The sequence below is a fragment of the Streptomyces sp. NPDC056734 genome (assembly GCF_042790455.1).
Lineage (GTDB): Bacteria > Actinomycetota > Actinomycetes > Streptomycetales > Streptomycetaceae > Streptomyces.
The window spans coordinates 1-50,056 of record NZ_JBHTZD010000004.1 but is presented as its reverse complement, the minus strand read 5'-3'; the positions used below and the strand labels follow the sequence as shown (position 1 = coordinate 50,056).

Here is a 50,056-nt window from a genome sequence, read left to right as displayed (position 1 = left end):
GCCGTACGGCTCGGACTCCGGGGACTGCGCGCCCAGCGACACGGAAGCGTGCGACTCCGGGGCAGGTGACCGTGTATCGCGCGAGACGAGGTCATGCGGCTCGGGGCGAGGTGACTGCGCGCCCGGCAAACCGGAGCCGTGCGGCTCGCGGTTCGGCGGCTTGGGGTTCGGTGGGCGGAGGCCCTGCGGCTCGGGGCTCATGTGACGCTCACCTTCTTTGCGAAGCGGGCCGCGAGGGGGCCGAGGGCGGCGATGGCCAACGCGGTGACGTTGGCGCCGGAACGGGCGGACAGCGCGGCCTGGAGCGGGATCATGGCGCGGATGCCGCCGCCGACGGCGCGCTGGGTGAGGGGAGGTGAGGGGTTGAGGGCGGCGTGGAGGTAGGGGCGCCCGGCGGTGGAGGCGTAGAGGAGGGCCAGGGCGGTACGGAGGGTGGTCCCGGGTGGGAGGGGGGTGGGGTGGAGTGAGGGGGGAGGGGGGAGCGCGCCGAGGCGGAGTCGGGGGAGGGCGGTGGTGAGGGGGGCGGAGGTCGTCAAGGCCGTGTTCGGGCTGGGGTTCGGGGCGGTGTGGGGGTTAGTGCCCGGCAGGCCCCGGGTGGCTGCTTCGCCGGGACCTGCCGGGGGTCGGGTGGTGAGGTGGGTCAGGAGAGCGGTGGCGGCCAGAGCGGCGAGGGGGGCGAGAGGCCGGCCGCCCTGGGTCTCGTCGCGGGACACGGTGGTGACCGCGAGGGTGTGGGCGCCGAGAAGTGCGGCGGAGGGGAGTGCCTCCCGGGTGCGGCCCTTGGTGGCCGCGGCGCCGAGCAGCAGGTCCAGGGCGCGGGCGCCCGCCATGGCTACGGGGCCGGCCGGGGTGTGCTTGAGGCCGAGGTCGTAGGCCCAGACGGTGGCCGCGAGGGGGGCGGCGACCGCGAGGGCCGGGCGTCCGGCGCGGGCGGCGAGAGCCAGGCCGACGGCGGTGAGGGCACCGGCGGCGGCGAGGGCCGCGGCGGGGCGGATCCGGCCGGAGGGGATCGGGCGGTGCGGGCGTTCGGCGGCGTCCTCCTCGCGGTCGGCCCAGTCGTTGAGGGCCATGCCCGCCTCGTAGAGGCAGAGGGAGGAGCCGATGGCGAGCAGCGTGCGGGAGTTGGGGCGGGCGCCCATGGCGGCGGCGCCGGTCAGGGCGTCTCCGGGGACGGTGAACAGCGCGGGGAGGCGCAGCAGTTCGGCCCAGGCGCGGAGTCTGGCGGGAGTGGAGAGCGGGCCGGTCCCCGCGGTGTGCGGGGTGGTGTCGCCGACCTTGTCCGGGTGGCAGTCCTTGCCGGGGCGGCCCGCCTTGCCAGGGTGGCCACCTTTCCCGGGGTGGCTGACCTCGCCAAGGTGGCCAAACCTGCCGGAGTGGCCGTCAGACCCGGTCTGGGCGTCGAGCCCGGCCTGGGCATCGGGGCCGCCACGGGCGCCATCACCAACCCCAGCGTCAAACCCACCCCGGGCGTCACGACCAACCTGCGCGTCAAGGCCGACTCCGGCGCCATCACCAATCCCGGCGCCAAAGCCGCCCTCGTGGTCAAAGCCACCCCCGACCTCATCGCCGCCCCGCCGACCCTCCGAGGCACCCCACGTCTCCTCGCCGTCCCAGTCGGCGTCGCCGCACGCCCCCGTACGGCAGCAGGCGTCCGACCCCGTCCCCCAGTCATCCTGGTCCCGGGCCCTGGTCGGCAACGCCCGGCCAAGGCCCGGGAGCCACGCGGCACGCGTACCCCGCGCAGCACCCGTACCCCGCACGACAGACGTACCCGGCGCGGCACCCGTACCCCGCGCGCCACGCCTACCCGGCCCGGCAGACGTATCCCATGCCGCGCGTGCGTCACGCGCAACGGTAGGCAGACGTCCGGCCAGTGCCGTCAGTTCCGACACCAGCGCCCGCAGCCTCATGCGCGCTCCTCGGAGTTCTCGTCGGCGTTCTCGCCGGAAGGCCCGTCGGCCGGGGCACCGCTGTCGTGCCCTCGCCCCGACACACCCCCCTCAGAAACCCGCGCCCGCGCCCCCACACCCCCCTCCGCCAGCAGCCCCCCGAACCGCACCAGCTCCCGGTACTGCTCCCCGAGGGCCGCCGGGCCCTCCCCCACCGGGTCCTTGAAGTAGAAGCCCAGTTCGGACAGAGGGCCGGAGAGGCCGGTTTCGTGGGCGCGGGCGGTCAGGCGGGCCAGGTCCAGGACCAGCGGAGCGGCCAGCGCGGAGTCGCAGCCCTGCCAGATGGTCTGCATGATCATGCGGGTGCCGAGGAAGCCGTCGAAGGCGATGTGGTCCCAGGCGGTCTTCCAGTCGCCGAGGGCCGGGACATCGTCGATGTGGACCTCGCCCTCGGGGGTGAAGCCGAGGGTGTCGGCGAGGACCCGTTCCTTGCCGGCGTTCTTGGCCGCCGCGGCGGCCGGGTCGGCGAGGGCGGCGCCGTCGCCGCCGCCCAGCAGGTTGGCGCCGGACCAGGCGCGGACGGTCAGCGCGCGCTGGGCGAACATCGGGCCGAGGACCGAGCGGAGCAGGGTCTGACCGGTCTTGCCGTCGCGGCCCGCGTGGGGCAGCCCGCTGTCGGCCGCCGCCCGGGCCGCGTCGGGGTGGTGCATGCCCTGGGAGGGGGTGAAGTTGACGTAGGGGCAGCCCGCGCGGAGGGCGGCCAGGGCGTACAGGGTGCTCGGCGCGTAGGTGTCGCCGGTGGCCGCCGGTTCGGTGGAGGCCACGTTCACCACCACGGCGCGGGCCAGCCCATGGCGTCGTACGAAGTCCTCGATGTCGGCGGCGAAGGCCGCGATCAGTTCGGGGGCGGTGCGGGTGTCGCCCGGGGTGGGGCCGCCGGGCCGGATCTCCTGGTCCGCCGCGGCCAGTTCCCCGGCGACGGCCGTGGTCAGGCCGGGCGGCAGGACACCGCCGGCGGTCAGGGCCTCGGCGTGTTTGGGCAGCGGGCAGTCGACGGTGTCATGACCGCCGAAGACGAGGTCGGACAGGGCGGGCAGGCCGCTGTCGGTGAAGGCGGGGGTCTCGGTCAGCATGCCGGTGGGCGGGTGCAGCCCCGCGGTGACGGCGGCGCACCCGGTGATGACGGTGGTGGCGACGGAGCCTCGGGCTCCGATCAGCCACACCCCTACACGCGGGCGGGAGAGGGACGCGGACATGGGCAGCCTCCTTGTCGTGCGCGAACCCAGAGGGCAGGGGAAGGGTCGGGAGACGGCGGGCAGGGGATGGGCCGGGAGACGGCGGGCGGGGATCCGGCGTTCCCCGCCCGCCGCCGTTCTAGTTGCCCGGAGTGGGCAGGTTCTTCAACTGGATGTTGCGGAAGGAGACCTGGTCACTGGCCCCATGGTTCTGGAGGCCGATGTAACCGTCGGTCAGGCTCCGCTGGGGGTCCTTGTTGGTGAAGTCGTTGATCTTGACTCCGTTGAGGAACACCTGGAGGCGTTCGCCCTGGACCTTGATCTCGTAGGAGTTCCACTGGCCGGGCGGCCGGAGGACCTGGTCACGGGCTTTGATGTTGGCCGACTTGAAGGAGTAGACCGATCCGGTGGTGCGGTCGGGCGCGTCCGTCGCGTCGATCTGGATCTCGTAGCCCTTGTTCACGGCGGACCACGGGTCGTCGGAGGCCGGGAAGCCCACGAAGATCCCGGAGTTGTCGTCGTCCTGCATCTTCCAGTCGAGCTTGAGGGAGTACGAGCCCAGCTCCTTGGCCTGGTACCAGAGCAGGCCCATGCCGCCCTCGGACTGGAGGGTGCCGTTGCTGACGGTGAACGTGCCGGGGCCGGCCTGCTTCCAGCCGTCCAGGGTCTGGCCGTTGAAGATCTTCCGGTAGTCCGTGCTGGGCTTGCAGTCGGCCTTGACCTGGCCGGTGGCGTACTGCATCCCGCCGAGCAGATGGGCCCGGAAGGCTTCCTCGGTGTAGGACTCCTTGGTGTGGCCGCCACCGGTGTAGAAGGACCGGCCGCCGCCGTAGGTCTGGCACCAGGCGATCGGGTGATCGCCCTTCATGGAGCCGCCCTGGTAGGTGGTCTCGTCCAAGGTGGCGAGGACCTTGGCCTGCTCACGGGGGTTGGTGCCGTAGTTGTACCACTCGTCGGTGCGCTCCCAGGTCTCGCCCAGGTGCGCCGTGGACGGGTGGTCGTGGTCCTCGACGCGGACGGTCGCCTGCTGGATCTGCGGGTGCGAGGTGAAGTAGGCGCCGACCAGACCGCCGTAGAACTCCCAGTCGTACTCGGTGTCGGCGGCGGCGTGGATGCCCATGTAGCCGCCGCCGTTCTCGACGTAGTTCTCGAACGCGGCCTGCTGCTCCGCGTTGAGGACGTCACCGGTGGTGGACAGGAAGGCCACGGCGTCGTACTTGGCGAGGTTGGCCGTGGTGAACTGGCGGGCTTCCTCGGTCGAGTCGACCGTGATGCCGGCCGGGGCGCCCAGCTCCTTCAGGGCGGCGACGCCGGCCGCGATGGAGTCGTGGCGGAATCCGGCGGTCTTGGAGAAGACCAGGACCTTCTTGCCGCCCTTGAACGGCTCGGTGGAGAACTCGAAGTCGTCCAGGTCGTACAGCGCGCCCGCGCCGCCCTTGAAGACCAGGAAGATCTCCGTGGTGCCCTTGGGCAGTGCCCGCAGCGGCACGTCGACGTTCTGGAACGTCTCCCAGCTGCCGGTCGGCGGGATGTAGGCCGAGCCGTGCAGCGGGCCGTCGGGCGAGCCGGTGCGCAGCTCGACGAAGCCGCCCGCGCCGCCGGAGGAGGCCCGTACGGTCAGCTTCTTCTGCCCGGCGAGCTGGTAGGGCGTGAAGGAGATCCAGTCGCCGTCGTCGATGTCGCCGACGGTCTTGCCGCCGTTGGCGGTGGGCTTGTCGTAGGTGCGGATGCCCGACTGGTTGGTGAAGTGCTCGGCCTGGCGGTGCAGCGGCTGGAGCACGGCACGGGCGGTGCCGGTGAGCGCCTCCTGGCCGTTGGCGCCACCGTCGGTGTAGCTGGCGCCGACGACGCCGTAGATGTTGGCGTTGGGGTCGTGGCCGCCGTCACCGGGCGGCGGGGTGAGGGTTCCGGTACAGCCTTGCTCGCTGGTCAGCTCGTGGGCGTGGGAGTCGTGGCCCAGGCTGTAGGAGACCTTGACCTTGGAGCAGTCGATGCGCTCCTCGGGGTCGGTGACGGTCACCTTGAACGGGACCGGCTTGCCGAACTCGGCCAGGGCGCCGTTGCCCGGGATGTCGATCTTCACCTTGGGTTCGGTGTTGCCGACGACGATCCGGACGCTGGCGGTGCCGGTGTTGCCCTCGGGGTCGGTGGCGGTGAAGGTCGCGGTGTAGGTGCCGACCTTCTTGTAGCGGTGGGTCGGGTTCGCGCCCTCGCCCTTGGTGCCGTCGCCGAAGTCCCAGCTGTAGGTGAGGTCGGGCGAGTCGGCGTCCGTCGCGGAGCCGGTGAAGGCCACCTTGAGGCCGGCCGCGCCGGACGTCTTGTCGGCCTTCGCCTCGGCGAGCGGGGAGAAGCCGTCCTGGGCGTACTCGATCCGGTACAGCGCGGAGTGCTCGTCGCCCTGGAACCAGGAGATGCCGTAGTCGAGGACGTAGAGGGCGCCGTCGGGGCCGAACTCCATGTCCATGATCTGGGTGCCGGTCCACGGGAAGGGGTTGATCGAGGCGACGGAGCCGTCCGCGTTCTGCTCGATCCGCTTGATCCAGCGGCGGCCGAACTCACCGGCGAAGAAGTCACCGTCGTAGGCCTCGGGGAACTTCACGCTGGAGTTCAGGTTCGGGTCGTAGCGGTAGACCGGGCCCGCCATCGGGGACTCGGAGCCGCTGCCGAACTCGGGCACGGAGCCACCGTCGTACGGGATCCAGGCGGCCTGCGCGGGCGGCAGGTCGACCAGGCCGGTGTTGTGCGGCGAGGTGTTCTTGGGGGCGGCGCAGTCGAACTTCTCACCGGAGACGCCGGTGCCGAAGTCGTAGTCGACGTATGCCTCGTTGTTGCCGACGCAGAACGGCCAGCCGAAGTTCGCGGCCTCGGTGACCTTGGCGAACTCGACCATGCCGGCCGGGCCGCGGCCCGGGTTGGCGGCGCCCGCGTCGGGGCCGTAGTCACCGACGTAGACGATGCCGGTCTGGTCGTCGACGCTCATCCGGAACGGGTTGCGGAAGCCCATCGCGTAGATCTCGGGACGGGTCTTGTCCGTGCCGGGCGCGAAGAGGTTGCCCTCCGGGACGGTGTACGAGCCGTCCGCCGCGACCTTGATCCGCAGGATCTTGCCGCGCAGGTCATTGGTGTTGCCGGAGCTGCGGCGGGCGTCGAAGGCCGGGTTGCGGTTCTCGCGGTCGTCGATCGGCGCGTAGCCGTCGGAGGCGAAGGGGTTGGTGTCGTCGCCGGTCGACAGGTAGAGGTTGCCGTCCGCGTCGAAGTCGATGTCGCCGCCGACGTGGCAGCAGATGCCGCGGGAGGCCGCGACGTCCAGGACCTTCTTCTCGCTGGCGAGGTCCAGGGTGCCGTTGGGGTTCAGGACGAAGCGGGAGAGGCGGTTGACGCCGTCGAACTTCGCGAAGTCCGCGGCGGTGCCGGTCTCGGGGGCGTCGCCCGCGGGGGTGTCCAGCGGCGGGGCGTAATAGAGGTAGATCGCCCGGTTGTTGACGAAGTCCGGGTCGATGCCGACGCCCTGGAGGCCCTCCTCGTCATGGGTGTAGACGGGGATCTTGCCCGCGACCTTGGTGACACCCGCCTGGTCGGTCAGGCGCAGTGTGCCGTCGCGGGAGGTGTGCAGGACGCTGCGGTCCGGGAGCACGGCGAGCGACATCGGCTCGCCCATCTCGGGCTCGCCCTTGGCGAGCGGCACCTGCTGGAACTGCTCCTCGGCGACGGCCGGTTCGGCCTCCGCGGATCCGGGAGCGGCGCCGGCGACGGCCGCCGGGGTGCCCACGGCCAGCAGGAGGCCGGTGAAGAGGGCGACGGCGGTGCGGAGACGGGGGCGCCTCGCGGTGTCGGTGGTTCTGATCCTGGATCCGGTTCTGGCTCTGGTTCTGTGCACGAAGGTCCCTCCGGGAACGGGGTGAGCCGTACGGGGTGGTGCTTGCGTGTGCGGTGCGGGCGCCGGGGTGCGCCGTCACCCCGGAGGTCTGTGTGTCCTGAACGCTTTCCTGGACTCTCCAGGGACGGTATCCGTGTCCGTCCGGGGCGAACACCCCTTGCGTCAGGATCGGTCCGGCTTTTTCCCATCGCAGGACAAAGCGGGATTCGGGCAGGTCGGAGGGGGGACGGGCGGTTGCTCCGGCCCCGCCCCCGACCTGCCGTCAGGTACGTGGATCAGCTGTTGATCACCTGTTGATCGGTCGTGGATCAGCCGCGGTTCAGCGGCGGTTCAGCGGCGGTTCAGCGGCGGTTCAGCGGCGGTTCAGCCTCGGATCAGCCTCGGATCAGCTGTTGAACGCGGCGTCGAAGGACACGGTGGGTGGTTCGAAGTCGAATGCCTTGAGACGGGTGAGCGCCTCGGGGGCGCCCTGGAGCCGGTCCATGCCGGCGTCCTCCCACTCGACGGAGATCGGACCGTCGTAGCCGATCGAGCGCAGCATCCGGAAGACGTCCTCCCAGGGCACGTCGCCGTGCCCGGCGGAGACGAAGTCCCAGCCGCGGCGCGGGTCGCCCCAGGGGAGGTGGGAGCCGAGCCGGCCGTTGCGCCCGTCGAGCCGCTTACGGGCCTCCTTGCAGTCGACGTGGTAGATCCGGTCGCGGAAGTCCCACAGGAACCCGACCGGGTCGAGGTCCTGCCAGACGAAATGCGAGGGGTCGAAGTTGAGGCCGAAGGCGGGCCGGTGGTCCACGGCCTCCAGGGCCCGCTGGGTGGTCCAGTAGTCGTAGGCGATCTCGCTGGGGTGCACCTCGTGGGCGAAGCGCACGCCCTCGGCGTCGAAGACGTCCAGGATCGGGTTCCAGCGGTCGGCGAAGTCCTGGTAGCCGCGCTCGATCATGGACTCGGGGGCGGGCGGGAACATCGCGACCAGGTGCCAGATCGCGGAGCCGGTGAAGCCGATGACGGTGTCGACGCCGAGTGCGGCGGCGGCCCGTGCGGTGTCGGCGATCTCGGCGGCGGCCCGCTGCCGCACGCCCTCCGCGTCGCCGTCGCCCCAGATCCTCGCCGGGAGGATGCCCTGATGGCGTTCGTCGATGATGGCGTCGCAGACGGCCTGGCCGACCAGATGGTTGGAGATGGCCAGGCACTTCAGGCCGTACTTCTCCAGCAGTTGGTGGCGGCCCTTGACATAGCCGGGGTCGGCGAGGGCCTTGTCCACCTCGAAGTGGTCGCCCCAGCAGGCGAGTTCCAGACCGTCGTAGCCGAAGTCACGGGCGAGCCGGCAGACCTCCTCAAGAGGGAGATCGGCCCACTGGCCGGTGAAGAGGGTGAAGGTGCGCGGCATCTCAGCTGGCCTCCTGGACCGCGAGGGGAGTCGCGACGGGGTTCGCGACGGGGTTCGCGACGGGGTTCGCGATGGTGGTGTAGACGGAGTTCTTCTCCGCGCTCTCCTCGACGGCCGCCAGGACCCGCTGGACCTGGAGCCCGTCGGCGAAGGAGGGTTCGGGCCGGCGGCCCTCGGCGATGGCGTGCACGAGGTCGCGGGCCTGGTGCACGAAGGTGTGCTCGTAACCGAGGCCGTGCCCCGGCGGCCACCATGCCTCCAGGTACGGGTGACCGGGCTCGGTGACGAGGATGCGGCGGAAGCCGTTGTGCTCGTCGGGCTGGCCGGCGTCGTGGTACCAGAGTTCGTTGAGGCGCTCCAGGTCGAAGGCGAGCGAGCCGCGCTCGCCGTTCAGCTCCAGGCGCAGGGCGTTCTTGCGGCCGGTGGCGTACCGGGTGGCCTCGAAGGAGGCGAGGGCGCCGGACGGGAAGCGGGCGGTGAACAGGGCGGCGTCGTCGACGGTGACCTCTCCGGTGCCGTCGGCGGCGGTCGCGGACAGTCCGCTGGCCGCGCCGGGCAGCGGACGGTGGCGTACGAAGGTCTCGGTGAGCGCGGAGACCCCGGCCAGCCGCTCCCCCGCCAGATACTGGGCCAGGTCGATGATGTGCGCGCCGAGGTCGCCGAGCGAGCCGGAACCGGCCTGGTCCTTGCGCAGCCGCCAGGTCAGCGGGGCCTGCGGATCGGCCAGCCAGTCCTGGAGGTAGGTGACCCGCACATGGCGCAGGGTGCCGATCCGGCCCTCGGCGACCATCTTGCGGGCCAGCGCGGTGGCGGGCACCCGGCGGTAGTTGAAGCCGACCATCGCGAGCCGGCCTCGGGCCTGGGCGGCCTCGGCGGCCTCGGTCATCGCCGCCGCCTCCTCCACGGTGTTGGCCAGCGGCTTCTCGCACAGTACGTGCTTTCCGGCGGCCAGCGCGGCGAGCGCGATCTCGGCGTGGCTGTCGCCGGGGGTGCAGATGTCCACGAGGTCGACGTCGTCGCGGGCGATCAGGGCCCGCCAGTCGGTCTCGGCGGCGGCCCAGCCGTGCCGGTCGGCGGCGGCGCGCACGGCGTCCGCGTCGCGGCCGCAGATCGCGGACATCACCGGGCGCAGGGGGAGGTCGAAGACGCGGCCCACGGTACGCCAGCCCTGGGAGTGGGCGGCGCCCATGAAGGCGTAGCCCACCATGCCGACGCGCAGCGCCGGTCTCCCGGCGGGGTGCGTGGTGCCGGTACCGGAGACGGCGGTCCGGTCCGACTCCGCCGCGGGGGCATCGTCCGTTCCCTGCGCGCCGGCGTCACTCGTTCCCGGCGTTTCGGCCGCTGCCCCTGCGGGCTGCTGCGGCTGTCCCATGGATCAGTCCTCCTCGTCGTCGTACACGGTGGGGGGTTGTAGGACCCCGGCCGGGCACCGCACGGGCGGCGACCGGGTTGGGCGGGCCCCGGCGGGGGTGCCGCGGGCGCGGCGACCGGGTGGGGTCGGGTCCCCGCTCGGATACCGCGGGTGCGGCGACCGGGCTGGGTCGAGCCCCGGCCCAGGCACCACACACGCGGCGACCGAGCCCGGGTCCCGGGCGGCTCCGGGGACGCCCTGGGGGATCGCCCCAGGAGATCGCCCGGCCTCCGCCCTTCCAGACACCGTCCCTGAGGCGTCCCCCGTACCGCCCCTGAGACCTGACCCGGAGGGTTTCCGGGCCACCGGCTGGGCCGCCTGCGGAGCACCGGCCGGATCTTTCCGGGCGGCACCGCCCGGACCGTTCCCGTGGCGCCATCCCCGGGGTCCGGGGGGTGCCCCGGGTGGCCCCGAGGTGGCCTCCGGGGGCCCGGTCGTGGCGCCGAGGTGGCCCTCGGAACCCGTGCGGGCGGGGTGCTGAGGTGCCCCGGAGGTCGCCCTCAAAGCCCCGGCAGGTGGTGCCGGAATGCCCCGGAGGCGGCCCTGAAAGCCCCGGTGGGTGGTGCCCGACCGCTTCGGAGTCACCGTCCGGGCTCCCCCGGAGGCGTCTCCCGTACGACCGTCCCCGCGCCGCCCTCCGGATGACCGAACCGGAAACCCGAACCGGAAACCCGACTCGGAGCCGAACCGGAAACCCGACCAGCGTGCACCCGACCGGGATCGACGGACCGGATCACCGACCCGGAAACCCGGCCCTGAGCCGGACAAGCACCCCAGCCCCAACCCGACCCGCACGCCCCGACCCGAAGCCGGACAACCACCCGACCCCAAACCGACCGGCACACCCGAGCCGCCCCCAGGACCGGGCGGGGAGAACTCCCAGACTCCCCGCCCGGCCCGTCCAGGGGGCCGGTGCCCGGCCCCAAGGGCCCGTCCGCCCCTCGTGTGCGGGCGGGCCCAGTCAATCGGCCCCGCAGGACCCGTCGTCCGGATCACCCCGGCGTCGCGGGTCCCGTCGTCCGAGCACCCGGCATCACAGAACCCACCACCCGGACCACCCCGGCATCACAGGTCCCGTCGTCCAGGTCGCCCGGCATCGCAGAACCCACCACCCCGGACCACCCCGGCGCCGCAGGACCCACCACCCGGATCACCCCGGCGTCACAGGTCGCGGCCCGCGCCCCCGGCCTCGGCGGCGGCGTGCTCCCGACCCCGATCCCGATCCCGACCCCGGTCCCGACCCCGACCCCGATCCCGGCGGCCAGCCGCCCCCTGTGCCCTACTTGAACCCGGTCGGCATGTACTGGTCGACGTTGGTCTTGTCGACCACGGCCGAGTACAGGGTCACGGACGCCGGGATCTCGAACTCGGCCATGCCGCCGACGCCCTTGCCCTGGCCGAGGGCGCGGGCGAGGTCGATGGCGGAGGCGGCCATGGTCGGCGGGTACAGCACCGTCGCCTTGAGCACACCGTTGTCCTGCTTGATCGCCTCGAACGCGGAGAGCGCCCCCGCGCCGCCGACCATCAGGAACTCGTCCCGCCCGGCCTGCTCGATGGCGCGCAGCGCGCCCACGCCCTGGTCGTCGTCGTGGTTCCACAGGGCGTCGAACTGCGACTGCGCCTGAAGCATCTGGGCCATCTTGGCCTGCCCGGACTCGACGGTGAAGTCGGCCGCCTGACGGGCCACCTTCTCGATGTTCGGGTAGTTCTTCAGGGCGTCGTCGAAGCCCTGCGTACGCTGCCGGGTCAGCTCCAGGGCGTCCACCCCGGCCAGCTCGATGACCTTGGCGTCCGCCTTGTCCTTGAGCCGCTCGCCGATGTAGTGCCCGGCGTTCAGGCCCATGCCGTAGTTGTCGCCGCCGATCCAGCAGCGGTACGCCTGCGGGGAGTTGAAGACCCGGTCGAGGTTGACCACCGGGATGCCGGCCTGCATGGCCGAGAGCCCGACCTGGGTGAGCGCCTTGCCGTCGGCGGGCAGGATGACCAGGACGTCGAGCTTCTTGTTGATCAGCGTCTCGATCTGGCCGATCTGCGCGGCGGTGTCGTTGGAGCCCTCGGTGATCTCCAGCGTCACATCCTCGTACGTCTCGGCGCGGCTCTTGGCGTTCTCGTTGATCGCGTTGAGCCAGCCGTGGTCGGCCTGCGGGCCGGCGAAGCCGATGGTGACCGGCTTGCCGGGGCTGTCGGACGCGGCCGGGGCGTCATTGGCGGCCGGCGCGTCGTCCGAGGACTCGTTGCTGGTACAGGCGGAGAGAAGGACACCGGCCCCGACAGCGGCGCTCCCGAAGAGCATGCCTCTGCGGCTGGTGAATCTTCCCGGGGTGTTCTGCATGGTGGGGAACCCTTTCCTCAAGTCGTGCTCGCGGTACGGCGCTGGACCAGCACGGCGGCGACGATGATCGCGCCCTTGGCGATCTGCTGAACGTCGCTCTGCAGGTTGTTCAGGGCGAAGATGTTGGTGATCGTGGTGAAGATCAGGACACCGAGCACCGAGCCGACGATCGTGCCCCGGCCGCCGCTGAGCAGCGTGCCGCCGATGATCGCCGCGGCGATGGCGTCGAGTTCGTAGAGGTTGCCGTTGGTGTTCTGGCCCGAGCCGGCCAGGATGATCAGCAGGAACGCGGCGATGCCGCAGCACAGTCCGGACAGCAGGTACAGATACAGCCGCTGGCGGCGGACATCGATCCCGGCGAGCCGGGCGGCCTCCGCGTTGCCGCCGACGGCGACCGAACGGCGGCCGAACGTGGTCCGGTTCAGCACCAGCCAGCCGGCGATGGTGACCGCGGCGAAGACCAGCACGAGCGGCGGGATGCCCAGGATGTAGGCATCGCGCTCACCGAGGTCCAGGACGCTCGGGATGGTGACGATCTGCGTCTTGCCGTCGGTGATCTGGAGCGCGAGTCCGCGCGCCGAGGCCAGCATGGCGAGGGTGGCGATGAACGGCACCATCCCGCCGTACGCGATCAGCACCCCGTTGACCAGGCCGCAGCCTACGCCGACGATCACCGCGGTGAACAGGATGCCGAAGAAACCGTACTCCTGGGTCGCCACCGTCGTCGCCCAGACCGAGGCGAGCGCCACGATCGCGCCGACGGACAGATCGATGCCGCCGGAGATGATGACGAAGGTCATCCCGACCACGACGACACCGATGATCGACGCCTGGGTCAGGACGAGCTGGAGATTGCGGGTGTCGAGGAACTGATCGGGTTTGGTGATACCGCCGATCAGGATCAGCGCGGCGAGCACGCCGAGCAGCGACAGGGTGCGCACATCGACGCGGAACAGCGTGGCGCTCCAGGCGGGGGGTCCGCTCACCGGCGGCGCTTTGTCGGTGCTGTCCCGCGGCGGGGAGACGGGCTGCGTCATGACGCCGGGCTTCCTTCCATCACTAGGTCGAGTACGCGGTGTTCGTCCAGCTCACGGGCGGGCGCGGTGTGCACGACCCGGCCTTCCCTGAGCACCAGGACACGGTCGGCGAGGCCGAGCACCTCGGGCACCTCGCTGGACACGAGGAGGACGGCGAGGCCCTCGTCGGCCAGCCGGCGCACGACCGCGTACAACTCGGCGCGGGCGCCGACGTCGACACCGCGGGTGGGTTCGTCGAGCAGCAGGACCCGGCAGCCGCGCAGCAGCCAGCGGGCGAGTACGGCCTTTTGCTGGTTGCCGCCGGACAGGGTGCGGATCGGCACCGAGGGGTTGTCGGGCCGCAGCGACAGCTCGCGCACGGCGGCCCGGGCGGCCTTGAGTTCGGCGCCCCGGTCGATCCAGCCGGCGGTGGCGAAGCGGGACATGGAGGAGACCGACACATTGCGGGTGACGGACTCCAGCATCAGCAGGCCCTGCGCCTTGCGTTCCTCGGGCGCGAGCCCGAGTCCGGCGCGCACGGCGGCGCGTACGCTGCCCGGCCGCAACACCTGGCCGTCGACCAGGACCTGACCGGCCGTCGCCCTGCGGGCCCCGTAGATGGTCTCCAGGATCTCGGAGCGGCCGGAGCCGACGAGTCCCGCGAGTCCGACGATCTCGCCGGGCCGCACGCTCAGGTCGAAGGGTTCGAACTCGCCCTGCCGGGCCAGCCCCCGCACCTGGAGCAGCGGCTCGCCGGGCGGCGGTGCGGTGGGCCGCTCGGGGAAGACGTACTCGACGTTGCGGCCGGTCATCAGCGCCACGACGTCCTTGGTGGGGGTCGACTCGGCGGGCAGTCCGCCGGCCACCGCGCGGCCGTCCTTGAGGACGGTCACCCGGTCGCCGATCCGGCGGATCTCCTCCAGGCGGTGCGAGATATAGACGACGGCGACCCCGTCGGCGGTCAGATCGGCCACGATCCGGAAGAGGTTGTCCACCTCGTCGGGGTCGAGCGCGGCGGACGGCTCGTCCATCACGATCAGCCGTACGTCGTGGGACAACGCCCTTGCCATCGACACGATCTGCTTGTGCGCCGCCGACAACTCCCCCACCAGCCGGGCCGGATCGATCTCCGGATGCCCGAGCCGCTTGAGCAGCTTGGCCGTCGAGGCGCGGGCGGTGCCGCGTCGTACGACGAATCCGGCGGCCGTGGGTTCGTGGCCCAGGTGGACGTTCTCGGCGACGGACAGGTGTTCCACCAGGTCGAGTTCCTGGTAGATGGTGGCGATGCCGAGGCTCATGGCGGCGATCGGCGAGCGCAGGGTGACCGGCTCGCCGCGCCAGCTGATGGTGCCGCCGTCGGGCTGGTGGGCCCCGGCGAGCACTTTGATCAGGGTGGACTTACCGGCCCCGTTCTGGCCGAGCAGGCAGTGCACTTCACCGGCGAGGACTTCGAGGTCGACACCGTCGAGGGCCCGGACGCCGGGGAACGACTTGGTGATACCGGACATGCTGAGCAGCGGTGATTCTGGTGCCATGTGGGTTCCCCTCGGCGGGCAAGCGGGCCGGTTTCAGGGCATAACTGTGCATATACGGATATAGATGGGCATGGGTGGGCGCGGCTGGGTAGAGAAAGGTGTGCAATAAGGGCACATCACATCAAGGCGGGGCGTGGGTCACAGGTGCGTGCGCAGGCTGCTGACACGAGTGACTTACGCGGACCGACCGTCAGCCGTGAGAGACGGCCGACGTGACAAGTTGCTGACGCGGGTGAGTACGAGTGATCGTGCTGGCGCGGGTGAGTACGAGTGACCGTGCTGGCGCGGGTGAGTAAGAGTGACCGTGCTTACGCGGGTGAGTACAGGTGATCGCTGATCAGCCGGGCGGCGCCGATGACTCCGGCGGTGGGGCCGAGTTCACCGAGCACGATGGGCAGATTGCCGGTCGCCAGGGGCAGCGACTGGCGGTAGACCTGGGTGCGGATCGCGGCGAGCAGATTGTGGCCGAGGCCGGTCACTCCGCCGCCGATCACCACCAGACCCGGGTTGAAGAAGCTGACCAGGCCGGCGATGACCTGGCCGACGTGATTGCCGCCCTCCCGGATCAGATCGAGGGCGGTGGCGTCCCCCGCCGAGGCCGCGGCGGCGACATCGACGGCGCTGAGCGTGCCGTTCGCCTCCAGCCGGGCCGCGAGTTCCGGTGAGCGTCCCTGCTGGACCGCCTCCAGCGCGTCCCGCGCGAGCGCGGCACCGCTGAAGTGGGCCTCCAGGCACCCCCGGTTGCCGCAGGCGCACGGACGTCCGTCGGGCACGGCCTGGATGTGCCCGATGTCGCCCGCGCTGCCTGTCGTACCGCGGTGGACATCACCGCCGACGACGATCCCGCAGCCGATACCGGTACCGATCTTGACGCAGAGGAAGTCGCCCACCGAGCGGGCGACGCCCGCGTGCTGCTCCCCCATCGCCATCAGGTTCACGTCGTTGTCGACCATCACCGGGCAGCCGAGTTCCTGGCTGAGCGCCTCCCGTACGGGGAAGCCGTCCCAGCCCGGCATGATCGGGGGTGCCACGGGGACACCCTCGGGGAAGCGGACCGGTCCCGGTACGCCGATGCCGGCTCCGTCGAACCCTTCGACCAGCCCGGACGCCTTGAGTTTGGCGGCCATGGCCAGGGCTTGCTCGAAGACCGCGACGGGTCCCTCGCGCACCTCCATGGGCTGGTTGATGTGGCCCAGGATCTCCAGTTCGGCGTTGGTGACGGCGACGTCTATCGAGGTGGCGCCGATGTCGACGCCGAGGAAACGCAGCCCGGGGTTGAGCCGGATGTTGTGGGACCGGCGGCCACCGCGCGAGGCGGCGAGTCCGTCGGCCACCACCAGGCCGGTCTCCAGCAACCGGTCCACCTCGACCGCCAGCTTCGACCGGGAGAGGTCGATCTGGTCGCCGAGCTGGGCACGGGAGTTGGGGCCGCCGTCGCGCAAGAGCTTCAGCAACCTGGCCTGATGGCCGTTAGCGGGTCGCGCCGTCATACGTCTCACGAACCCCTCCCCGCCTCGTATCGGCTGTCTCCGTCTGGCTTTCGAGGGGAACGTAGCAGTGGCTGCCGCGTTGGGGAAGAACTTGCGCAGAGATTGCCGTCGACTTTTTCCACTTACAGGACAAAGAGCGGGTGAGGTGTCCGGGATGGGGCATTACCTCCCGGGTAATCGACGCGGGCGGAGCGGGCGGGGACCGTGAGACACACCGGCTCCGCACCTCGGAGGTTCGTTCCCCCATGCCCGACCGACCGGCCATGCCCGACCATCCCGACGCACCTGGCCACGCCGTGCCCGGCGTCGACGAGCGCGGCCCCACGGCCTCGCCCACGTCGCCCGCCTCGCCCACCCCGCCCGGCCCCGGCGCCCTGCTCGCCGCCGTCCCCTTCGCCGCCGGTCTGGGGGTGACGCTGACGGAGGCGGGGCCGGAGCGAGTGGTGGCGCGGCTCGGCTGGGCTCCCCGGCTGTGCACGCTCGGGGGCGCCCTGCACGGCGGCGCGCTGATGACCCTGGCCGACACGGCGGGCGCGGTCTGCGCGTTCCTGTCCCTGCCGCCGGGCGCGGCGACCTCCACGGTGGAGTCCAGCACCCACTTCTTCCGGGCGGTCCGCTCCGGCACGGTCCGTGCCGTGGCCCGCCCGCTGCACACGGGCCGCTCCTTCGTCGTCGTACAGACGGAGCTGTCCGACGACGAGGGGCGCGCGGTGGGCCGTACGACGCAGACGCAGGCGGTGCTGGAGCGTCGGCCGCCGAAGGCGTGAACGCGACGGTGGCGGCGCGAGTACGGCGTGCCGCGCCGCCACGGACGCGACACGCCGCGCCGTCATGGGAACGCGCAGCCGACGGCCCGGCACCTCGCCATGCCACGCCCATGCCACGCCCATGCCACGCCACGCAGAACCGGGCGGCGCCCACGGGCACCCGTCGGACGGGCCCTAGTCGCGCGGGCGGGCGTGGTACGACTTGCGGGTGTGTTCGGTGTGGGCGCGCATGATGTGCGTGGCGCGCTGTTCGTCACGCGCGGTGATCGCCGCGATGAGTTCGCGGTGCTCGATCCAGGACTGGCGGCCCCGCTGACGGGCGACCGGGGCGTAGTACCAGCGCACCCGGCGGTCGACCTGGTGGGCGAGTTCGGCGAGGACGGCGTTTCCGGCCAACTCCATCACCTTGGCGTGGAAGCGGGCGTTGAGCAGCACGGCGGCGTCCACGTCGTCGGCGGACACGGCCTCCTCGCCCTCGGTGCACAGCTCCTCCAGCACGGCGACCCCGGCGCTGGTGGTGTTGGCGGCGGCGAGCCGGGCGGCCTCGGCCTCCAGGAGCGTACGGACCGTCAGCAGCTGATCGGCCTCCTCCTCGGTGGGCTCATGGACGAACGCGCCCTGGGCGGGACGCAGATCGACCCACCCCTCGGTGTTGAGCCGCTGGAGCGCCTCCCTCACCGGCTGACGCGACACGCCGAGGTGACCGGCGAGTTCACTCTCGACCAGATGCTGGCCGGGTTGGAGCGCGCGGGTGGTGATGAGTTCCAGCAGCGCCTCGTAGACGCGATCACGCAATGGGCCGGGGCGCTCCAGCTTGGGCACGGCCCCCTGCGGCAGTCCTGTCGACAGCATCGCGGTCCCCCTCCTCGGCAGGCACTGCACCAATGACAGCCGTTAACAGCCGGTGTGACTCAGCAAAGCGTCATGCCGCAAAGCACCATGACCCAGCAAAGTCAGTATCGATTGTCTTTCGTCTACAGTCTACGGCGCACAAATGCCAGGGAATCAGGAAGTTGACCGCGTCACATGGCACTTCGCCCCATGTCGCACGCGGTGCCGCCGAACGTGCAATACGTCACGGCCTACGCCACGGGCTACGCCAGGGGCTACATGACGGCCTACGTAACGGAGCTACGTCACGGGCAGCGGACGACCTGTCCGGCGTACGACAGATTGCCCCCGAACCCGAACAGCAGCACCGGGTCCCCGGAGGTGATCTCGCCCCGCTCGACCAGCTTGGACAGGGCCATCGGGATGCTCGCGGCGGAGGTGTTGCCGGAGACGGTGACGTCCCGGGCGACGACGGCGTCGACCGCGCCGATCCGCGCGGCGAGCGGTTCGATGATCCGGAGATTGGCCTGGTGCAGGACAATGGCCGCGAGGTCGGCGGGGGTGAGCCCGGCGCGTTCGCAGGCGGCGCGGGCGAGCGGCGGCAGCTGGGTGGTGGCCCAGCGGTAGACGGCCTGGCCCTCCTGGGCGAACCGGGACGGGGTGCCCTCGATCCGTACGGCGTGTCCCATCTCCGGCACCGAGCCCCACAGCACCGGCCCGATGCCGGGCCGCTCACCGGCGGGGCCCTCGTCGGCCTCGACGACCGCGGCCCCGGCCCCGTCGCCGACCAGGACGCAGGTCGTGCGGTCGGTCCAGTCCGCGACGTCGGACATCTTGTCGGCGCCGATCACCAGGGCCCGGCGGGCGGCCCCGGCCCGCAGGGTGTGGTCGGCGGTGGCGAGGGCGTGGGTGAAGCCGGCGCACACCACGTTCACGTCCATCGCGGCGGGCGAGGGGATGCCGAGCCGGGCGGCGACCCGGGCGGCCATGTTGGGCGAGCGGTCGATGGCGGTGGAGGTGGCGACCAGCACCAGATCGATGGCCTCGGGGCCGAGCCCGGCCGCGGCGAGCGCCTTGGCGGCGGCGTGCGCGGCGAGTTCGTCCACCGGCTCGTCGGGGCCCGCGATGTGCCGGGTGCGGATGCCGACCCGGCTGCGGATCCACTCGTCACTGGTGTCGACCAGGCCCGCCAGGTCCTCGTTGGTGAGCACCTTGGCGGGCTGGTAGTGGCCGACTGCGGCGATGCGCGAGCCGTTCATGGCTGGTGGGCCCCCTCGGGTTCCGGGTAGCGGGATGCACCAGTCTGATCAGTGACTCACGGGTATGACGGCACGGGATGCCACAGGATTCGGCGGTCCGAGTTGTCGGCTTCGGTCAGCGCCCGGAGCGCCCCGCCCGGCGTCCGCGCCCCCGCGCCCGAGGCCCGGCCCGCCGGGCGGCCGGACCGCTACCCGGTGAACAGCTGGGTCGCCTTGCGGACCAGCTCGTAGATCCCGTACGCCAGCGGCGCCCCCACCCAGACCCAGGCGAGGACGATCAGCGGGCGGCGGTCAGGCGGACTCTGGCTGCTGTCGCCGGACATCGACGACCTCCTTGCCGGTGGTGTCGGTGGTCTCGGTGCTGTCGGTGGTCTCGGTGCTGTCGGTGGTCTCGGTGGTGTCGGTGGTGTCGGTGGTGTCGGTGGTGTCGGTGGTCTCGGTCGGGTCGGTGGTGTGCTGGTGCCTGGCGTGCACGGGACGGACCAGCTCATTGGCGAGGAAGCCGATGGCCAGCAGCCCGATCATGATGAGGAACGACAGCCCGTACAGGGACGCGCCGGTCTTCCCGGCGGCCTCCTGCCGGTCGGCGATCCAGTTGACGATCAGCGGTCCGAGCACCCCGGCGGTGGACCAGGCGGTGAGCAGCCGGCCATGGATGGCGCCGACCTGGTAGGTGCCGAACAGGTCCTTCAGATAGGCCGGGACGGTCGCGAACCCGCCGCCGTAGAAGGAGAGGATGACCAGCGCGCACAGGACGAACAGCGGCTTGGAGGAGTCGCCGTACAGCGCGATCAGGCCGTACATCACCGCACCCGCGCCGAGGTAGAGGCGGTAGATGTTCTTGCGGCCGATCAGGTCGGAGGCGGAGGACCAGCCGATGCGGCCGGCCATGTTCGCCGCCGACAGCAGCGCGACGAAGCCGGCGGCGGCCGTCACCGAGACAGGGGTCGGGGTGTCCGCGAAGAAGTCGGTGATCATGGGGGCGGCCTTTTCGAGGATGCCGATGCCCGCGGTCACGTTCATGCACAGGACGATCCACAGGCACCAGAACTGGGGGGTGCGGATCGCCTGGTTCGCGGAGACCCGCGGGCCGGTGGGGGCTGATCGCGCCGCTCCCCGCGCCCGTGGGACAGGCGCCGCGGGCACCCGTACCAGCAGGACACCCAGGGTCATGAAGGCCGCGTACGCCACGCCGTGGATCAGGAACGCCAGGGCGATGCCGTCACCGCCGGTGCCGAAGGACTCCAGCATCCACGCGGACCACGGGGAGGCGATCAGCGCGCCGCCGCCGAAGCCCATGATGGCGATGCCGGTGGCCATGCCGGGGCGGTCCGGGAACCACTTGATCAACGTGGAGACGGGTGAGATGTAGCCGATGCCGAGGCCGATGCCGCCGACGAAGCCGTAGCCGAGGACGATCAGCCAGTACCGCTCGGTGGCCGCGCCCAGCGCGGAGAGCAGGAAACCGGACGAGAAGCAGACCAGGGCGACGGTCATCGCCCAGCGCGGCCCTTTGCGCTCGACCAGGGTGCCGCCGAACGCGGCGGACAGGCCGAGCATCACGATGCCGAGCTGGAAGGGCAGCGCGCTCTGCGTGCCGCTGAGGCCGAGCGCGGATTCGAGCGGGGGTTTGAACACGCTCCAGGCGTAGGCCTGGCCGATGGAGAGATGGACGGAGAGCGCCGCGGGGGGAACGAGCCAGCGGCTCCAGCCCGCGGGAGCGATGGGGGGACTCATGATCCGGCACGGTAGGGACGGGCCGGGGTGTTGCCCAGCCGGACGCGGACCGCATGCGATGAGCGGTACCCACCACGCGCCGAACGGTCACCGAACCGAACCGTCACCGAACCGAACAGCGCACGAACAGCGCACCGAACAGGCCCGGTACGCGGACCCGATGAACGGACCGGCGCGCGGACCCGATGAACGGACCGGCGGCGCGCGGACCCGGCGAACAGACCGGCAAGCAGGCCCAGTGAACGAGCCGCCGGGCAGGCCCGCCGCACAGGCCGACAGACAGGCCGACAGACAGGCCGCCGCACAGACCGACGCACAGACTCGTTGCGCAGACCCTTGTCGGCCCAACTTCCATACTGTAGACAATATTCCGTCGACATGCTCTCGACGTGCTCTCGACATGCTCGGTCCCGACCCCAGGGTCTCTCTCCGACCACCTCCGCGGTATCCCTCAAACCGAACGGAGTTGTCCTTGTGAAAGTCGCAGTTCTCGGCGCCGGTGCGATCGGCGCCTATGTCGGTGCCGCGCTCCACCGCGCGGGCGCCGATGTGCATCTCGTGGCCCGTGGACCGCATCTCGCGGCCATGAGGCAGCACGGCGTCAGGGTGCTCAGCCCGCGCGGCGACTTCGTCGCGCGGCCCCATGCCACCGACGACCCGGCCGAGATCGGCCCGGTCGATTTCGTCCTCCTGGGCCTGAAGGCAAATTCGTACGCGGCGTGCGGGCCGCTGATCGATCCCCTGCTGCACGACCGGACGGCGGTGATCGCCGCCCAGAACGGCATCCCGTGGTGGTACTTCCACCGCCACGGCGGGCCCCACGACGGCCACCGGATCGAGAGCGTGGACCCGGGCGGCTCGGTCAGCGCGGTCCTCGCCCCCGAGCGGGCCATCGGCTGCGTGGTGTACGCGGCCACCGAACTCGAAGGACCGGGCGTCGTACGGCATCTGGAGGGCACCCGGTTCTCCATCGGCGAGCCCGACCGCAGTGTGTCGCCGCGCTGTCTGGACTTCAGCGAGGCCATGAAGACCGGCGGGCTGAAGTGCCCGGTCGAACCGGACCTGCGCAATGACATCTGGCTGAAGCTGCTCGGCAACATCTCCTTCAACCCGATCAGCGCGCTGGCCCGCGCCACCATGCGGCAGATGTGCCTGCACGGCGGCACCCGCAAGGTCATCGAGATCATGATGACCGAGACGCTCTCGGTCGCCGAGGCCCTCGGCTGCGAGGTCGGGATCTCCATCGAACGCCGGCTGGCGGGCGCGGAGAAGGTCGGCGACCACCGCACCTCCACGCTCCAGGACCTGGAGCGCGGCAAGCCGCTGGAACTGGACGTGCTGCTCGCGGCCGTCGTGGAACTGGCGGAGATCACCGGCGTGGAGGTGCCCACCCTGCGCACCGTGCACGCCATCTCGGACCTGCTCGCCCTGAGGAGCGCCGCATGAGCGATGCGCCACGTCTGTCCCGCCGAGACCGCGACCGCGGCCGGCAGCCGAAGACCTACACCCGCCTCACCCACCCCCTCGTGCGCGACTCGCGCGACGAGCCCTTCCGGCAGGCGACCTGGGAGGAGGCGCTGGAGCGCGCGGCGCGGGGCCTGGCCCGGCACCGCGGCGCCTTCGGGATGTTCTCCTGCGCCCGCGCCACCAACGAGATGAACTACGTGGCGCAGAAGTTCGCCCGGGTCGTCATGGGCACCAACAACGTCGACTCCTGCAACCGCACCTGTCACGCCCCGAGCGTGGCGGGCCTGTCGGCGGCGTTCGGCTCCGGTGGCGGGACCTCCTCGTACGAGGAGATCGAGGACACCGACGTCATCGTGATGTGGGGGTCCAACGCCCGCTTCGCGCACCCGATCTTCTTCCAGCACGTGCTGAAGGGGATCCACCACGGCGCCCGGATGTACGCCGTCGATCCGCGCCGCACCTCCACCGCCGAGTGGGCGGAGAGCTGGCTCGGGCTGAACGTCGGCACGGACATCCCGATGGCGCACGCGATCGGCCGGGAGATCATCCACGCGGGCCTGGCCAACGAGGCGTTCATCGAGCGGGCGACGTCCGGCTTCGAGGAGTACAAGGCGCTGGTCGAGCCGTGGACGCTGTCGCTGGCCGAGAAGGTGACCGGTGTCCCCGCGCAGGCGATCCGGGAGCTGGCGCACGCCTACGCCCGCGCCGAGCGGGCCCAGCTGTGCTGGACGCTGGGCATCACCGAGCACCACAACGGCACGGACAACGTGCGCGCGCTGATCAATCTGTCGCTGCTGACCGGGCACGTGGGCCGGATCGGCTCCGGGCTCCAGCCGCTGCGCGGGCAGAACAACGTGCAGGGCGGCGGCGACATGGGGGCGATCCCCAACCGGCTGCCCGGCTTCCAGGACATCCTCGACCCGGACAGCCGGCTGAAGTTCGAGAGCGCCTGGGACACCGTCATCCAGCCGCACTACGGGATGACCCTCACCGAGATGTTCGAGGCGATGGAGGAGGGCGCGCTCAAGGCGGTCTACTGCATCGGCGAGAACCCGGCCCAGTCGGAGGCGGACAGCGAGCAGGCCGTGCGCCGGATGGGGATGCTGGACTTCCTGGTGGTCCAGGACATCTTCCTCACCAAGACCGCCCAGCTCGCCGATGTGGTGCTGCCGGCCACCGCCGGGTGGGCGGAGACCGACGGCACCACCACCAACAGCGAGCGCCGGGTGCAGCGGGTGCGCCGCGCGGTCACCCCGCCCGGGGAGGCCCGCGAGGACATCGACATCCTGTGCGACCTGGCGTCCCGGCTCGGCCACGACTGGAAGTACGCGGACGCGGAGGCGGTCTGGAACGAGCTGCGCTCGGTGTCCCCGGACCACTACGGGATGACGTACGACCGGCTGGCGGAGCACCAGGGCATCCAGTGGCCCTGCCCCAGCACCGAGGGGATAGAACCGAGCTATCTGCACGGGCGGCTGTGGGAGTCCGATCCGGCGCGGCGGGGGCGGCTCGCGCCGTTCGGGATCGTCCAGCACGATCCGCCCGTCGATCTCACCGACGAGGACTTCCCGATCCGGCTCACCACCGGGCGGCGTCTGGACTCCTACAACACCGGGGTGCAGAGCGGCAGTTTCGCCTCTCCGCTGCGGCGCGGCGAGTACATCGAGCTGTGCCCGGAGGACGCCGAGCGGTACGGGGTCGTGGTGGGCGAGGAGATCCGGGTCTCCTCGCGGCGCGGGGCCGTGGTCGCGCCGGTCTGGGTGGACCCGGCGCTGCGGCCCGGTCTGGCGTTCATGACCATGCACTTTCCCGACGAGGTGGACACCAACCAGCTGACGATCGAGGCGAACTGCCCGATCGCGGGGACGGCGGAGTTCAAGGCGTCGGCGATCCGGATCGAGAAGCTCCCCGTCGCGACCATTGTGAGGTGACGTAAGTGGATCTGCACTTCGGCGACAGCAAGCCGACGGACGAGGAACGGGCGGCGGTGGACGCGCTGCTCGGTCCGCCGGAGTCCTCGTGGGAGGGGGCCGACCGTTCCGATGCCGACCTGAGGTGGGCACGCGGCGGGCGGGAGGCCCGGGACCGCCGTGATCTGCTGTTGCCGGGGCTGCACGCGATCAACGACCGGGTGGGCTGGATCAGCGACGGCGCCCTGGACTATCTGTGCCGCCGGCTGACCGTGCCCCCGGCGGAGGCGTACGGGGTGGCCACCTTCTACGCCATGTTCTCGGTCCGGCCGCGCCCGGCGACCGTGCTGCACGTGTGCACGGACCTGGCGTGCGCGGCGGCCGGGGCGCCCGAGCTGTGCGCGGGGATCGAAGCGCGGCTCGGGCAGCCCGGCTCCGGTGTCCATGTCGAGCGCAGCCCGTGCCTTGGCCTGTGCGAACGGGCCCCGGCCGCGCTCGCGATCCGGGCGGGCGACCCGGTCCGTACGGCCGTCTCCGCGCCGGCCACCGTGGAGACGGCCGTACTCGCCGCGACCGCGCCCGACTCGGCGCCGCCGGAGCCCCCGGCCGCGCTGGCGGTCCCGCAGGCGGGGTCGCCGGGGCTGGTACTGCTGCGCAGGGTCGGGGTGGTGGACCCGGCGTCGCTGGACGACTACCGGGCGCACGGCGGGTACGCGGCGCTGCGCCAGGCGTTCCGGCTGGGGCCGGCCGGGGTGATCCGGGAGGTCACCGACTCGGGTCTGGTCGGGCGGGGCGGCGCCGCCTTCCCGACCGGCCGCAAATGGCAGGCCACGGCGTCCCAGCCGGACCATCCGCACTACGTCGTCTGCAACGCCGACGAATCCGAGCCCGGCACCTTCAAGGACCGGGTGATCATGGAGGGCGACCCGTACGCCCTGATCGAGTCCATGACCATCGCCGCCTACGCGACCGGCGCGCACCTCGGCTATCTGTATCTACGTGGCGAGTATCCGCGCGCGCAGGCCCGGCTGGAGCACGCGATCGCGCAGGCGCGGGCCCGGGGGCTGCTCGGTGACGACATCCTCGGCCAGGGCTACGCCTTCGACATCGAGATCCGGCGCGGGGCGGGCGCCTACATCTGCGGCGAGGAGACGGCCCTGTTCAACTCCATCGAGGGCTACCGGGGCGAGCCGCGCTCCAAGCCGCCCTTCCCGGTGGAGAAGGGCCTGTTCGGCAAGCCGACCGTGGAGAACAACGTCGAGACGCTGGTGAACGTCCTGCCGATCCTGACCATGGGCGGCCAGGCATACGCGGCGGTCGGCACCGGACGTTCCACCGGCCCCAAGCTGTTCTGTGTCGCGGGCAGCGTCGAACGTCCCGGCATCTACGAGCTGCCGTTCGGCGCGACGCTGGGCGAGCTGCTGGAGCTGGCCGGGGTCCGCGAGGGGCTGCGGGCGGTGCTGCTCGGCGGCGCGGCGGGCGGGTTCGTCCGGCCGGACGAGACGGACATCCCGCTGACCTTCGAGGGGACCCGCGAGGCGGGCACGACGCTGGGCTCGGGGGTGGTGCTGGCCTTCGACGACACGGTGCCGCTGCCCCGGCTGCTGCTGCGGATCGCCGAGTTCTTCCGCGACGAGTCGTGCGGGCAGTGCGTGCCGTGCCGGGTCGGGACGGTCCGGCAGGAGGAGGCGCTGGGCCGGATCGTGGCGCGGACCGGCGCGGAGGCCGCCGGGGACATCGCGCTGCTGCGCGAGGTGGGCCGCGCGATGCGGGACGCCTCGATCTGCGGTCTGGGGCAGACCGCGTGGAACGCCGTGGAATCCGCCATCGACCGCCTGGGGGCGTACGAATGACCATGATCGAGCTGGGGATCCCGCGCCGGCTGCTGGAGTTCACCATCGACGGGGAGCCGGTGCGGGCGCCGGAGGGCGCCACGATCCTGGACGCCTGCCGCGCCGCCGGGAAGGACATCCCGACCCTGTGCTACGGCGACACGCTCGCCCCGAAGAACGCGTGCCGGGTGTGTGTGGTGGAGGTCGAGGGCGCCCGGACGCTGGTCCCGGCCTGCTCGCGCAAGGCGGAGCCGGGCATGGAGGTCCGTACCGGCACCGAGCGGGCGCGGCACAGCCGGAAGATCGTGATCGAGCTGCTGGCGTCGTCCGTGGATCTGTCGACCACGCCGGAGATCGCCGGGTGGATCAAGGAGTACGAGGCGAAACCGGACCGGTTCGGCCCGGACGCGGCCCGCATGGACGAGGACCCGAAGGTCGACAACGACCTGTATGTACGCGATTACGACAAGTGCATCCTGTGCTACAAGTGCGTCGACGCCTGCGGTGACCAGTGGCAGAACTCGTTCGCGATCTCGGTGGTGGGCCGTGGTTTCGACGCCCGGATCGCGGTGGAGCACGACGGGCCACTGACCGATTCGGCGTGTGTGTACTGCGGGAACTGCATCGAGGTGTGCCCGACCGGGGCGCTGTCCTTCAAGTCGGAGTTCGACATGCGGGCGGCGGGGACCTGGGAGGAGGAGCGGCAGACGGAGACGACCACGGTGTGCGCGTACTGCGGTGTGGGATGCAACCTCACGCTGCACGTGCAGGACAATGAGATCGTGAAGGTGACCTCTCCGCACGACAATCCGGTGACCCACGGGAATCTCTGCATCAAGGGCCGCTTCGGCTATCAGCACGTACAGAACCGGGACTGATCAGGACATGGGACGAGTCACGGAACGACGCAAGGTGCTCCGCATCCGGGACGGGGCGATCTCGTCCCGCCCGGACACGCTGGTCGCCGAGGAACCACTGGAGATCCGGCTCAACGGCAAGCCGCTCGCGATCACCATGCGCACCCCGGGCGACGATTTCGCGCTCGCCGCCGGGTTCCTGGTGAGCGAGGGCGTCCTCGCCCACCAGGCGGACCTCAGAAACATCGTGTACTGCGCCGGGGCGACGGCGGACGGCTCCAACACGTACAACGTGGTGGATGTGAGCACCACGCCCGGGGTGGTGATCCCGGACATCACGCTGGAGCGGAACGTCTATACGACGTCGTCGTGCGGCCTGTGCGGCAAGGCGAGCCTGGACGCGGTGCGTACGACGACACGCTGGCCGATCTCCGACACTCCCCCGGTCCGGGTCGAGCCCGAACTGCTCGCGGGCCTCCCCGACCGGCTGCGCGCGGCGCAACGGGTCTTCGACCGGACCGGGGGTCTGCACGCGGCGGCGCTGTTCAGCGAGGACGGCGAGCTGCTGGACGTCCGTGAGGACGTGGGCCGGCACAACGCGGTCGACAAACTGGTCGGCCGTGCCTTGCAGAGCGGCGCCCTGCCGCTGTCCCGGGCGCTCCTGCTGGTCTCCGGGCGGGCCTCCTTCGAGCTGGCGCAGAAGGCGGTCATGGCCGGGATACCGGTCCTGGCGGCGGTCTCGGCGCCCTCGTCCCTCGCCGTGGACCTGGCGGCGGAGACGGGGCTGACGCTGGTGGGCTTCCTGCGGGGCAACTCCATGAACGTGTACGCGGGAGAGGACCGGATCGCCCTGCGGGCCCCGGCCACACAGGGCTGACCACGGCTCTCCGCGACACGGCGGCGGGGCCCCGAGCGGCGGGGAGCGCCCCCTGCGCCGCAGGGGCCCCGCCGCACCCTGCCGGGCCGACTGCCGCCCACCTCCGCAGGGTGGGTCTCCGGCCACCCCGCAGGGTGGGTCTCCGGCCGCCCCGCAGGGTGGGTCTCCGGCCGCCCCGCACGGCGGGTCTCCAGCCGCCCCGCACGGTGGATCTGCGGCCACCCCACGTGACGGGTCTGCGGCCACACCGCGCAGTCGGCCGCCGCCCACTCCGCGTGGGCAGCCCCCACCACCCCACGGCCGACCGCCGCACATCCCGCGCGACCAGTGCCGCTCACGCCGCGTAGCTGGTCTCCGAGCCACCCCGCATGGACGCCCGCCACTCATGCCGCGCGGCCAGCCCCTGCCCACCACCGCATGGCCAGCCTCCACCCAGCGCCGCATGGCCGACCGCCGGACACCCCGGCCCAACAGCCTCCGCCCCCCGCACGCTCGACCGCCCCCCGCACGCTCGACCGCCCCACACCCCGCGAGGCCAGTTCCACCCACCACCACACGCTCGACCGCCGGTCACCCCGGCTCAGCAGCCTCCGCCCACCCCCCGCACGCTCGACCCCCGCACACCCCGCGAGGCCAGCCCCCACCACCCCACGGCCGACCGCCGGTCATCCCGTTCACCCCTCCGTGAGCGAGATCCGTCCGAGCAGGTGTACGAACTGTTCCCGTTCGGCCGTTGTCAGGGGGGCCAGGAGGGTGTCGTTGGCCTCTCGGGTGAGGGCCTCGCAGCGGCGCAGTATGCGGTCGCCCTCCTCGGTGAGCGACACGGCGTTCTTGCGGCGGTCCCGGGGGTCGGGTTCGCGTACCACGAGGCCGGCGGACTGCAACTCGTTGAGTATCCCCACCACGTCCTTGGGGTCCAGGCCCACGCCCCGGCCCACGTCCGCCTGGGCGACCGGGCCCAGGTCGCGGACGGCGGAGAGCACGAGGTGGTGCCAGGTCCGCATGCCCTCGGCGGCCAGTGCCTGGGCGACCAGCGCCCGGCCGCGCGCGGCGGCCCGGCCCAGCAGCCAGCTGGGCAGCGAGCGGATCGCGGGGATCGCGGGGATCATGGGCACCACGGGGACACTGCCATCGGCCATGGCCACAGCGTAACCCGAAGTTGTTGGACTTCCCCATGATTATGTGTTAGTCATTGGGACCTCCCACGATACTGTTGGGAAACCCCATGACTCAGGAGGCTACCGACGCACACCTTCTCCCACGGCCGTCACCGCCCGTGGAGTCCGGATGTCCGAACGTATGAAGGGCTGTCGCCCATGCCTTGTGGCCTTCCCGCCCCCCTGAGAGGCGTCCTCGTCACGGTCGTCGCCTCGCTGGTGGCGGTCGTGACCCCGTCCCCCGCCTCCGCCTCCGCCGCCGCGGAGTTCGACCAGCGCGTGCTGTTCAAGGCGTCCCAGGACCCCGGATACGCCTGCTTCCGCATCCCCGCGATCGTCCGCACCACCCAGGGCACCCTGCTCGCCTTCGCCGAGGGCCGGGTGCTCAACTGCGGCGACGCCACGGACATCGACCTCGTAGTGAAGCGCTCCACCGACGGCGGTCGCACCTGGGGCCCGCTCCAGGTGATCAGCGAGGGCGCCGGCGACACCCACGGCAATCCGGCACCCCTGGTGGACCGGGAGACCGGCCGGATCCTGCTCGCCCAGACCTGGAACCCGGGCCGCACGGACAGCGCGAGCTGCGAGATCCCCTGCCCGCGCACCCCCTACCTCCAGTACAGCGACGACGACGGCCGCACCTGGTCCGCGCCGCGCGACCTGAGCGCCCAGATCCAGCCCGCCGGGTGGAACTCCTGGTACGCGACCGGCCCGGTGCACGGCGTGCAGCTCGGCCAGGGCGCCCACGCCGGACGGCTGGTGTTCGGCGTGAACACCGAGACCTGGAGCGGCGGCCGGGTCACCGCCAACCACGCCGCGCTGATCCTCAGTGACGACGGCGGCACCACCTGGCGGGTCGGCGCCACCGACTCCTGGCCGATCGCCGCCGACGGCAGCTACCGCCAGAAGCCCTCCGAGCTGACCCTGGAGGAGCAGAGCGACGGCAGCCTCCTGGTGAACGCCCGGGAGCAGGACGGCACCGACCCCGGCCATCGCAGCCAGGCCCTGAGCACCACCGGCGGCACCAGCTTCACCGGCCCCTTCAAGGACGTCCCCGATCTGTACGCGCCGCAGGTCCAGGGCTCGCTGCTGCGGCTCGGCGACCGGATGCTGCTGGCCGTCCCGGCCGACCCGGACCGCCGCCGCACCATGATGATCCGCTCCTCCTACGACGCCGGGCGCACCTGGGACAGCGTGGACCGGGGCACGGTCGTCACCCGCGACTGGGCGGGCTACTCGGACCTCGCCGACCTGGGCTCCGGCGCGGTGGGCCTGCTCTACGAGGCGGGCACGGTCGACGCCCGCGACGAGATCCGCTTCGCCCGTTTCACCGAGGACTGGCTCACCCCGCGCCGCGGCCCCGACCCCACCACCCCCGACCTGGCCCCGTCCGCCGCGCCGGCCGCGGTCCTCGGCGGCGCCGCCACCACCCCCGGCGTGTCGGGCGACGCGCTCGCCCTGGACGGCACCGACGACGCCGTACGACTGCCCCACGACACCCGGCTGCCGCTCGGCACCAAGGACTTCACCGCCTCCCTGTGGTTCCGCTCCACCGCCACCAGCGGCGAACAGCCGATGCTGTGGATGGGCGGGGTCGGCGTCAGCCAGCCGCAGATCTGGCTGCGCGGAGAACCGGCGAGCGACCGGGTGCGCGCCCTGATCACCACCCGCACGGGCGTCGCGTCCTGGCACTCGGCGTCCCTGAGCACCACGAGCGCCCACAACGACGGCGCCTGGCACCACGTGGCACTGCGCCGCGGCGGCGGCCAGCTCACCCTGTTCCTGGACGGCACCCGGATCAGCACCGCGGACATCACCGGCTCGGTCAGCCGCAACTCGCCCTTCGGCGTCCACATCGGCCAGCGCATGGACAGCCGGGCCCACTTCTCCGGCGCCCTGGACGACGTACGGGTGTACGACAAGGCGCTGACCGACGGTGAGCTGACCGCGCTGCGGCTGACCGGGGTCGCGCCGTACGCCACCCCCGTCCTGCATCTGCCCATGGACCGGATCACCCCGGGCGGCTAACGTCCACGCTCGTGCCCGACGATCAGCGACGACGAGCACGAGCGCACCCGGCGACCGGGGCCGGCGTCCTGCTGGCCCTGGTCCTCGCGGCCGCCTCGCTCACCGCCCTGTCCGACGACGACCCGCGCCCCGACCCGGGCGACTGCACGGCCCGTACGGTCACCGGCTGGTCCGGGGCCGACGGGCTGACCGGCGAGTTCGCCCGCTACGGCGACGATCCGGCCCGCGCCGACGACTGGACCGGCGGTGACGGCACCCACTCGGTGCGGCTGCCGGACGGACGGCTGCTGTGGCTGTTCTCCGACACCTTCCTCGGCCAGGTCCACGCCCCGCCCAACCCGGCGGGCGAGTCGCACGCCTGGCGGGACGCGACCGCGCCGATGGTCCGCAACTCGGCCGTCGTGATGTCCGCCGACGGACGCCTCGAATCGACCCTGGCCGCCCCCCTCTTCCCCGACCCGGCGCCAAACCGGTGGCGCTGGCCGGTCGCCGCCCGCGTCGAGCCCCGTGCGCCGGGCGCGGCCGAACAGGTCGTACGGGTGCTGCTGTGGGTGCGCACGGCCGGGGCGGCCCCGTGGATCTACGGGGTGCCCACCGCCACCGAGGTCGCCACGCTCTCGCTGCCCGGCCTGCGAGTGGAGTCGATCGCCACGGTGTTCGACCAGAGCCTGGTGCCCGACCCGTCCCGCCGGGTGCTGTTCGGGACCACGCTCGTCGAGGAGGACGGCTGGACGTACGTGTACGGCGGCGACGACGGACAGGCGGTGGCCCGGCCGGTGTCGTCGGCGTACGTGGCGCGGGTACCGGAGGGGCGGCTCGCGGACCCGGCGGCGTGGCGGTACTGGAACGGCTCGGCGTGGAGCGCGCGGGACGGGCCGCGCCCGGTGCTGGGGGACGAGCGGCACACCGGGGTGGGCAGCGCGTTCTCGGTGGTGCCCGACGGACAGACGTATGTGCTGTTCACCATGGCGGCGGGCACCGACGGGCTGTCGGCGGTGACCTCGTACTGGGCCTGCTCCCCCACCGGGCCCTGGCACGGGCCCGCCCGCGCCTTCACCGCTCCGCTGCCGGACGCCGGGGTCGCCGCCTACAACCCGCAGGTCCATCCACGGGTGGACGGCGACGGGGGGCTCGTCCTGAGCTATGACGTCAACTGGCTGGAGTCCCTGGGCGCGACCGGGCAGGCGGCCGGGCGGCTCAGTGCGAATGTGTCCCTGTACCGACCACGGTTCGTGACGCTGCGGCTGGCGGCTGCGGGGTGAGGACCGGCAGCGGGTCGCGCGAGCGGCGCTTGGCGATGACCGCGCAGACCATGAGCTGCATCTGGTGGAAGAGCATCAGCGGCACCACGGCGAGCGCGGCCTGGGGGCCGAACAGCACGCTGGCCATGGGCAGCCCGGCGGCCAGCGACTTCTTGGACCCGGCGAACTGGATCGCGATCCGGTCCTCCCGGCTGAACCGCAGCGCCTTCGAGCCGTACCAGGTGACGGCCAGCATCACCGCGAGCAGCACCACCTCGACGGCCAGCAGTCCGGCCAGCTCGGAGGCGCTGATCAGCTGCCAGATGCCGTGCACCATGCCCTCGCTGAAGGCGGCGTAGACGACCAGCAGGATCGAGCCGCGGTCGATGAGGCCGAGGAACCTCTTGTGCCGGGTGACAAAGCCGCCGATCCAGCGCCGCAGCAGCTGCCCGGCGACGAACGGCACCAGCAGCTGCACCACGATCTCCAGCACCGAGCCGGCCGCGAACCCGCCCCCGCTGCCGCCCAGCAGCGACGCCGCCAGCAGCGGGGTCACGACGATGCCGAGCAGCGAGGAGAAGGAGCCCGCGCAGATCGCGGCGGGGATGTTGCCGCGCGCCATGGAGGTGAAGGCGATCGAGGACTGGATGGTGGAGGGGACCAGGGTGAGGAAGAGCAGGCCCTGGTAGAGGGGGTCGGTCAGCAGCACCGGGACCAGCGCGCCGGAGGCGAGACCCAGCAGCGGGAAGAGCACGAAGGTGCAGATGAGGACCGTGACGTGCAGCCGCCAGTGCTTGAGGCCGTCGACGGCCTCGCGGGTGGACAGCCGGGTTCCGTAGAGGAAGAACAGCAGGGCGATGGCGCCGGTGGAGGCGCCGTCCACCGCCGTGGCGGCAGCGTCCCGGGCGGGCAGCAGTGCGGCGAACCCCACCGTCGCCAGCATCAGCAGGATGTAGGGGTCGATCGGCATCCAGCCAGGCCAACGCAGGCGTCTCACGGTGCTCCACTGTGCTCGTACGTACTCGTGCTGTCACTCGGGTGCGGAGGCCGCAAGCCCCCCGCTCGATTCTGCTCCTCATCTCCTTGATCGGGAATCCCGCACACCACACTCACTGCCATCACGTTTCACGATAACCTCGGCGGTATGTACGACCCGTCTCAGTTGCGTACGTTCCTGGCGGTGGCCCAGGCGCTGAGTTTCACGCAGGCCGCGCGGCGGCTCGGGCTGCGTCAGTCGACCGTGAGCCAGCATGTGCGGCGGCTGGAGGACGCCACCGGCCGGCCGCTGTTCACCCGGGACACCCACTCGGTGGAGCTGACCGAGGATGGCGAGGCCATGCTGGGCTTTGCCCGCCGGATGCTGGAGGTGCAGGAGCAGGCGACGGCGTTCTTCACCGGCACCCGGGTGCGCGGGCGGCTGCGGTTCGGCGCGTCGGAGGACTTCGTGCTGACCCGGCTCCCGGAGATCCTGGAGCGCTTCCGGCACGACCACCCGGAGGTCGATCTGGAGCTGACGGTCGAACTGTCCGGCACGCTGCACGAGATGCTGGCCGCCGGAAAGCTGGACCTGGTGCTCGCCAAGCGGCGGCGCGGCGACACCCAGGGCGAACCCGTCTGGCGCGACCGCCTGGTGTGGATCGGCGGCGAACGCCTGCGGCTGGACCCGGAGCGCCCCGTACCGCTGATCGTGTACCCGCCGCCCGGCATCACCCGGGCGCTGGCCCTCGAAGCGCTGGAGCGGCAGGGCCGCGAGTGGCGGATCGTGTGCACCAGCGGCAGCCTCAACGGCCTGATAGCGGCGGCCCGCGCCGGGCTCGGTGTGATGCCCCACTCCCGGGGCTTCATCCCGCCGGGGCTGGTCCGGGTGCCCGACCGGGCCGGGCTGCCGGAGCTGGGGCCGGTGGACTTCGTGGTGGTGCACGGTCGGCGCCGCTCGTCCTCGGCGGCCGCGGCGGACGCGCTCGCGGCGGCGATCGTGGCGGCGGGGGCGGGACTGCGCCGCCCGTGAGAATCCCCTCCCCGGCGGTCCCGCTCCCGCGTCGCCGGTGAGACATCCCCTCCCGGCGGTCCCGCCTCGCCGGTGAGACACCCCCTCCCGGCAGTCCCGCGTCGCCGGTGAGACACCCCCTCCCGGCAGTCCCGCGTCGCCACTGAGGCACCCCCTCCCCGGTGCTCCCGTGTCGCCGGTGAAGTGCCCCTCCCCAGCAGGCCCGGCGGGCCGGTAATCGGGTCGTACAGATTCGGTGGAGACCACGGCCGGGCCACTCACCCGTCGGGTAGCTTTCACGGCCTGCGTGCAGCGTCACAGCGACCGGGAGCGGGATTTTGCGCGAGTTCACCAACCCTCCGCTCGTGGCGGCACCGCTGGTGGGCGGCCTGGCCGACGTGGTCTTCGAGCGCGCCCGCGACGACCCCCGGCACCGCTCGCTGGGCCGGGGGGACGACGCCGGGCGGTGGCGGGAGGTGACCGCCGCCGAGTTCCGCGACGAGGTCCTCGCGCTCGCCAAGGGGCTGCTGTCGCAGGGCGTGCGGTTCGGCGACCGGGTCGCCCTGATGTCCCGTACCCGCTACGAGTGGACCCTCTTCGACTACGCCCTGTGGACCGTCGGCGCCCAGGTGGTGCCGGTGTATCCGACGGCGTCCGCCGAGCAGTGCCACTGGATCCTGCACGACGCCGGGGTCAGCGCGGCCGTGGTGGAGCACGAGGACCAGGCGATGACGCTGGCCACCGTCATCGACCGGCTGCCACGCCTGAGCCGGCTGTGGCAGCTCGACTCGGGCGCGTTACCGGAGCTGTACGAGGCGGGCGCGGTCATCGACGACGCCGTGGTGCACCGGCACCGCCGGGCCGTCACCCCCGACTCCATCGCCACCGTCGTCTACACCTCGGGCACCACCGGACGCCCCAAGGGCTGCGTCCTGACCCACGGCAACCTCATGTACCAGGCGGACACCCTCACCGCGCACTGGGAGCCGGTGTTCCGCTCCCGCGAGGGCGACGAGGCCGCGACCCTGCTGTTCCTGCCGCTCGCGCATGTCTTCGGCCGGATGGCGCAGGTCGCGGCGGTCCGGCACGGGGTGCGCCTCGGGCACCAGGCGCAGCCCGGCGCCGCCGCCCTGCTGACCGATCTGGCCGCCTTCCGGCCGACGTTCGTCCTGGCCGTGCCGTCCCTCTTCGAGAAGGTGTTCCACACGGCCCGCCGCACGGCGGAGCGGGAGGGCAGACAGGGCCTGTTCGAGAAGGCGGTCGAGGTGGCCGTGCGTCACGCCGAAGCGGTGGAGGCACGTGCCTGGGGCACCGGGCCGGGCCCGTCGGCGGCGCTGCGGATGCGGCACCAGGTCCACGACCGGCTCGTCTACGCCAAGGTGCGGGCGGCGCTGGGCGGACGGCTGCGCCACGCCCTGTCCGGCGGATCGGCCATGGACCGCGGGCTGGGCCTGTTCTTCGCGGGCGCCGGCATCCAGATCCACGAGGGGTACGGGCTGACCGAGACGACCGGTGCCGCCACCGCCAACCCGCCCGGCCGCACCCGCCACGGCTCGGTCGGCCGCCCCCTGCCCGGGGTCACCGTGCACCTCGCCGACGACGACGAGATCTGGCTGCGCGGCGACAACGTCTTCAAGGGCTATCTGAACAACCCCGGGGCCACCGACGAGACCCTGTACGACGGCTGGCTGGCCACCGGCGACCTCGGCGCGCTGGACGACGACGGATATCTGACCCTCACCGGCCGCAAGAAGGAGATCCTGGTGACCTCGGGCGGCGAGAGCGTGTCGCCGGGTCCGCTGGAGGAGCGGGTCCGTGACCATCCGCTGATCAGCCAGTGCCTGGTGGTCGGCGACGGCCGCCCGTTCGTCGCCGCGCTGATCACCCTCGACCCCGGGGCCGTCGAGCACTGGCGCCTGCTGGGCGGCAAGCCCGCGCTGCCCCCGGCCGCCCTGGTGCGCGACGCCGATCTGGAGGCGGAGGTGCGGCGCGCGGTGGTGGCCGCGAGCGCCCTGGTCCCGCAGGCCGGGGCGATCCGTACGTTCCGGATCCTGGCCCGGCCGTTCACCGAGGCACAGGGCCTGCTCACCCCGTCCCGGAAGCTGAGGCGCGAGGCGATCGAGCGGGCGTACGCGGACGAGGTGGCGGCGCTGTACCGGTCATGAGCGCTCCGGACGGGACATGTTCGGTCATAGGTCGTGCCCGCGCGGCCGGTTTACGACGTCAGGAATGCGGAACGGCCGGTGATCGTTGACGATGGAACACCACCCGACAACTGCATGGCCACCGCCTGGCACCCCCCACACACCCGCCCGACGACCGCCCGTCGACGAAACCGAAGGATCGAGAGCGCGTGAGCAGCAAGGTCCCCCCGATCATCCTCAACAACGGGGTCGAGATGCCCCAGCTCGGCTTCGGCGTCTGGCAGGTGCCCGACGCGGAGGCGGAGCGGGCCGTCGCCACCGCGCTGGAGGCCGGGTACCGCAGCATCGACACAGCCGCGATCTACGGCAACGAGGAGGGCACCGGCCGGGCGATCGCCGCCTCCGGCGTCCCGCGCGAGGAACTCTTCGTCACCACCAAGGTCTGGAACAGCGACCAGGGGTACGACGCCACCCTCCGCGCGTTCGACACCTCCCTGGCCAAGCTGGGCCTGGACCGTCTCGACCTGTATCTGATCCACTGGCCGGCGCCCGCCCGGGACCGGTACGTGGACACGTACAAGGCGTTCGAGAAGCTGTACGCCGACGGCCGGGTCCGGGCGATCGGCGTGTCCAACTTCGAGCCCGCGCACCTGGAGCGGCTGATCGGCGAGACATCGGTCATCCCGGCCGTCGACCAGATCGAGCTGCACCCCCATCTCCAGCAGCACGCGGCCCGCGAGTACCACGCGGAGCAGGGCATCGCCACGGAGGCATGGTCGCCGCTGGGCCAGGGCAAGGGGCTCCTGGAGGTCCCGGCGATCGTGGCCATCGGCCAGAAGCACAACCGCACCCCGGCCCAGATCGTGCTGCGCTGGCACCTCCAGCTCGGCACGGTCGTGATCCCCAAGTCCGTCACCCCCTCCCGGATCAGGGAGAACATCGAGGTGTTCGACTTCACCCTGGACACGGAGGATCTGGCGGCGATCAGCGCGCTCAACGAGGACCGGCGGCTGGGCCCGGACCCGTCGACGTTCGGCGCGGGCTGAGCGGGTCCGCCCGGCGACGCACCCCGGGGACCGGCGGTCCTCGGGGCACTCCCGGCGGTACGAGGTCCCACTCCCGTCAGTCGTCCGCGCACACGTCCCGGTACGGCACCGAGGGCAGATTCTCCCGCCACTCGGACTCGTCAGGTCCGCCGTCGGCGAGGGTGCACAGCCGGTCGGCGACGCGGCCGGGCGTCAGCTCCCGTGCCCGGTCGGTGAGGTGGGGCGTGTCGACGCGCAGCCGGCCGTCGCTGTCGAAGCGCAGGGCACGGACCGGACCGTCCCCCACCGGCAGCACCGCCGGGGGCAGTCCCGGGGAGGCCGTCTCCCACACCCGCACCGAGCCGTCGGCCGAACTCGCCGCGAGCAGCGACCCGTCCGCCGAGAACGCGAGGACGGTGCTGTGCGCGGTGGTGACGTCCGCCGCCCGGAGCACGGCGAGCCGTCGGCCGGCCGGGATGTCCCACAGGGTCACCCGCCCCTGGTTGTCGCTCACGGCCAACTGCCGCCCGTCCGGGGCGAACGCCCCCGCCACCAGCAGGTCCTCCCCGCTGACGACCCGCCGGGAGGTCGAGGTGGCGAGGTCGACGAGATCGCCCTCGGCGGTGAGTTCGCGCCGGTCGCGGAGGTCGGCGGCCACGGCCGGATCCGTATCGCCGGGGTCCTCGGCGACGGCCGCTGCGGGGTGCCAGTCCGGTCCGGTCACGCCCTGGAGGGAGACCGTGCGGACGACCTCGGCGTATCCGCCCGTCCGGAAGCGCAGTACCCCGTCCACCGGGTCGAGGCGGAGGTCGCCGACCGCCGTTCCGGTGAACGGGTGGGTGAGCACCGGTTCGTGCGGGGAGCCGTCGGCGGGGGCGGGGGTGTCAGTGCGCCACAGGGCCAGGGTGCCGGTCCGCCAGGTCAGGGCGTAGGGGCCGGAGAACTCCACCTCCAGCACGCCGCCGTCGACCGGCAGGCGGGGCCGTTCCCGGCCCTCGGTGAAGTCCCAGGTGACCACGCCCTCGCCGGTGGCCGCCGCGAGGGCATGCCCGTCCGGGGTGAAGACCCTCTGCTCCGCCTCGCAGAGCAGTAGTTCCGTGGCGCGCGGGATGTCCTGGGCGAGGAGCCGCCCGGTGCGGGTGTCGAGGACACGGAGCCGGCCGCCGCTCTCCGTGCACCAGCTGAGATACCGGGCGCCGGGGCCGAGGGCCGGGGAGGGCCCGTCGTCGGCGCCCTCGCCGTGACGCACCACGAGCCGTCGGTCCACCACGTCCCACACCTCCAGCTCCGCGCGCCCGTCGGTGCCGGGGATCAGCCGGCGCAGTACGACGAAACGTCCATCGGCCCCGAACTCCACGTCGGTGTCGGGACCGGTCCGGGTCGTGAAGCTGCGGGTGACGCCCTCGGCCAGGTCCGTGATCAGCAGTTCCCGCCCGTCCGCGCTCCCGTGCGCGACGAGCCGCCCGTCGGCCCCGACCCCGAGGACGCCTTCGGTGATCCCCGGCAGCGAACGTTCGAGCAGTTGCCGTTGCCCGGGTACGTCCCACTGCACCACCCGGTCGTCGGGCGCCACATAGGTCAGAATCCGCCCGTCGCTGCTGAGCCAGCTCGGCGCGTTGTCGAAAGGGGATCCGTCCACGGGCCGGCTGAAGGCGTCCTGGTCGCTCTGGGCCGCCGCCGACCGCAGCGCCTGCCGGGTCTCCGGCAGATCGGCGGTGTGCCAGGCGGCGAGCGCGAGCCGCATGGCGGTACGGGGTTCGGCGGACCCCAGCGTCTCCGCGAGGGCGGCCACCCGACGCGCCTCCGCCTCATCCTGCCGCCGCTCACTGACCTCACTCTGCCGCCAGGCCGTCAGCCCGGCCACACCAACGAGACACAGCAACACGGCAAGCCCGACAAGAAGCCCCCGAGTACGCCGCGCAGCCCGCACCGCGGCCCGACGCACCCGCAGATCAGCAGCGGCACTGGCAGCGAGGAAGGCGGCTTCCGGGTCGGTCAGTTCGGGGGGTGGGGTGGCGGGGGGGGGGGGCGGCGACCCGGTCGGTTCGCCCGGGAAGTGCTCCCGTTCGCGCGACCCCCCGGCCGCCGTACCCGGCGTGGTTTCGAACAGTTCGCGGGCCTCGGCGAGGCGGATGCCCCGGTACAGGGCTCCTTCGTCGCGGGCGAGGTCGTGCCAGGTCCGGGCGGCCTGGGTGAGCCGGCGGTGGGCGCGGAGGCGTTCGCGGTCCTCGTCCAGCCAGCCGCGCAGCCGGGGCCAGGCGCCGAGGAGGGCCTCGTGGGCGAGGTCGACGGTGTCGCCGTCGACGGTGAGCAGCCGGGCCCGTACCAGACGTTCCAGGACGGCGGCCGTGGTGCGGTCGGTGCCGAGTTCGGCCCGGTCGGCGGGGCGGCGGGTGTCGGCGGTGCCGTCGCCGGGGGTGACCAGACGCAGGAGCAACCGGCGCACGGCCGTGCGTTCGGCGGGGGCGAGAGCCGCGTACAGCGTCTCGGCGGTGTGGGCGACCGCCCCGTGCACCCCGCCGATCGCCTCGTACGCGGCCAGCGTGAGGGTCTTGCCGGTGCGGCGGCGCCAGACCTCGCGCAGGGCGTGGGCCATCAGCGGCAGTCCGCCGGGCTCACCGGCGACATCGGTGACGATCCGGGCGGTCAGGGCGCGCTCGACGATCAGCCGGCGGGCGGCGGCCGGGCGGACCACGGCCTCGCGCAACTGCGGCGCCGCCATCGGGCCGACGAGCAGCGTGGAGTCGCGCAGCGCCGCCGCGAGCGGGCCGTGGTCGGCGCAGCGGCCGTAGAAATCGGCGCGGACGGCGATCAGGACCCGCAGCCGGTGCGCCGGGTCCTGCGCCGACAGCAGGAGCGCGACGAACCGCTCCCGCTCCGCCGGGTCCGCGCACAGCGCGAACGTCTCCTCGAACTGGTCGACGACGAGGAGGGTGTCGCCGGGCCCGGGGTGCGGGACGAAACGGTCGGTGTGGGTTCGGGCGGGGTGCGCGCCCGGGGTGAGGACCCGGATGGCGGCGGGGCGCGGGGCGCCGTCCCCGGGGTGCCGCAGCGCCGGGACGAGTCCGGCGCGCAGCAGGGAGGACTTGCCGCTGCCGGACGCGCCGACGACGGCCGCGACCCGGCGGCGGGCGGTGAGCGCGAGGAGTTCGGCCACGAGGTCGGCGCGGCCGTGGAAGTGGTCGCCGTCGCCGGTCTCGAAGCGGGCGAGGCCGGGGTAGGGGCTGTCGGTGCCGTCGGGCGGGGCGGGTTCGGTGGCCTCGGCGACGGCCGCCCGCCAGCGCGCGGTCCAGTCGGCGACCTCGCCGTCGCAGGCGATGACGTACGCCGTGAGGACCGGCAGCGTCGGCAGCCGCTCACCGGCCGCGGCGGCGGACAGCGTGGGGCCGGAGTAGCCCGCGCGCCGTGCCATCGCCCGGTACGTCGGGGCGCCCGCCTCGTCGCGCAGCTTGCGCAGTTCGAACGCGAACCGCTGCACCGCGCCCGCGGCGGGGTCCAGCGGTTTCTCCTTACGCCCCATCCCCGGCTCCCCCGTCGTCGTGCTGATCCGTCGCCATCCCGATCCGTCCCCGCCCCGCTCCATCGCCCGGCGGCGGGGTTGTTTCCACGCTAACAATCCGGCCCCGCCGATTGATCGGCGCTCCGGAAGGGGGCTGCCCATCAACTCCGCGGCGCCTGGACTCGGTGTCCGTCCCTGCCGACATCCATGTCCCGGAGTCCGTCATCACCACGCCGCAGCCGCCGAGCACCGTCCTTCCGCCCCGCCCCGCGTCCCGCCCGGCCCGCCGGCCCCCGGGCCCCGGGCCCCGCCGCCCCCGGCCCACCGGTTTCCTCCCCGTACTCCTCCCCGTACTCCTCCCCGTCGTCCTCTCCCTCGCCCTGGGCCTGTGGGGGGTCCGGCGTGGCGGCTCGCTGTGGCGGGACGAGGTGGTGACGTACGACATGGCCCGGCGCGAGCTGCCGCAGCTGTGGGGGACGCTCGCGAACGCGGACGCCGTGCACGGCCTGTACTACCTGCTGATGCACGGCCTGTTCCGGCTCACCGGCGACAGCGCCGACCCGCTGCTGGTGCTGCGGCTGCCCTCGGTGCTGGCGACGGCCGTGGCCTGCGGCACCCTCGCCCTGCTGGGCCTGCGCCTCGCCGGACCACGCGCCGGACTGCTGGCCGGGCTGACGTTCGCGGTACTGCCCCAGGTGCAGCGCTTCGCCCAGGAGGGGCGCTCGTACGCGATCGTCTGCGCGCTGGTGATCTGGGCGACGTATCTGCTGGTCCGGGCGGTGGAGACCGGCGCGCGGCGGATCTGGGCCGGGTACGCGGCGGTGCTGCTCGGGGCGTGTCTGCTGCACGAGTTCGCTGTCCTCGCGCTCCTTGCCCACGCCGTGGCGGTACCGGTCGTCCGCCGCCGGGCCTGGCTGCACGCGGCGCTCCCGGTCTGCGTCCTGCTCGCGCCCCTCGCCCTGCTGAGCGTCGGCCAGTCGGAGCAGGTGGCGTGGATCGGCGGAATCGAGGCGGTGGCTGTCGCGGCGTTCGTGGGGATGTCGGGCATGGGGGTGGCCTGCGCGGCGCTGCTGCGGCGGCGGGACGGTCTGCGGATCGCCGCCCGGGACGGCGGGCGCCCGGCGTCAGGGCCCGCCCCGCGCGGTGGGCTGCCCGGACTGGCGCTCGCCCTGCTGATCGTGCCGCCCGCGGTGCTGCTGCTGGTCTCGCTGGCCAAGCCGCTGTACTCGGACCGGTATGTGCTGTACGCCAACGCGGGCGCCGCCCTGCTGATCGGGGCCGTACTGGCCCGAGTACGGCCCCGGACACTGCTGCCGGCCGGGGCCGCCGTGCTGGCGCTGGTGCCCTACTCGCTGCATCTGCGGACCCCGGAGAGCCGGCTGGAGGACGTCACCGCGATCGCCGAGACGGTCCGCGCGGCCGGGCGGGACGCCGACGCGGTGGTGTATCTGCCGGGGCGGCGGCGGGTGTGGTCGCTGGCGGACCCGGCCTCCGTCGGCGGGCTGCGCGATCTCGCGCTGGCCGGTTCCCCGGCCGCCTCGCACACGCTGTACGGCGTCGAGGCGGACGCGGACACCATCCGCGCCCGGATGCTGGCGACGCCCCGCATCCTGGCGGTGGGCGACCCCGTAGGACAGCCGCTGGACCGGACCGCGCAGGAGGCGGCCAAACGGGAGGTACTGGACACGTCCTTCGAGGAGTGCCGGGTGTGGCGCTTCCCGGCCGCGCGGATCGTGCTGTACGCGCGGCCGGGACACTGCTGAGCCGACCCACCGGGCCGGGCGACCCACCAGGTCGGGCGGGCCCCGTGGGGTGGCTCCCCTAAGGCCCCCAAGGCCCTACAGCCCCTACAGCCCCTACAGCCCCTACAGCCCCTACAGAACCCTGGACGCCGTGTGCACCGTATGGGCCGCCAGCACGAACAGATCCGGGCGATGGTGGACGCTCGCCTTGTCGTCCGGGTCGAGGAGACGGTCGAGGGTGTCGCGGTCGGCCGGGGTGAGCCGGTCGGCGAGGCCGTCGCGCAGGCGGGTGAGGGAGGCGGCGACGTAGGCGCGGGCGCGGTCGGGCGCCGGGGCGGGCAGGTCGAGGAGGAAGGTGCGGGTGCCGGTGGGCTTCAGGCCGGCGGCGGTGAGCAGGGCGGGCCAGTCCTCGGCCTCGGCGACGGAACCGGGGAGCACGGAGCGCATCTCGGCGAACTGCTCCTCGTGCAGCGCGTCGAGCCGGGCCTGGAGGCCGGGGCGTCCGATGCCGAGGTCACGCGGCAGGAAGCGGATGGGGAGACCGCCCTCCATCAGGGCGAGGGTGCCGCCGGGCGCGAGGTGCCCGGCGAACGCGGCGAGCGCGGCACGCTGGTCGCCGAGGTGATGCAGGCTGCGGCTGGCCCAGAGGAGATCCACGGGGTAGTCGAGTTCGCCGAGCACGCCCGGGAGGTCCCCCGTGAGCGTGCCGAACCGGTCGGCGACGCCCAGCCGCCGGGCCCGCGCGAGGGCCCGCTCCAGCAGTGGCCCGGTGCTGTCGACCGCGACGACCCGGGCGCCGGGGAAGGTCTCGGCGAACTGGCAGGCGACGACGCCGGGACCGCTGCCCGCGTCGACGATCAGGCCCGGCGCGGTCTGCCGCTTGCCCAGCCAGGCCAGCGCCCGCTCGTTCAACGGTGCGAACAGCTCCGCCTGGGCCTCCAGCAGCGGGGCCAGCTCGGCCCAGTCGACGTCGGTGTGATCGTGCCCGTGGCCATGCCCGTGGTCCGGGTCGTGCCCCTGGTCGGGGTCGTGCCCGTGGTCCGGGTCGGGGTCATGGTCGGGGTCGTGCCCGTGGTCGTGGTGGCCGCGGCGGTCGTCGTGAGCCATGGGTCAGCCTCTCCTCCGGTTGCCGCAAGGGTGCTCCGCCCGACCCGAACAAGCAACTCCTCTTGCCGGAACGGCAAGGTCCGCCGCCGGGGTGCGGTCGGCTGTGTCCAGGGTGCGAGCAGTCCCGGTCGGCATCAGGCCGTCCCCGAACCGGAAGCGGAAGGGCGCGCCCCGGACGATCCGGGCACGTGGGAGACGCCGGTGCACCGGGAGCGCAACCGACGGCCCGTCCGTACCCAACGCCGAACCCGCCGGTGAGACGCCACGCGATCCCCCCGCCGCCCGACGAGCCAGGCCCTAGAACCTGGACGACCCCTGAGCCACGACGGTCGGCTTCCGGAACGCCCGCAGGGTGAACCAGGGTTCGGGGCGCGGGCGGTCCTGGTCCGGCAGGGCGGCGAGCCGGTCGGCGAAGGCGTCGGCCCGGGGATCCCCCGGCGGCAGCGTGACGAACCAGCCGCGGCGCAGATCGGTGACCGCCCGCCGCGGGCTGCGCCCCTGGCCCCGCCCGGGAAATCGGGTCCGCCCAGCAGGCAGCAGCCCGGACCCGGCGGCGTACCCCTCCACCACGGCGGACGCGTCGACGACCGGGCTCCTGGGCCGGGAGGCGAGGATGGCATCGATGTCACTGCCCACGTTGTGGGAGGCACCTTTGTCGACGGTCGTGACAAGGACCCCGCCGGGCCGCAGCACCCGCGCGCACTCGGCGACGACGGCGGCGGCATCCCGCTCGCTCCCCAGCAGATGCAGCAGCCACACACTGCTCACGGCGTCGAACTCACCGTCCCGGAACGGCAGTCGGCGACTGTCGGCGAGCACGACGGCGCCGGGCAGCCGGGCGACGGCGTACCGGGCCATTTCGGGGGTAAGGTCGGCGCCGGTCACCCGCATCCCGTCCCGTCCGGACGCGAGCCGCCGGGTGACGATGCCGGTGCCGCAGGCCACGTCGAGCAGACTGCGCGCCTGCGGCGGTACGAGGCTCAGGACGCCCTCGGCGGCAGCGGCCGCCCTGGGTTCGCCACCGCGCAGGGCGTCGTAGCGGGCGGCCTCCTCGCGGTAGTCCAGCACCGCGGGCTCACTTGGCGTCGTGGGCGGGCGCGAGCGCCTGCACCCGCGCGGCCAGCTCGAAGTCCTTCGCGGTGACTCTGGAGCCCGCGCTGTGCGTGTGCACCGACAGGGCCACGGTGTTGTAGCCGAGGGTGAGGTCGGAGTGGTGGTTCAGCTCCTCCTGCACCTGCGCGATGTGCACGACCAGCGCGGTGGCGGCGAGGTGCGAGGCGAGCCGGAAGGTTCGGCCGATCCGGTCGCCGTCGAGCGACCACCCCGGCAGTCCGGCGAGCCGCTCCCCGATCTCCTCCTGCGACAACGCTTCCACGCTCATCACCGCACTCCCTCCAGACGACGGACCACTCCTCCAGCGTGCCACACCCGCCCCCCTCCGGCCCAGGTCAGAGCCCTCGCGCGCCCGCATCCGGACGGATCCCGGCCACCCGGCATTTTCGCTCGTCCCCCGCCCCCGCCTCGATTACCGTCGTACCCATGGCCTCTCGCACCCCCGCACCCCCCGGCACCCCCTCCGACCAGGGCATCGGTCCGTTGCTGCGGGCCTGGCGGGTGGAGCGGCGGGTGAGTCAGCTGGAGCTGGCGCTGCGGGCGGACTCCTCGGCGCGGCACATCAGCTTCATCGAGACGGGCCGTTCCCGGCCGAGCGAGGAGATGGTGCTCCGGCTGGCCGAGCACCTGGACGTACCGATGCGCGAGCGCAACGCGCTCCTGCTCGCCGCCGGTTACGCCCCGGGTTTCCCGGAGACCCCGCTGGACGATCCGGGGCTCAACACCCTGCGGGAGGGCATCGAGCGGCTGATCCAGGGCTTCGAGCCCTATCCGGCGCTGGTGGTGGACGCCCTGTACACGGTGGTCGCGGCCAACCGGGGGATCGCGATGCTCCTGGAGGGCCTCCCGGAGCACCTGCTGACGCCGCCGGTGAACGTCGTACGGGTCACCCTGCACCCGGAGGGACTCGCCCCGCGCATCCGTAATCTCGCCGAGTGGCGCGGCCATCTGCTCGCCCAGCTGCGGGGCCAGATCGCGCTGCACCGCTCGGCCGCGCTGCGCGAGCTGTACGAGGAGGTCGCCGCGTACCCGGTGCCGGACGCGCCGTCCGGCGACGAGCCGGGGCCGGCCGTGCCCTACATCGCGCTGCCGATGCGGCTGGAGCACGACGGGCACGTCCTGTCGTTCGTGTCGTCGATCTCCACGTTCAACACCCCGATGGACGTGACGGTCGCCGAGCTGGCCATCGAGACGCTGCTCCCGGCCGACCCGGCGACGGTCAAGTACCTTCACTCGCTGCTGGCCTGACGGCTGCGCAGCGCCGCGTACTGGAGGACGGCGAACCCGCCCACGGTGAGCGCCTGGAGGACCGTCCACACCGCTCCGGCGGTGCTCGGCGTCAGCCACAGCGCGAGCGCCAGCAGGCTGAGCGCGGTCCAGGCGAGATTGATCTCCACGACGGCCTGTACCGGGAGAGCCGCCGGGCGGGCCCGGGTGGCGAGCACCCCGACGGCCAGACCGTACGCCGTCAGGATCGCGCCAAGCGTGAGCAGCAGCCCCGAGTCGACCCCGAGGAACCGGCCCAGCGGCCCGGAGGCACCGAGGTAGGCGACTCCGTTGGCGCCGGTGACGAGCGCGTCGAGGGCGAGGAACCGGCGCAGCATGGCGTGCGGCTCGGAGGTGCGGGCCAGCGCGGCGAGTGTGGTGGCGGACATGGCTGGTCACCCTTCGTCGAGGTGGGAGGCCGCGAGAGCGGCGCGATCCCCGGATCCCGGAGCGGAGTGCGCCGCCCCGGAACCCGGTGCCCCTACGATGTCCCGCGCACGGACGGGGGTCGATTACGCCTGAGGTAATGGGCGCACCATGGGAAGGTCAACAGCCCTTGCGGCAGAGCCCCTTGATTCGCACAAGGTGGCGAGCATCTTCCGCCACATGGGTGATTCGGCCACCGGAGCATGACACACTGCACAGGTTCTTTCGGCGCGTATGGGGAGGCGTGGCGTGAGTGAGCGGCGGCCCGCGCCGACCGTCGGCCAGGTGGTGCTCGGCAAACGGCTTCAGGAACTGCGGGAGGCGGCCGGTCTGCGACGTGAGCAGGCGGCACGCGTACTTCGGGTGGCACCGGCGACCGTACGCCGGATGGAGATGGCCGAGGTGTCGCTGAGGATCCCGTACGTCCAGGTGCTGCTGGAGACGTACGGCGTCCCGGCGGAGGAGGTCGGCGCGTTCGTGGCGCTGGCCGAGGAGGCGAACGAGCCGGGCTGGTGGCAGCGGTTCCACGATGTGCTGCCGAACTGGTTCAGTCTGTACGTCAGCCTGGAGGGCGCGGCCCGGATGATCCGGTCCTACGAGCCGCACTTCATGCCGGGGCTGCTCCAGACCGAGGACTACGCCCGCGGCGTGCTGGAGGCGGGCACCATCGGCCAGGACGGCCCGGAGACGGTCGAGCGGCATGTGGCGCTGCGGATGACCCGGCAGAAGCTGCTCCAGGAGCCGGATCCGCCGCATCTGTGGGTGACCATGGACGAGACGGTGCTGCTGCGCCCGGTGTCCGAGCGGCCCGAGGTGATGATCGACCAGATCGACCGGCTGCTGGAGTTCGCCGACTCGGAGCGGATCACCCTCCAGGTCGCCGAGTTCGCGAAGGGCCCGCATCCGGGGACGTACGCGCCGTTCTCCTTGTTCCGGTTCGCCGAGCCGGAGCTTCCGGACATGGTCTTCACGGAGTATCTGACCGGCGCCCTGTATCTGGACTCGCGCGAGGAGGTCTCCGCGCATCTGGAGGTGCTGGACCATCTGACGGCCCACGCGGCGTCGGCCCAGCGCACCAAGGAGATCCTGCGGGCGTACCGCGCCCGGCAGTGACCCGTACGGCGCCGTGAACAGGTGCGCTTCCCCGCCCGCCCCTAGGTTGGTGAACCACTGGCGAGTGAGGGAGCCGATGTGACCGACAAGGGGCCGTGATGCCCTCGGACGCCGTGCTGTACCAGGCCGCCGCGCTGTGTCTGACGTACCCCGGCGACGACTTCCGCGCCCGTCTCCCGCTGCTGCGCGAGGCGGCCCCGCAACTGCGGGAGTTCGTGGACCACGCGGCGGTGACGCCCGCGCCGGACCTGGCGGCCCACTACGTCCAGGTCTTCGACGCCGCCCAGCACCGGAGCCTGTACCTGAGCCGCCGGCCCGGCCTGTCACCGCCGCTGTCCGAGGACATCTACCGCTCCCACGGCCTGGAACTCACCGGCGAGCAGCCCCCCGACTACCTCCCGGCGATCCTGGAGTTCACGTCCCGCACCGCGACGACCACCCTGCTCCTGACCCACCAGGACGCCGTGAACGCCCTGTATGCCCGCCTCATCGAAGCAGGCACCCCCTACGCGGCGGTACTCAAGGCGGTATGCGCGACCCTACCGACCCCCGGCTGATCAAGGCCCGAAGGATCAACGCCCCGAGGGGCAACGCCCGAAGGGGCGCGGGGAACTGCGCGACCAGCCACCCCCCTCCCGCACCCGCAACACGACGCACATGACCACGGCGCCTAGGCGGCCCCACCCTTGGAATCCCGCTCCTCATCAACAATCTCGGCATCCACCACATCCTCCTCACCCGGCGGAGCCGAGGAGCCGGACGGCGGAGCCTCGGAAGACGGCGCCCCGGAGGAAGGCGCGTCGGCCTGCGCATACATGGCCTGCCCCATCCGCTGACTGACCCCGGCCAACTTCTCCACCGCAAGGCGCAGAGCACTCGCATCCGCGTCACTCTCCAACAGCGCCTTCACCTCGTCCGCAGCCTCCTGCACCTCGGAACGGGTGCCGTCCGGGACCCGCTCCGCGTTGTCCCGAAGAAAGTTCTCGGTCTGATAAACAAGCTGCTCGGCCTGGTTACGGGTCTCCGCGGTCTCCCGCCGCTGCCGGTCCTCCTCCGCGTACTGCTCGGCGTCCCGCATCATCCGGTCGATGTCGTCCTTGGGCAGGGCGGAGCCCCCGGTGACCGTCATCTTCTGCTCGCGGCCGGTGGCGAGATCCTTCGCGAAGACATGCATGATCCCGTTGGCGTCGATGTCGAAGGCGACCTCGATCTGCGGCACCCCGCGCGGGGCGGGCGGCAGCCCGGTGAGGTCGAAGACGCCGAGCTTCTTGTTGTACGCGGCGATCTCGCGTTCGCCCTGGTAGACCTGGATGCCGACGGAGGGCTGATTGTCGGCGGCGGTGGTGAAGATCTCCGAGCGCCGGGTCGGGATCGTCGTATTGCGCTCGATCAGCTTGGTCATGATGCCGCCCTTGGTCTCGATGCCGAGGGACAGCGGGGTGACGTCGAGCAGCAGGACGTCCTTGACGTCGCCACGGATCACACCGGCCTGGAGCGCGGCGCCGACGGCCACCACCTCGTCGGGGTTGACGCCCTTGTGCGGGTCCTTGCCGGTCAGTTCCTTCACCAGGTCGGTGACGGCGGGCATCCGGGTCGAGCCGCCGACCAGGATGACGTGGTCCACCTTGGACAGTTCGATGCCGGCGTCCTTCACCGCCTGGTGGAAAGGCTTGGTGCAGCGGTCGAGGAGGTCGGCGGTCAGCTCCTGGAACTGGGCGCGGGTGAGCTTCTCCTCCAGATGCAGCGGGCCCTCGGCGGACGCCGTGATGTACGGCAGGTTGATCGAGGTCTCGGTCGACGAGGACAGCTCGATCTTCGCCTTCTCGGCGCCCTCGCGCAGCCGCTGGAGCGCCATCCTGTCGTTGCCGAGGTCGATGCCGTACTGCCCCTTGAACCGCTTGACCAGGTACTCCACCACCCGCTGGTCCCAGTCGTCGCCGCCCAGCAGGGTGTCACCGTTGGTCGCCTTGACCTCGATCACCCCGTCGCCGATCTCCAGCAGCGAGACATCGAAGGTGCCGCCACCGAGGTCGAAGACCAGCACCGTCTGCTCCTCGCCCCGGTCGAGGCCGTAGGCCAGCGCGGCGGCGGTGGGCTCGTTGATGATCCGCAGCACCTTCAGGCCCGCGATGTCACCGGCCTCCTTGGTGGCCTGGCGCTGGGCGTCGTCGAAGTAGGCGGGGACGGTGATCACGGCGTCCGTGACGTCCTCCCCGAGATATGCCTCGGCGTCCCGCTTCAGCTTCTGGAGCACCCGCGCGGACAGCTCCTGCGCCCGGTAGCGGGTGCCGTCGACCGAGCCCTCGTCGGGGAAGCGCCAGGCCGCGTCGCCCATGTGCCGCTTGACCGAGCGGGCGGTGCGGTCGATGTTGGTGACCGCCTGCCGCTTGGCGACCTCGCCGACCAGCACCTCACCGTTCTTGGCGAAGGCCACGACGGACGGGGTGGTCCGCGCGCCCTCCGCGTTCGCGACCACCGTCGGCTCACCGCCCTCCAGGACGG

The 50,056-nt window shown here is 72.4% G+C and carries 36 protein-coding genes; 15 read left to right on the top strand and 21 right to left on the bottom strand.

All coding sequences use genetic code 11. The features are described from left to right. Positions 1-197: 197 nt before the first annotated feature. The 9 genes from ACFRFC_RS06660 to ACFRFC_RS06620 form a co-directional block, all read right to left on the bottom strand. Positions 198-1,199, bottom strand: coding sequence for an SCO3242 family prenyltransferase (locus ACFRFC_RS06660; protein WP_382687024.1), 1,002 nt, complete (start codon positions 1,197-1,199; stop codon positions 198-200). A 707-nt stretch (positions 1,200-1,906) separates the two neighbouring features. After that, positions 1,907-3,145, bottom strand: coding sequence for an inositol-3-phosphate synthase (locus ACFRFC_RS06655; protein WP_382686890.1), 1,239 nt, complete (start codon positions 3,143-3,145; stop codon positions 1,907-1,909). Positions 3,146-3,263: 118 nt separating this feature from the next. Further along, positions 3,264-7,001: a ThuA domain-containing protein gene (locus tag ACFRFC_RS06650; RefSeq protein ID WP_382686893.1), complete on the bottom strand. Its 3,738-nt coding sequence runs from the start codon at positions 6,999-7,001 to the stop codon at positions 3,264-3,266. A gap of 385 nt (positions 7,002-7,386) precedes the next feature. Continuing rightward, entirely contained in the window at positions 7,387-8,385 is a 999-nt protein-coding gene (locus ACFRFC_RS06645; protein ID WP_382686896.1) for a sugar phosphate isomerase/epimerase family protein, read from the bottom strand. 1 nt (position 8,386) lies between these two features. After that, a complete protein-coding gene (locus ACFRFC_RS06640; protein WP_382686898.1) occupies positions 8,387-9,757 on the bottom strand; it encodes a Gfo/Idh/MocA family protein in 1,371 nt (456 codons plus the stop codon). 1,318 nt (positions 9,758-11,075) lie between these two features. Continuing rightward, complete coding sequence (locus ACFRFC_RS06635; protein ID WP_382686900.1) at positions 11,076-12,128, bottom strand: substrate-binding domain-containing protein; 1,053 nt, start codon at positions 12,126-12,128, stop codon at positions 11,076-11,078. A gap of 17 nt (positions 12,129-12,145) precedes the next feature. Then, positions 12,146-13,165, bottom strand: a complete 1,020-nt coding sequence (locus tag ACFRFC_RS06630) for an ABC transporter permease (protein WP_382686902.1) — start codon at positions 13,163-13,165, stop codon at positions 12,146-12,148. Beyond that, the gene (locus ACFRFC_RS06625) at positions 13,162-14,679 is read right to left on the bottom strand and encodes a sugar ABC transporter ATP-binding protein (RefSeq protein ID WP_382686904.1); all 1,518 of its coding nucleotides are present in this window, start codon (positions 14,677-14,679) and stop codon (positions 13,162-13,164) included. The genes ACFRFC_RS06630 and ACFRFC_RS06625 overlap by 4 nt, the downstream gene beginning before the upstream one ends. Before the next feature lie 308 nt (positions 14,680-14,987). Beyond that, entirely contained in the window at positions 14,988-16,169 is a 1,182-nt protein-coding gene (locus ACFRFC_RS06620; RefSeq protein WP_382686906.1) for an ROK family protein, read from the bottom strand. Between the two features lie 245 nt (positions 16,170-16,414). Here ACFRFC_RS06620 and ACFRFC_RS06615 point away from each other — a divergent pair, with 245 nt between their 5' ends. Beyond that, positions 16,415-16,936, top strand: a complete 522-nt coding sequence (locus ACFRFC_RS06615) for a PaaI family thioesterase (RefSeq protein WP_382686909.1) — start codon at positions 16,415-16,417, stop codon at positions 16,934-16,936. Positions 16,937-17,110: 174 nt separating this feature from the next. Here ACFRFC_RS06615 and ACFRFC_RS06610 read toward each other — a convergent pair whose 3' ends face one another. The 4 genes from ACFRFC_RS06610 to ACFRFC_RS06595 all read right to left on the bottom strand — a co-directional run bounded on the left by ACFRFC_RS06610 (position 17,111) and on the right by ACFRFC_RS06595 (position 20,763). Continuing rightward, complete coding sequence (locus ACFRFC_RS06610; protein WP_382686911.1) at positions 17,111-17,788, bottom strand: GntR family transcriptional regulator; 678 nt, start codon at positions 17,786-17,788, stop codon at positions 17,111-17,113. 284 nt (positions 17,789-18,072) lie between these two features. Next, positions 18,073-19,026: a beta-ketoacyl-ACP synthase III gene (locus ACFRFC_RS06605; protein WP_382686914.1), complete on the bottom strand. Its 954-nt coding sequence runs from the start codon at positions 19,024-19,026 to the stop codon at positions 18,073-18,075. Between the two features lie 188 nt (positions 19,027-19,214). Further along, complete coding sequence (locus ACFRFC_RS06600; RefSeq protein ID WP_382686916.1) at positions 19,215-19,349, bottom strand: hypothetical protein; 135 nt, start codon at positions 19,347-19,349, stop codon at positions 19,215-19,217. Continuing rightward, positions 19,318-20,763, bottom strand: coding sequence for an OFA family MFS transporter (locus ACFRFC_RS06595; protein ID WP_382686919.1), 1,446 nt, complete (start codon positions 20,761-20,763; stop codon positions 19,318-19,320). Before ACFRFC_RS06595 ends, ACFRFC_RS06600 begins: the two co-directional genes overlap by 32 nt. A 474-nt stretch (positions 20,764-21,237) precedes the next feature. Between ACFRFC_RS06595 and ACFRFC_RS06590 the strand changes: the two genes are divergently transcribed. Genes ACFRFC_RS06590 through fdhD form a run of 5 tightly spaced genes read left to right on the top strand, consistent with a single transcriptional unit; the run spans position 21,238 to position 27,706 of the window. Beyond that, positions 21,238-22,209, top strand: a complete 972-nt coding sequence (locus ACFRFC_RS06590; RefSeq protein WP_382686922.1) for a 2-dehydropantoate 2-reductase — start codon at positions 21,238-21,240, stop codon at positions 22,207-22,209. After that, complete coding sequence (locus ACFRFC_RS06585; protein WP_382686925.1) at positions 22,206-24,161, top strand: molybdopterin oxidoreductase family protein; 1,956 nt, start codon at positions 22,206-22,208, stop codon at positions 24,159-24,161. Before ACFRFC_RS06590 ends, ACFRFC_RS06585 begins: the two co-directional genes overlap by 4 nt. 5 nt (positions 24,162-24,166) lie before the next feature. Beyond that, positions 24,167-25,993, top strand: a complete 1,827-nt coding sequence (locus ACFRFC_RS06580; RefSeq protein ID WP_382686928.1) for an NAD(P)H-dependent oxidoreductase subunit E — start codon at positions 24,167-24,169, stop codon at positions 25,991-25,993. After that, positions 25,990-26,850, top strand: a complete 861-nt coding sequence (locus ACFRFC_RS06575; protein WP_382686930.1) for a 2Fe-2S iron-sulfur cluster-binding protein — start codon at positions 25,990-25,992, stop codon at positions 26,848-26,850. The genes ACFRFC_RS06580 and ACFRFC_RS06575 overlap by 4 nt, the downstream gene beginning before the upstream one ends. 7 nt (positions 26,851-26,857) lie before the next feature. Next, positions 26,858-27,706 carry a formate dehydrogenase accessory sulfurtransferase FdhD gene (fdhD, locus tag ACFRFC_RS06570; protein ID WP_382686932.1) on the top strand — a complete coding sequence of 283 codons (849 nt, stop codon included), beginning with the start codon at positions 26,858-26,860 and terminating at the stop codon, positions 27,704-27,706. A gap of 674 nt (positions 27,707-28,380) precedes the next feature. Here the strand turns inward: fdhD and ACFRFC_RS06565 are convergent. Continuing rightward, a complete protein-coding gene (locus ACFRFC_RS06565) occupies positions 28,381-28,845 on the bottom strand; it encodes a MarR family winged helix-turn-helix transcriptional regulator (protein WP_382686935.1) in 465 nt (154 codons plus the stop codon). 177 nt (positions 28,846-29,022) lie between these two features. Here ACFRFC_RS06565 and ACFRFC_RS06560 point away from each other — a divergent pair, with 177 nt between their 5' ends. Both ACFRFC_RS06560 and ACFRFC_RS06555 read left to right on the top strand, forming a co-directional pair. Beyond that, complete coding sequence (locus ACFRFC_RS06560) at positions 29,023-30,891, top strand: exo-alpha-sialidase (protein WP_382686938.1); 1,869 nt, start codon at positions 29,023-29,025, stop codon at positions 30,889-30,891. An 11-nt stretch (positions 30,892-30,902) separates the two neighbouring features. After that, complete coding sequence (locus ACFRFC_RS06555; RefSeq protein WP_382686940.1) at positions 30,903-32,153, top strand: DUF4185 domain-containing protein; 1,251 nt, start codon at positions 30,903-30,905, stop codon at positions 32,151-32,153. Here ACFRFC_RS06555 and ACFRFC_RS06550 read toward each other — a convergent pair. Then, a complete protein-coding gene (locus ACFRFC_RS06550; protein ID WP_382686942.1) occupies positions 32,089-33,102 on the bottom strand; it encodes a bile acid:sodium symporter family protein in 1,014 nt (337 codons plus the stop codon). The genes ACFRFC_RS06555 and ACFRFC_RS06550 overlap by 65 nt on opposite strands. A gap of 174 nt (positions 33,103-33,276) precedes the next feature. On the opposite strand from ACFRFC_RS06550, the gene ACFRFC_RS06545 reads away from it, so the two are divergent. The 3 genes from ACFRFC_RS06545 to ACFRFC_RS06535 all read left to right on the top strand — a co-directional run bounded on the left by ACFRFC_RS06545 (position 33,277) and on the right by ACFRFC_RS06535 (position 37,309). Beyond that, positions 33,277-34,140 carry a LysR substrate-binding domain-containing protein gene (locus ACFRFC_RS06545; RefSeq protein ID WP_382686944.1) on the top strand — a complete coding sequence of 288 codons (864 nt, stop codon included), beginning with the start codon at positions 33,277-33,279 and terminating at the stop codon, positions 34,138-34,140. Between the two features lie 317 nt (positions 34,141-34,457). Next, positions 34,458-36,284, top strand: a complete 1,827-nt coding sequence (locus tag ACFRFC_RS06540; protein ID WP_382686947.1) for an AMP-dependent synthetase/ligase — start codon at positions 34,458-34,460, stop codon at positions 36,282-36,284. Positions 36,285-36,472: 188 nt separating this feature from the next. Continuing rightward, complete coding sequence (locus ACFRFC_RS06535; RefSeq protein ID WP_382686949.1) at positions 36,473-37,309, top strand: aldo/keto reductase; 837 nt, start codon at positions 36,473-36,475, stop codon at positions 37,307-37,309. A gap of 76 nt (positions 37,310-37,385) precedes the next feature. Here ACFRFC_RS06535 and ACFRFC_RS06530 read toward each other — a convergent pair whose 3' ends face one another. Then, positions 37,386-40,808, bottom strand: a complete 3,423-nt coding sequence (locus ACFRFC_RS06530) for a hypothetical protein (protein WP_383112592.1) — start codon at positions 40,806-40,808, stop codon at positions 37,386-37,388. Between the two features lie 164 nt (positions 40,809-40,972). Here ACFRFC_RS06530 and ACFRFC_RS06525 point away from each other — a divergent pair, with 164 nt between their 5' ends. Continuing rightward, entirely contained in the window at positions 40,973-42,550 is a 1,578-nt protein-coding gene (locus ACFRFC_RS06525; RefSeq protein ID WP_382686954.1) for a glycosyltransferase family 39 protein, read from the top strand. Between the two features lie 111 nt (positions 42,551-42,661). Here the strand turns inward: ACFRFC_RS06525 and ACFRFC_RS06520 are convergent, their stop codons facing one another. From ACFRFC_RS06520 to ACFRFC_RS06510, 3 genes are all read right to left on the bottom strand, one after another. After that, on the bottom strand, positions 42,662-43,636 hold the full coding sequence (locus tag ACFRFC_RS06520; protein ID WP_382686957.1) for a class I SAM-dependent methyltransferase: 975 nt from the start codon (positions 43,634-43,636) through the stop codon (positions 42,662-42,664). Between the two features lie 297 nt (positions 43,637-43,933). Beyond that, a complete protein-coding gene (locus ACFRFC_RS06515) occupies positions 43,934-44,704 on the bottom strand; it encodes a class I SAM-dependent methyltransferase (protein ID WP_382686960.1) in 771 nt (256 codons plus the stop codon). Positions 44,705-44,711: 7 nt separating this feature from the next. Further along, positions 44,712-45,017 carry a 4a-hydroxytetrahydrobiopterin dehydratase gene (locus ACFRFC_RS06510; protein ID WP_382686963.1) on the bottom strand — a complete coding sequence of 102 codons (306 nt, stop codon included), beginning with the start codon at positions 45,015-45,017 and terminating at the stop codon, positions 44,712-44,714. A 158-nt stretch (positions 45,018-45,175) separates the two neighbouring features. On the opposite strand from ACFRFC_RS06510, the gene ACFRFC_RS06505 reads away from it, so the two are divergent. Beyond that, entirely contained in the window at positions 45,176-45,997 is an 822-nt protein-coding gene (locus ACFRFC_RS06505) for a helix-turn-helix domain-containing protein (RefSeq protein WP_382686966.1), read from the top strand. Here ACFRFC_RS06505 and ACFRFC_RS06500 read toward each other — a convergent pair. Beyond that, a complete protein-coding gene (locus ACFRFC_RS06500) occupies positions 45,979-46,404 on the bottom strand; it encodes a hypothetical protein (protein ID WP_382686968.1) in 426 nt (141 codons plus the stop codon). The genes ACFRFC_RS06505 and ACFRFC_RS06500 overlap by 19 nt on opposite strands. A gap of 286 nt (positions 46,405-46,690) precedes the next feature. Between ACFRFC_RS06500 and ACFRFC_RS06495 the strand changes: the two genes are divergently transcribed. Both ACFRFC_RS06495 and ACFRFC_RS06490 read left to right on the top strand, forming a co-directional pair. Continuing rightward, entirely contained in the window at positions 46,691-47,554 is an 864-nt protein-coding gene (locus ACFRFC_RS06495) for a helix-turn-helix domain-containing protein (protein WP_382686970.1), read from the top strand. A gap of 98 nt (positions 47,555-47,652) precedes the next feature. Then, complete coding sequence (locus ACFRFC_RS06490; RefSeq protein ID WP_382686972.1) at positions 47,653-48,111, top strand: nitrate reductase molybdenum cofactor assembly chaperone; 459 nt, start codon at positions 47,653-47,655, stop codon at positions 48,109-48,111. A gap of 113 nt (positions 48,112-48,224) precedes the next feature. On the opposite strand, the gene dnaK is transcribed toward ACFRFC_RS06490, so the two are convergent. After that, on the bottom strand, positions 48,225-50,056 hold a 1,832-nt coding region (dnaK, locus tag ACFRFC_RS06485), incomplete at its 5' end, for a molecular chaperone DnaK (protein ID WP_383112591.1).

Excerpts from the sequence above, each read along its gene's own strand:
- ACFRFC_RS06655 (WP_382686890.1), bottom strand. The coding sequence starts at position 3,145 with ATGTCCGCGTCCCTCTCCCGCCCGCGTGTAGGGGTGTGGCTGATCGGA.
- ACFRFC_RS06645 (WP_382686896.1), bottom strand. The coding sequence starts at position 8,385 with ATGCCGCGCACCTTCACCCTCTTCACCGGCCAGTGGGCCGATCTCCCT.
- ACFRFC_RS06640 (WP_382686898.1), bottom strand. The coding sequence starts at position 9,757 with ATGGGACAGCCGCAGCAGCCCGCAGGGGCAGCGGCCGAAACGCCGGGA.
- ACFRFC_RS06635 (WP_382686900.1), bottom strand. The coding sequence starts at position 12,128 with ATGCAGAACACCCCGGGAAGATTCACCAGCCGCAGAGGCATGCTCTTC.
- ACFRFC_RS06630 (WP_382686902.1), bottom strand. The coding sequence starts at position 13,165 with ATGACGCAGCCCGTCTCCCCGCCGCGGGACAGCACCGACAAAGCGCCG.
- ACFRFC_RS06625 (WP_382686904.1), bottom strand. The coding sequence starts at position 14,679 with ATGGCACCAGAATCACCGCTGCTCAGCATGTCCGGTATCACCAAGTCG.
- ACFRFC_RS06620 (WP_382686906.1), bottom strand. The coding sequence starts at position 16,169 with ATGACGGCGCGACCCGCTAACGGCCATCAGGCCAGGTTGCTGAAGCTC.
- ACFRFC_RS06615 (WP_382686909.1), top strand. The coding sequence starts at position 16,415 with ATGCCCGACCGACCGGCCATGCCCGACCATCCCGACGCACCTGGCCAC.
- ACFRFC_RS06610 (WP_382686911.1), bottom strand. The coding sequence starts at position 17,788 with ATGCTGTCGACAGGACTGCCGCAGGGGGCCGTGCCCAAGCTGGAGCGC.
- ACFRFC_RS06605 (WP_382686914.1), bottom strand. The coding sequence starts at position 19,026 with ATGAACGGCTCGCGCATCGCCGCAGTCGGCCACTACCAGCCCGCCAAG.
- ACFRFC_RS06600 (WP_382686916.1), bottom strand. The coding sequence starts at position 19,349 with ATGTCCGGCGACAGCAGCCAGAGTCCGCCTGACCGCCGCCCGCTGATC.
- ACFRFC_RS06595 (WP_382686919.1), bottom strand. The coding sequence starts at position 20,763 with ATGAGTCCCCCCATCGCTCCCGCGGGCTGGAGCCGCTGGCTCGTTCCC.
- ACFRFC_RS06585 (WP_382686925.1), top strand. The coding sequence starts at position 22,206 with ATGAGCGATGCGCCACGTCTGTCCCGCCGAGACCGCGACCGCGGCCGG.
- ACFRFC_RS06575 (WP_382686930.1), top strand. The coding sequence starts at position 25,990 with ATGACCATGATCGAGCTGGGGATCCCGCGCCGGCTGCTGGAGTTCACC.
- fdhD (WP_382686932.1), top strand. The coding sequence starts at position 26,858 with ATGGGACGAGTCACGGAACGACGCAAGGTGCTCCGCATCCGGGACGGG.
- ACFRFC_RS06565 (WP_382686935.1), bottom strand. The coding sequence starts at position 28,845 with ATGGCCGATGGCAGTGTCCCCGTGGTGCCCATGATCCCCGCGATCCCC.
- ACFRFC_RS06560 (WP_382686938.1), top strand. The coding sequence starts at position 29,023 with ATGCCTTGTGGCCTTCCCGCCCCCCTGAGAGGCGTCCTCGTCACGGTC.
- ACFRFC_RS06550 (WP_382686942.1), bottom strand. The coding sequence starts at position 33,102 with ATGCCGATCGACCCCTACATCCTGCTGATGCTGGCGACGGTGGGGTTC.
- ACFRFC_RS06545 (WP_382686944.1), top strand. The coding sequence starts at position 33,277 with ATGTACGACCCGTCTCAGTTGCGTACGTTCCTGGCGGTGGCCCAGGCG.
- ACFRFC_RS06530 (WP_383112592.1), bottom strand. The coding sequence starts at position 40,808 with ATGGGGCGTAAGGAGAAACCGCTGGACCCCGCCGCGGGCGCGGTGCAG.
- ACFRFC_RS06520 (WP_382686957.1), bottom strand. The coding sequence starts at position 43,636 with ATGGCTCACGACGACCGCCGCGGCCACCACGACCACGGGCACGACCCC.
- ACFRFC_RS06510 (WP_382686963.1), bottom strand. The coding sequence starts at position 45,017 with ATGAGCGTGGAAGCGTTGTCGCAGGAGGAGATCGGGGAGCGGCTCGCC.
- ACFRFC_RS06505 (WP_382686966.1), top strand. The coding sequence starts at position 45,176 with ATGGCCTCTCGCACCCCCGCACCCCCCGGCACCCCCTCCGACCAGGGC.
- ACFRFC_RS06500 (WP_382686968.1), bottom strand. The coding sequence starts at position 46,404 with ATGTCCGCCACCACACTCGCCGCGCTGGCCCGCACCTCCGAGCCGCAC.
- ACFRFC_RS06490 (WP_382686972.1), top strand. The coding sequence starts at position 47,653 with ATGCCCTCGGACGCCGTGCTGTACCAGGCCGCCGCGCTGTGTCTGACG.